49 protein-coding genes and 1 riboswitch (1 of these 50 cut by a window edge) are annotated in these 56,457 nt (G+C 72.3%); of the genes, 16 read left to right on the top strand and 33 right to left on the bottom strand.

Annotation, left to right across the window (positions count from 1 at the left end):
* The 4 genes in view from ACZ4AA_RS31775 to ACZ4AA_RS31760 are tightly spaced (at most 24 nt apart) and all read right to left on the bottom strand, a layout consistent with a single transcriptional unit that may run on beyond the window.
* Positions 1-1,413, bottom strand: the beginning of a protein-coding gene (locus ACZ4AA_RS31775) for a hydantoinase B/oxoprolinase family protein (protein ID WP_467610419.1). 2,229 nt of this gene lie to the left of the window's left edge; only the first 1,413 of its 3,642 coding nucleotides appear in the window; its start codon is at positions 1,411-1,413; its stop codon lies beyond the left edge, outside the window.
* A gap of 24 nt (positions 1,414-1,437) precedes the next feature.
* Positions 1,438-1,833: a DUF742 domain-containing protein gene (locus ACZ4AA_RS31770; RefSeq protein ID WP_467610417.1), complete on the bottom strand. Its 396-nt coding sequence runs from the start codon at positions 1,831-1,833 to the stop codon at positions 1,438-1,440.
* Between the two features lie 9 nt (positions 1,834-1,842).
* Complete coding sequence (locus ACZ4AA_RS31765; protein WP_467610415.1) at positions 1,843-2,283, bottom strand: roadblock/LC7 domain-containing protein; 441 nt, start codon at positions 2,281-2,283, stop codon at positions 1,843-1,845.
* Positions 2,280-5,216, bottom strand: coding sequence for a nitrate- and nitrite sensing domain-containing protein (locus ACZ4AA_RS31760; RefSeq protein WP_467610413.1), 2,937 nt, complete (start codon positions 5,214-5,216; stop codon positions 2,280-2,282). Before ACZ4AA_RS31760 ends, ACZ4AA_RS31765 begins: the two co-directional genes overlap by 4 nt.
* A gap of 406 nt (positions 5,217-5,622) precedes the next feature.
* Here ACZ4AA_RS31760 and ACZ4AA_RS31755 point away from each other — a divergent pair, with 406 nt between their 5' ends.
* On the top strand, positions 5,623-6,276 hold the full coding sequence (locus ACZ4AA_RS31755) for a hypothetical protein (RefSeq protein WP_467610411.1): 654 nt from the start codon (positions 5,623-5,625) through the stop codon (positions 6,274-6,276).
* A 349-nt stretch (positions 6,277-6,625) separates the two neighbouring features.
* Here the strand turns inward: ACZ4AA_RS31755 and ACZ4AA_RS31750 are convergent, their stop codons facing one another.
* The 4 genes from ACZ4AA_RS31750 to ACZ4AA_RS31735 all read right to left on the bottom strand — a co-directional run bounded on the left by ACZ4AA_RS31750 (position 6,626) and on the right by ACZ4AA_RS31735 (position 14,962).
* Positions 6,626-11,260, bottom strand: a complete 4,635-nt coding sequence (locus ACZ4AA_RS31750) for a coiled-coil domain-containing protein (RefSeq protein ID WP_467610409.1) — start codon at positions 11,258-11,260, stop codon at positions 6,626-6,628.
* 64 nt (positions 11,261-11,324) lie between these two features.
* Complete coding sequence (locus ACZ4AA_RS31745; RefSeq protein ID WP_467610407.1) at positions 11,325-12,203, bottom strand: hypothetical protein; 879 nt, start codon at positions 12,201-12,203, stop codon at positions 11,325-11,327.
* Between the two features lie 184 nt (positions 12,204-12,387).
* Positions 12,388-13,905 carry a hypothetical protein gene (locus ACZ4AA_RS31740; protein WP_467610405.1) on the bottom strand — a complete coding sequence of 506 codons (1,518 nt, stop codon included), beginning with the start codon at positions 13,903-13,905 and terminating at the stop codon, positions 12,388-12,390.
* Between the two features lie 361 nt (positions 13,906-14,266).
* Positions 14,267-14,962, bottom strand: coding sequence for a GntR family transcriptional regulator (locus ACZ4AA_RS31735; protein WP_467610403.1), 696 nt, complete (start codon positions 14,960-14,962; stop codon positions 14,267-14,269).
* Between the two features lie 264 nt (positions 14,963-15,226).
* On the opposite strand from ACZ4AA_RS31735, the gene ACZ4AA_RS31730 reads away from it, so the two are divergent.
* The 5 genes from ACZ4AA_RS31730 to ACZ4AA_RS31710 are packed head-to-tail and all read left to right on the top strand — an operon-like array spanning position 15,227 to position 19,665.
* Positions 15,227-16,546, top strand: coding sequence for an MFS transporter (locus ACZ4AA_RS31730; RefSeq protein WP_467610401.1), 1,320 nt, complete (start codon positions 15,227-15,229; stop codon positions 16,544-16,546).
* A gap of 56 nt (positions 16,547-16,602) precedes the next feature.
* Entirely contained in the window at positions 16,603-17,397 is a 795-nt protein-coding gene (locus ACZ4AA_RS31725; RefSeq protein WP_467610460.1) for a putative hydro-lyase, read from the top strand.
* Positions 17,398-17,426: 29 nt separating this feature from the next.
* Positions 17,427-18,185 carry a LamB/YcsF family protein gene (locus ACZ4AA_RS31720; RefSeq protein ID WP_467610399.1) on the top strand — a complete coding sequence of 253 codons (759 nt, stop codon included), beginning with the start codon at positions 17,427-17,429 and terminating at the stop codon, positions 18,183-18,185.
* Entirely contained in the window at positions 18,182-18,799 is a 618-nt protein-coding gene (locus ACZ4AA_RS31715; protein WP_467610397.1) for a 5-oxoprolinase subunit B family protein, read from the top strand. The genes ACZ4AA_RS31720 and ACZ4AA_RS31715 overlap by 4 nt, the downstream gene beginning before the upstream one ends.
* Positions 18,796-19,665, top strand: coding sequence for a 5-oxoprolinase subunit C family protein (locus ACZ4AA_RS31710; protein ID WP_467610395.1), 870 nt, complete (start codon positions 18,796-18,798; stop codon positions 19,663-19,665). The genes ACZ4AA_RS31715 and ACZ4AA_RS31710 overlap by 4 nt, the downstream gene beginning before the upstream one ends.
* A gap of 113 nt (positions 19,666-19,778) precedes the next feature.
* Here the strand turns inward: ACZ4AA_RS31710 and ACZ4AA_RS31705 are convergent, their stop codons facing one another.
* The 5 genes from ACZ4AA_RS31705 to ACZ4AA_RS31685 all read right to left on the bottom strand — a co-directional run bounded on the left by ACZ4AA_RS31705 (position 19,779) and on the right by ACZ4AA_RS31685 (position 25,195).
* A complete protein-coding gene (locus tag ACZ4AA_RS31705) occupies positions 19,779-20,633 on the bottom strand; it encodes an SGNH/GDSL hydrolase family protein (RefSeq protein ID WP_467610393.1) in 855 nt (284 codons plus the stop codon).
* Entirely contained in the window at positions 20,630-21,784 is a 1,155-nt protein-coding gene (locus ACZ4AA_RS31700; RefSeq protein ID WP_467610391.1) for a glycosyltransferase, read from the bottom strand. Before ACZ4AA_RS31700 ends, ACZ4AA_RS31705 begins: the two co-directional genes overlap by 4 nt.
* Entirely contained in the window at positions 21,781-22,944 is a 1,164-nt protein-coding gene (locus ACZ4AA_RS31695) for a glycosyltransferase family 4 protein (protein ID WP_467610389.1), read from the bottom strand. The genes ACZ4AA_RS31700 and ACZ4AA_RS31695 overlap by 4 nt, the downstream gene beginning before the upstream one ends.
* A gap of 139 nt (positions 22,945-23,083) precedes the next feature.
* Positions 23,084-24,502: a HEAT repeat domain-containing protein gene (locus tag ACZ4AA_RS31690; protein ID WP_467610387.1), complete on the bottom strand. Its 1,419-nt coding sequence runs from the start codon at positions 24,500-24,502 to the stop codon at positions 23,084-23,086.
* A 300-nt stretch (positions 24,503-24,802) separates the two neighbouring features.
* Complete coding sequence (locus tag ACZ4AA_RS31685; protein WP_467610385.1) at positions 24,803-25,195, bottom strand: ankyrin repeat domain-containing protein; 393 nt, start codon at positions 25,193-25,195, stop codon at positions 24,803-24,805.
* 260 nt (positions 25,196-25,455) lie between these two features.
* Between ACZ4AA_RS31685 and ACZ4AA_RS31680 the strand changes: the two genes are divergently transcribed.
* A complete protein-coding gene (locus ACZ4AA_RS31680) occupies positions 25,456-25,650 on the top strand; it encodes a hypothetical protein (protein WP_037621052.1) in 195 nt (64 codons plus the stop codon).
* A gap of 39 nt (positions 25,651-25,689) precedes the next feature.
* Positions 25,690-27,270 (top strand): hypothetical protein, encoded by a 1,581-nt coding sequence (locus tag ACZ4AA_RS31675; RefSeq protein ID WP_467610381.1) that lies wholly within the window; start codon positions 25,690-25,692, stop codon positions 27,268-27,270.
* 199 nt (positions 27,271-27,469) lie between these two features.
* On the opposite strand, the gene ACZ4AA_RS31670 is transcribed toward ACZ4AA_RS31675, so the two are convergent.
* Complete coding sequence (locus ACZ4AA_RS31670; protein ID WP_467610379.1) at positions 27,470-28,969, bottom strand: SCO1417 family PLP biosynthesis transcription factor; 1,500 nt, start codon at positions 28,967-28,969, stop codon at positions 27,470-27,472.
* Between the two features lie 63 nt (positions 28,970-29,032).
* Between ACZ4AA_RS31670 and yczE the strand changes: the two genes are divergently transcribed.
* The 4 genes from yczE (at position 29,033) to ACZ4AA_RS31650 (ending at position 32,545) form a co-directional block, all read left to right on the top strand.
* Entirely contained in the window at positions 29,033-29,755 is a 723-nt protein-coding gene (gene yczE, locus ACZ4AA_RS31665; RefSeq protein WP_467610377.1) for a membrane protein YczE, read from the top strand.
* The gene (locus ACZ4AA_RS31660) at positions 29,752-30,519 is read left to right on the top strand and encodes a glycerophosphodiester phosphodiesterase (RefSeq protein WP_467610374.1); all 768 of its coding nucleotides are present in this window, start codon (positions 29,752-29,754) and stop codon (positions 30,517-30,519) included. Before yczE ends, ACZ4AA_RS31660 begins: the two co-directional genes overlap by 4 nt.
* 40 nt (positions 30,520-30,559) lie before the next feature.
* Positions 30,560-31,915: an MFS transporter gene (locus tag ACZ4AA_RS31655; protein ID WP_467610372.1), complete on the top strand. Its 1,356-nt coding sequence runs from the start codon at positions 30,560-30,562 to the stop codon at positions 31,913-31,915.
* Between the two features lie 255 nt (positions 31,916-32,170).
* Positions 32,171-32,545 (top strand): RNA polymerase-binding protein RbpA, encoded by a 375-nt coding sequence (locus ACZ4AA_RS31650; RefSeq protein WP_003977404.1) that lies wholly within the window; start codon positions 32,171-32,173, stop codon positions 32,543-32,545.
* 309 nt (positions 32,546-32,854) lie between these two features.
* Here ACZ4AA_RS31650 and fxsA read toward each other — a convergent pair whose 3' ends face one another.
* The 4 genes from fxsA to ACZ4AA_RS31630 all read right to left on the bottom strand — a co-directional run bounded on the left by fxsA (position 32,855) and on the right by ACZ4AA_RS31630 (position 37,121).
* Entirely contained in the window at positions 32,855-33,421 is a 567-nt protein-coding gene (gene fxsA / locus ACZ4AA_RS31645) for an FxsA family membrane protein (protein WP_467610370.1), read from the bottom strand.
* Positions 33,422-33,595: 174 nt separating this feature from the next.
* Positions 33,596-34,390, bottom strand: a complete 795-nt coding sequence (locus ACZ4AA_RS31640) for a polyprenol monophosphomannose synthase (protein ID WP_467610368.1) — start codon at positions 34,388-34,390, stop codon at positions 33,596-33,598.
* Between the two features lie 550 nt (positions 34,391-34,940).
* Positions 34,941-36,557: an amidohydrolase gene (locus ACZ4AA_RS31635; protein WP_467610365.1), complete on the bottom strand. Its 1,617-nt coding sequence runs from the start codon at positions 36,555-36,557 to the stop codon at positions 34,941-34,943.
* 123 nt (positions 36,558-36,680) lie between these two features.
* Positions 36,681-37,121: an Lrp/AsnC family transcriptional regulator gene (locus tag ACZ4AA_RS31630; protein WP_037621061.1), complete on the bottom strand. Its 441-nt coding sequence runs from the start codon at positions 37,119-37,121 to the stop codon at positions 36,681-36,683.
* 269 nt (positions 37,122-37,390) lie between these two features.
* On the opposite strand from ACZ4AA_RS31630, the gene ACZ4AA_RS31625 reads away from it, so the two are divergent.
* Entirely contained in the window at positions 37,391-37,825 is a 435-nt protein-coding gene (locus ACZ4AA_RS31625) for a hypothetical protein (RefSeq protein ID WP_467610361.1), read from the top strand.
* Between the two features lie 378 nt (positions 37,826-38,203).
* Positions 38,204-38,476, top strand: coding sequence for a hypothetical protein (locus ACZ4AA_RS31620; RefSeq protein WP_467610358.1), 273 nt, complete (start codon positions 38,204-38,206; stop codon positions 38,474-38,476).
* On the opposite strand, the gene ACZ4AA_RS31615 is transcribed toward ACZ4AA_RS31620, so the two are convergent.
* The 6 genes from ACZ4AA_RS31615 to ACZ4AA_RS31590 all read right to left on the bottom strand — a co-directional run bounded on the left by ACZ4AA_RS31615 (position 38,439) and on the right by ACZ4AA_RS31590 (position 45,168).
* Positions 38,439-39,611: an acyl-CoA dehydrogenase family protein gene (locus tag ACZ4AA_RS31615; RefSeq protein WP_467610354.1), complete on the bottom strand. Its 1,173-nt coding sequence runs from the start codon at positions 39,609-39,611 to the stop codon at positions 38,439-38,441. The genes ACZ4AA_RS31620 and ACZ4AA_RS31615 overlap by 38 nt on opposite strands.
* Positions 39,612-39,892: 281 nt before the next feature.
* Positions 39,893-40,552 carry a TetR/AcrR family transcriptional regulator gene (locus tag ACZ4AA_RS31610; protein WP_467610349.1) on the bottom strand — a complete coding sequence of 220 codons (660 nt, stop codon included), beginning with the start codon at positions 40,550-40,552 and terminating at the stop codon, positions 39,893-39,895.
* 115 nt (positions 40,553-40,667) lie between these two features.
* Positions 40,668-40,814: an SCO1431 family membrane protein gene (locus ACZ4AA_RS31605; RefSeq protein ID WP_467610346.1), complete on the bottom strand. Its 147-nt coding sequence runs from the start codon at positions 40,812-40,814 to the stop codon at positions 40,668-40,670.
* A gap of 258 nt (positions 40,815-41,072) precedes the next feature.
* A complete protein-coding gene (locus ACZ4AA_RS31600; RefSeq protein ID WP_467610343.1) occupies positions 41,073-42,425 on the bottom strand; it encodes a peptidase C39 family protein in 1,353 nt (450 codons plus the stop codon).
* 190 nt (positions 42,426-42,615) lie between these two features.
* Positions 42,616-44,157, bottom strand: coding sequence for an amino acid permease (locus tag ACZ4AA_RS31595; protein WP_467610340.1), 1,542 nt, complete (start codon positions 44,155-44,157; stop codon positions 42,616-42,618).
* Positions 44,158-44,211: 54 nt separating this feature from the next.
* Positions 44,212-45,168, bottom strand: coding sequence for a hypothetical protein (locus tag ACZ4AA_RS31590; RefSeq protein ID WP_467610337.1), 957 nt, complete (start codon positions 45,166-45,168; stop codon positions 44,212-44,214).
* Between the two features lie 267 nt (positions 45,169-45,435).
* Between ACZ4AA_RS31590 and ACZ4AA_RS31585 the strand changes: the two genes are divergently transcribed.
* Entirely contained in the window at positions 45,436-46,056 is a 621-nt protein-coding gene (locus ACZ4AA_RS31585; protein ID WP_467610457.1) for a uridine kinase family protein, read from the top strand.
* A gap of 468 nt (positions 46,057-46,524) precedes the next feature.
* The gene (locus ACZ4AA_RS31580; RefSeq protein ID WP_467610334.1) at positions 46,525-48,390 is read left to right on the top strand and encodes an AAA family ATPase; all 1,866 of its coding nucleotides are present in this window, start codon (positions 46,525-46,527) and stop codon (positions 48,388-48,390) included.
* A gap of 77 nt (positions 48,391-48,467) precedes the next feature.
* On the opposite strand, the gene ACZ4AA_RS31575 is transcribed toward ACZ4AA_RS31580, so the two are convergent.
* From ACZ4AA_RS31575 to ACZ4AA_RS31535, 9 genes are all read right to left on the bottom strand, one after another.
* The gene (locus tag ACZ4AA_RS31575; protein WP_467610331.1) at positions 48,468-49,553 is read right to left on the bottom strand and encodes a hemolysin family protein; all 1,086 of its coding nucleotides are present in this window, start codon (positions 49,551-49,553) and stop codon (positions 48,468-48,470) included.
* Entirely contained in the window at positions 49,550-50,881 is a 1,332-nt protein-coding gene (locus ACZ4AA_RS31570) for a hemolysin family protein (protein ID WP_467610328.1), read from the bottom strand. Before ACZ4AA_RS31570 ends, ACZ4AA_RS31575 begins: the two co-directional genes overlap by 4 nt.
* 198 nt (positions 50,882-51,079) lie before the next feature.
* A complete protein-coding gene (locus ACZ4AA_RS31565) occupies positions 51,080-51,547 on the bottom strand; it encodes a PH domain-containing protein (RefSeq protein WP_467610325.1) in 468 nt (155 codons plus the stop codon).
* A gap of 14 nt (positions 51,548-51,561) precedes the next feature.
* Positions 51,562-52,419 (bottom strand): ATP phosphoribosyltransferase, encoded by an 858-nt coding sequence (gene hisG / locus ACZ4AA_RS31560; protein WP_467610322.1) that lies wholly within the window; start codon positions 52,417-52,419, stop codon positions 51,562-51,564.
* Positions 52,420-52,501: 82 nt separating this feature from the next.
* On the bottom strand, positions 52,502-52,774 hold the full coding sequence (locus tag ACZ4AA_RS31555; protein ID WP_030038616.1) for a phosphoribosyl-ATP diphosphatase: 273 nt from the start codon (positions 52,772-52,774) through the stop codon (positions 52,502-52,504).
* A gap of 34 nt (positions 52,775-52,808) precedes the next feature.
* Positions 52,809-53,294 (bottom strand): 6,7-dimethyl-8-ribityllumazine synthase, encoded by a 486-nt coding sequence (gene ribH / locus ACZ4AA_RS31550; RefSeq protein ID WP_389851017.1) that lies wholly within the window; start codon positions 53,292-53,294, stop codon positions 52,809-52,811.
* Positions 53,295-53,421: 127 nt separating this feature from the next.
* Positions 53,422-54,756 (bottom strand): bifunctional 3,4-dihydroxy-2-butanone-4-phosphate synthase/GTP cyclohydrolase II, encoded by a 1,335-nt coding sequence (locus ACZ4AA_RS31545; RefSeq protein ID WP_467610318.1) that lies wholly within the window; start codon positions 54,754-54,756, stop codon positions 53,422-53,424.
* Entirely contained in the window at positions 54,753-55,388 is a 636-nt protein-coding gene (locus tag ACZ4AA_RS31540; protein ID WP_467610315.1) for a nicotinamide mononucleotide transporter family protein, read from the bottom strand. Before ACZ4AA_RS31540 ends, ACZ4AA_RS31545 begins: the two co-directional genes overlap by 4 nt.
* Positions 55,385-56,020, bottom strand: a complete 636-nt coding sequence (locus tag ACZ4AA_RS31535; RefSeq protein WP_467610313.1) for a riboflavin synthase — start codon at positions 56,018-56,020, stop codon at positions 55,385-55,387. The genes ACZ4AA_RS31540 and ACZ4AA_RS31535 overlap by 4 nt, the downstream gene beginning before the upstream one ends.
* 155 nt (positions 56,021-56,175) lie before the next feature.
* Positions 56,176-56,306: riboswitch (FMN riboswitch) on the bottom strand.
* Positions 56,307-56,457 lie beyond the last annotated feature (151 nt).

Genomic DNA, 56,457 nt, shown 5'->3' with positions numbered 1-56,457 from the left:
CGGGACCAGGACCGTGCGGATGCCGAGGGAGTCGGCCACCATGCAGGCGTGCTGACCGCCGGCGCCACCGAACGTGGTGAGCGCGTAGCGGGTGACGTCGTGGCCCTTCTGTACGGAGATCCGCTTGACGGCGTTGGCGATGTTGGCCACGGCGATCCGCAGATAGCCCTCGGCGACCTGCTCCGGGGTGCGGGTGTCGCCGGTCCTCTCGTGGATCTCCCGCGCCAGGTCGGTGAACCGTTCGCGGACGACGGCGCTGTCCAGGGGCTGGTCGGCGCCGGGCCCGAACACCTTCGGGAAGTGGCCGGGCTGGATGCGTCCGAGGGCGACATTGGCGTCGGTGACCGTCAGCGGACCGCCGTTGCGGTAGCAGGCGGGTCCTGGGGCGGCGCCGGCCGAGTCGGGGCCCACGCGGTAGCGGGAGCCGTCGAAGTGGAGCACCGATCCGCCGCCCGCCGCGACCGTGTGGATGTCCAGCATGGGGGCGCGCAGCCGGACCCCGGCGATGTGGGTGGTGAAGGTCCGTTCGTACTCGCCGGCGAAGTGGGAGACGTCTGTGGAGGTACCGCCCATGTCGAAGCCGATGACGCGATCGTGGCCGGCGAGCTGCGACATGCGGGCCATGCCGACGATTCCGCCGGCGGGTCCCGACAGGACGGCGTCCTTGCCGCGGAACTGACCCGCCTCGGCGAGCCCTCCGTTGGACTGCATGAACATCAGCCGTACGCCGCGGAGTTCGGCGGCGACCTGCTGGACGTAGCGGCGCAGCACCGGCGACAGGTAGGCGTCGACGACGGCGGTGTCACCGCGGGGGACCAGCTTCATCAGCGGGCTGACCTGGCTGGAGAGCGAGACCTGCGGGAAGCCGACACGTGTAGCCAGCTCGCCCACGGCCTGTTCGTGGGCGGGGTGGAGGTGGCTGTGCATGCAGACCACGGCCACCGCGCGGATCCCGTCGTCGTACGCCTGCTGAAGCGGTCCGGCGAGTGCCTCCAGGTCGGGGGCGCGCAGGACGGTGCCGTCGGCGGCGATCCGCTCGTCGACCTCGATCACCCGCTCGTGGAGCGGTTCGGGGAGTTGGATGGCGCGGGCGAAGATGTGGGGGCGGTTCTGGTAGGCGATGCTCAGGGCGTCGCGGAAGCCCCGGGTGATGACGAGAAGCGTGCGCTCGCCCTTGCGTTCCAGGAGGGCGTTGGTCGCGACGGTGGTGCCCATGCGTACGGCGTCGACCCGGGCGCCCGTGGCGTCCCCTTCACCGTCGAGGAGTTCACGGACGCCCGCGACGGCCGCGTCGGCGTAGCGGGCCGGATGGTCGGACAGCAGCTTGTGGGTGAGCAGCCGGCCGTCGGGGCGCCGCGCGACGATGTCCGTGAAGGTTCCGCCCCGGTCGACCCAGAACTGCCAGCCTGTCACGTCTGTTCCCCGTTTCCGCCCAGCTCAGAGCGCCCTGAGGCCGCTGATCACGTCGCGCAGAATACTCTCGTCCGGCAGTTCGGCAGGGGGTACGGGACGTGTCACGTGGACCATTTCGTCATCCACCAGGTCCCCGATCAGGACCCGCACCACTCCGATGGGCAGATCGAGTCCGGCCGCGAGTTCGGCGACCGACTGGGGGACGTCACGGCAGAGTTCGACGATGTCCACGTGTTCCGGGGACAGCGTGTGGTCCGCCTCGGGGTCCTCGGCGTGCTGTTGCGTGATCACCAGCGCGATGAGGTCGAGGCGGTGCTGGCCCGCGCTGGTGGTGCGTCCGCGGGTCATGGCGTACGGGCGGACCACCGGTCCAGCCTCGTCGTCGAACCAGTGGCCTCTTCCCTGACCGTCTCCGCTCATGCCATCCCACTACCCGCCCGAAGGCAGATCGGTGCGCGGAGTCGCGGCCAGATGCGCGCCGACTCGTTTGACGAGGAGGGTCATCTCGTACGCGACCTGACCGACATCGGATTCGGCGTCGGAGAGGACGGCCAGGCAGCTGCCGTCGCCGGCCGCCGTGACGAACAGGAAGGCCTCGTCGAGTTCCACGACGGTCTGGCGGACACTGCCGGCCTCGAAATGCCGGCCGACGCCCTTGGCGAGGCTGTGGAAGCCGGAGGCGACGGCGGCCAGGTGTTCGCTGTCCTCCCTGGTGAGGTCCTTGGAGGCCCCCGTGGGAAGACCGTCGCCGGAGAGCACGATCGCCTTGTTGATGCTGGCGACGCGGTCCACCAGTTCGTCGAGCAGCCAGTTCAGCTCGCCGGACCCGTTGCTGGTCGCGGCGGGCCCTGCGGCCTTCGGTGCGGTCATCGACCGTCTCCCTTTGTCGTTCGTCGTGCTGAGCGGTCCTGGGCCTGGTCGCCCTCGGCGTTCTCTTCGCGACCGCGCTGCCAGCCACGCTGGAGCGAGGCCATGCGGCTGCGTACTTCGTCGGCGTCCCGTTCGGCGGGGTCGGGTCCCGCGCCGTCGCGGCCGTTGCCGCGTTCGGCGAGCCGTGCCGGTCCGTCCTTCAGCTGCGGGGCCAGATTGGCCTGCCGGACACGCCGGGGCAGCGGGGCCGTCCCGGATGCCGTCTCCCCCGCCGCGGTGCCGCGGTGCGGGGTGGTGTCGTCGGGGCCGGCCGTGGATGCCGTGGTGCGGGTGCGCCGGGGCAGAGCCGGGGCGTCCGCCTGTCCGGTGCCCTCGGCGGGGCCGGGGGTTCGGGAAGTTTCGTGGAGAGCGGGTCTCCCGGGTGTGCCGAGGGCAGCGCGCGGACCGGTCGGGCCGGAGCGTTCGCCACCGTGCCGGGCCGAGGCGATGGATCGCTCACCGCGGCGCTGGGGCAGTGGTTTGGTGCCTTCACCGGGTATCCGGCGTTCACGGTGATCCGCGTTCTCGCCCGGTTCCGGATCACGCACCGGTTCGAGGTCCTGGGCCGTGCCCTCGTCCATCGGGTCACGCCATGATCGGGGTCCGCCGACGGGACGGCCGTGGGAGCTGACGAGCTTGGGGGTCCGGCGTCGTGGCAGCGGGACGGGAGCGGTGCCGGGTCGGTCGTCGTCCGCCGAGTGGGCGGGGTCGTCGTCACCGTCCTGCTGGTGCCGTCCCGCGGGAACCCCGGCGATGGAGCGTCTGGGGCGGAAGAGCCCGCCGCGTTCGCTGTCGTCGTCGCCGAGGGCGCCGGGGAATCCGGTGATCGTGTCCAGGTCGACGGGCGAGTCCAGCTCGACGGGGCCGTCGAGGACCGAGGCGGGCAGACCGGGCAGTCGCGCGGGCGACTCGGTGAGGGTCGCTCCGCGCCGTTCCTCGGCCTCGCGCTCCTTGGAGGGCAGGGTGCGGTCCAGGCGGAACCCGATGCCGTCGGTGTCCGGGACGTCGTCGGTGAGCAGCGCGTCCGGCATGAAGACGACCGCGGTGGTACCGCCGTACGGGGAAGGCTGGAGCGAGACGCGGACGTTCTGCCGCTGGGCGAGCCGGCTGACCACGAAGAGGCCGAGTCTGTCGGTGTCGGAGAGCTCGAACTCGGGGGTCTCGGCGAGCCTCAGGTTGGCGTCGAGCAGCGCCTCGGCCGTCATGCCGAGGCCCCGGTCGTGGATCTCCAGGGTGAAACCGTTGGCGACCCGTTCACCGACGACGTGCACGGCCGTGTGCGGGGGCGAGAACACGGTCGCGTTCTCCAGCAGCTCGGCCACGAGATGGGTGACGTCGGCGACGGCGGGACCGGTGATGGCGACGCGCGGGAGCCGGCGTACCTCCACGCGTTCGTAGTCCTCGACCTCGGCGACGGAGGCGCGGACGATGTCCATGAGCTGGACGGGTTTGCGCCACTGCCGGGACGGCGCGGCGCCGGACAGGATGACGAGTCCCTCGGCGTGGCGGCGCATGCGGGTGGTCAGGTGGTCGAGGCGGAACAGGTCGGCCAGTTCGTCGGTGTCCTCGGTCCTGCGTTCCATGGTGTCGAGGAGGGTGAGCTGCTTGTGGAGCAGGACCTGGCTGCGGCGGGCGAGGTTGACGAAGACCTCGGACACGCCTTCGCGCAGTTCGGACTGCTTGACGGCGGCCTCGACGGCGGCGCGCTGAAGGGTGTTGAGGGCTTGACCGACCTCGCCCATCTCGTTCCTGTCGTACTCCAGGCGCGGCACTTCGGTCTCGACGTCGACCTGTTCCCCCGCGGAGAGCCGGCGCATCACGCTGGGCAGCCGTACGCCGGATGCCTCGTGGGCCTCCATGCGCAGGCGTCGCAGGTCGCGGATGAGGCTGCGGCCGATGCGTACGGACATGAAGAGGGAGATCAGCAGGGCGATCAGGCCGACCACGCCCGCGCCGACGGCCTGGAGGATGACGCTCATGGCCACGGGCCTGACGCGGTCGCGGTAGTGGTCGCCCGCCCGGTCCTCGAGTTCGCCGAGCTCGGCGAGTACGTGTCCGGCCGCGCTGTCCCAGCTCTTCGCCGTGACGCCGCTCGGCGTGCCGGTCGTCGAGGCCGCGACGGCTCGCTCGGCCGCGCGCAGCGGCCCGGTGCCGGCGTTGCTCCAATAGCGCTCGAAGCGACCACGGTCCGGGGAGGGAAGCAGTGGCAGGCTGATGTCGTAGAGCAGGGTGCGCTGGGCCACGAGGTCGGAGACATCCTGGAGTTCGTCCCGGGTGACGCGGCCGTCGACCAGTGCGGAGCCGAGCAGGGCGTCCTCGCGGGAGAGGAGCTCACGGGCGCGGGACACGTTGACGAGGGCGCGGCTCTCCTTGTCCAGCTCCACGTCGTCGACCACGTGCAGGTTGGCCAGCAGGACGTAGCAGGGATCGATGAGACGGTCGTAGAGGCCGAGTGCCTGGGCGCGGTCGAAGGTGCCGTCCCCGACGCCGCTGCGCAGCGAGGAGATGCCGCCGACGGCGTCGAGGAGTGAGGTCAGGCGCTCCGTGGTGCCTGCGCCGAGATCCTTGCGGACGCCCTTGTCCCCGGCGTTCCTGCGGACCTTGGCCAGGACGCGGTCCGTGGCGGCGCGGCTGCGCCTGAGCGCGGCGAGTCCGTCGGACGCACGAGGATCGGCCAGGTAGACGAGTGTCTGACGGCGTTCCTGCTGGAGGACCCTGACGGTGTCCTCGGTCGGGTAGCCGATCTTCTTCACGACTTCGGAGACGCTGAAGAGCTGACTGGCCTCACGTCCCGTGAGCACGGTGGCGAAAGCCCAGATCCCGGCCAGCGACACCAGGGGCACGAGGAGCAGCGCCACAATCTTCCGGCGGATGGACTTCCCGCGAAAGCGCATGGCCTCCCCCAGCTCGACCCCCTTTGACCGGGGGCACACATGTGCGTCAACAAACGGCGTGAGCCTACTACTGACTCGGAGGTAACTCGAAGACCCGTCCGGAGGGCGGTCCGGGCCCGACGGGGAACCAGACATGGGGAGTTGTCCGTTCATTGGGGGAGATTGCGCCCCTGGATACGGCACTTGGGGCCGGATCCCGTCGGACCGGGGAACTTTGTCAGTTGGCTGAAATTCTTCGTTCGGCGGGAATCTTCGGGACAGTTCGTTCGTCCTTCTGTACGGGAATTGAGGGCGGAATCGGCCACAGGCGCCGCATGCCGCGTTCAGTCGGCGTAAAAGAGCGCAAGCCGGGCAGCCACTGGGGGGCGGGGGTCGCGAGACACCCGTGCGAGAGGACTGCTGGGCGGTGGGGAGTGACAAGTTGATGGGCACGGCGGAGCGGAGCGGATCACCCGCTGCTGAGGTCGCGACACGGACGGCGGCACAACTGGCCACCCGGGCACCGGATGACGGTGTTCGGGCGGCGGGCGGCGGGCGTCCCGACACGCAGTCGGCGACGGACAGGCGCGGCACGGCGGACCTCCAGGACACCACCCCGGTAAGGGGTGGCCGAGCCGAGGAGAAGGGCGCTGCCACGAACGGATACGAGGATCACGAAGAACGGGCGTACTACCGGCCGTTGTGGATCGAGGAGCCCGCGCGCAGGCGCCGGCTGCCCGACCCCGTGCGCACGTCCGCCGTGCGCGCGGTGCTGATCATCTCGGTCACGCTGATACAGGCCGTGGTGGCGTTCCTGTGCACGATGACGGACTCATGGCTGGCCTTCCCGATGGTCCTGAGCAGCATAGGAAGTACGGTCGTCGCCACCTGGGCCGCACTGGACGTATGGGTGACGCGGCAGGTGTGGAACCAGCGCAACGGCGTGGTGTCGGTGCCGAGCAGCACGGCGCGGGCGCTCCGGCGCGAGCGCCGCAAGGCGAGGCGCCAGGCACGGATCGAGGCGCGGGCCCAGGAGCGGATACGCAGGCGGGGCGGGGCCGGGCAGTTGTCGCACTCGTAGCCGAGCGGCAGCCCTCCGCGCCTCGGCCCTGGCAGGCCGCTGGCCGGCCAGGGCCGCCGCGGCGGTCGCTCGCGGGCGCCCTCGGCGATCCTGGCCATGCCCGGTTCGCATTTGCGGGCGCGAACGGGTCCGCCGGCCCCCACCGGGGTGGGCCGGCCTCGGCCGAGGCGGTTCGCCGAAGTCGACTATCACGACTTCGGCGGACCGGGAGCTGCGGTCGGACAGATTCTCCGCCGAGGCTCCGCCGTGAGGGAGGCAGGCACCTGGACGAGCGCGTGGTGAAGCGTGCGGGGAACCGCGCGGCCGACGGTCGACGGCACGCGCTTCCCCTCACCCGACGCCTTCGCCACTACGGGGTGACCGGCACCGGACGCTTGTACATCCGTGTCGCGGTGATCTCGGTGTGCACGACCTCCCCCGCGGCCGGTTCACGCGGCAGGCCCGGCCGGAGATGCTCCTCCACGCTGATGTACTTCAGCCCGGCGCGAAGGTCGGCGTCGTTGCGCAACCGGATGACAAGGGGGAACTCGGCAAGCGCGGTCGTGTCGAACAGGCCTGTGGTGTAGAGGAGTTGGACGCCGAGCGCGTCCGAGACGGCCCGCTGGAGCTCCAGCAGATAGGTCGCGTTGGCGCGCCCGATCGGGTTGTCGAGGAACAGGGTGCCGGCGTGACGGTACTTGTCCCGGCCGCGGTCGTTGCTGCGCAGCGCCGCCATCGTGCAGTACAGGGCGATGGCCGCGGTGAGCAGCTGGCCGCCGGAGAACACGTCGCCCATCTGTCCGACCGGGACGCGTTCGGCGCGCAGTACCGCGTCCGGCTTGAGGATCTCGACGGCGACGCCCTTGGGCTGAAGTGCGGCGCCGACTCCGCGGAGCAGCAGCGACATGCCGTCGCGCCGCATGTCGGAGTTCTTCTTGACCGCCGCGCGGGTGGCCTCGTCGACCACCTCGCCGAGCCGTTCGGTGAGGGTGGCCTGGTCGGGTTCCTCGAAGCGGATGCGCAGGAATTCCTGTCCTGACCACTCCCCCAGTCCTTCCGGCAGCCTGGACAGCCGCTGGGCGGAACGGAGGGTGGCGAGGGAGGACTCGACGAGCCCGCGCAGCCGGTCCACGATCGAGTCCCGGTTGCGTTCCAGCTGGGCCAGTTCGTCCGTCAGCACACGCAGCCGGGGCGCGAACGCGTCCGACCACTTCTGTGCGTGCTCGGGCAGGGAGGAGGCGGGCAGTTCGCGGATCTGCTGCCGGGCGGGGGTGCGCACCTGCTCGTAGCGTGTGGAGTTGGCGTGCCGTACGAGGATGTCGCTCGCCTCGCGGACGGTGGCCTCGGCCGTGGACAGGTCGGTGGCGCAGCCGCGCAGCGAGCGGCGGCTCTCGGCGGCGGAGTGGCGTGCTTCTTCGAGGGTGCCGGGGTAGGGCTCGGGTTCGTCCTGCTCCTCCTCGACGTGGTCGCGGAGCAGGTCCCTCAGGAGGGCGGCCACCTCGTCGAAGCCGCCGGCCGCGTCCTCGGCGGACCGGTGGGAGTCGAGGAGTTCCGCGTGTGCCTCGCGGGCCTGGTTCAACGCCTCGGTGCGGGAGGCGAGTTCGGTGGTGGCGGTGCGCAGCAGCGTCTGGGCCTGCTCGGCGTCGTCCGGAACCAGTTCCGGCGCCAGCTCGGTGTGGGTCCCGCCCTCCTCGGGGGCGTGCCGCTCGGCCTCGCCGCGCAGTCGGCCGAGCTGTTCACTCGCGGTCGACATCCGGGTCTCCAGGAGCTGCACGAGTTCATCGGCGCGTGCTACGGCGGCCTGCCGGGAGGGGCCGTCCGAGCCGTCCGGTGACTCCAGGAGCTGTCCGGCGCGGGTGCGGACCTTGTTGCTGAGCCGGTCCAGATCGGCGAGTGCCGCGGTCTCGTCGCTCTCGGCCCTGGCCTGTTCGGCTCGCAGGTCGGTGCCGACGCCGACCTTCTCGTAGAGCTGCGACGCGGCCCGGTAGGCCTCGCGCAGGGCGGGCAGCGAGGCCTTGGCCGGGGCCGTCCCGTCGTGGGTCACCTCGTCGGGGGCGCCGGCGATCTCCGAGCGTTCGGCGCGGAGCGCGCGGGCCGTGCGGCGGGCGTCGTCGGCGGCGCGCTGGGTGGCGCGGCGGTCCTCGTCGGCGGCGCGGGCGCGCTCCAGGCACACCTGGGCACGGGCCTCCGACTCGGTGGCCTCGTCGGCGAGTTCGCGGAGCTTGACCTGCCACCCGGCGCGTTCGCGCAGCCGGAAGGCGAGGCCCGCGAGCGCGTCGGCGGCACGGCGTGCCTTCTGTGCGGCCTCCTGCCGCTCGTCGCGTGCATGGGCCGCTTCGGCCGCCGTCTCGTCGGCCTCCGCGCGGACGGTGCGGGCCTCGGCGAGCTCGCCCTCGGACTCCTCGGCGAACGCACGGGCGTCGTGGGCGGCCGAGGCCAGCTCGGCGAGCCGCCCGGCGGGGCAGCCGGTGCGCCAGGACGCGAGGCGCGCGGCCAGTTCACGGTCCTTGCCGAGGCGGGCGGCGAGGGTGCGGATCTCCTCGTCCCGGCGGCCCGTCCGGGCCCGCAGCGCCTGGCGTTCCTCGTCGGCGGCGTGCTCGTCGTGCATGGCCGGGTTCGGCGGGACGAGGAAGACACCGCTGTCGTCCGCGTCGGCGGCCGGGGTGGGGGCGAGCAGGGCGGCGGCCGTTCCGACGGCGACGGTCGAGCGGGGCAGCAGGGCGGCGTCGCCGAGGACCTCGCGGGCCCGGGCGTGGGTGTCCGGGTCGGTGATGATCACACCGTCGACGAGTTCGGGTCGGGCGGCCAGCACGCGCGCGTGATCGACGGGGTCGACGGCCTGGGCGAGGTAGCGCCAGCCGGGGAGGGCGGGGATGCCGTGCTCGCCGAGGTACTCGACGGCGGCCAGGACGTCCGGGCCGGGCGGCAGCAGTCCGCCGTCGCCGAGTGCCCCGAGGATCCGGGCGTCGTCGGCGGCGGCGGTGCGCAGGTCGAAGAGCTGGCGCTCGGCGGAGGCGACGGTGTCGTCGAGGAGCCCGCGGAGTTCGTCGGCGTACCGGTCGAGTTCCTCGGCCGTCAGGGGCACCCCGTTCGACGGGGCGGCCGGGCTGTGGGACTCCTCGTCGCGGCGCGGCTGCGGAACGATGCGGGGGGTGTCGGCGCCGGGCAGGCTCAGCAGTTCCGCGAGCCGTTCCTCCCGTGCCAGGGCCTCGGCCGTGTGCCGCTCCGCTTCGTGCGAGCGCTCGGCGGCCGTCGCCGCGTCCGCCGCGCGGGCGGCGGTCAGCTCCGCGCGGGACTCGGCCGACGCCGCCTCCCGGGCCTGGCCGGCCGCGCGGTGCGAGGCCTCGCGCGCGGTGTCCCAGGCGGCGACGGCGCTCTTCTCCGCGTCGCTGGCGGCGAGGGCGGCGCGGGCCGGGTCGGCGTCGGGGGCGCTGTCGTCGAGCCAGCCGGCCCGGACCGCCTCGGCGGTCTCCTGTTCGACCTCGGAGAGGCGCTGGCGCAGATGCCCGATCTCGCTGCGGGCGCGCTGGGCCGCGGTGGCGGCGGCCGTGGAGTCGGAGTGGGCCGTCTCGCCGGCTTCCTGGAGGCCGGCGGACCGCTCCTCCTCCTCGTTGGCCAGGGACTCGGCGCTCTCGGCGGCCCGGTGCAGGGCGCGCACGAGGTCGACGGCGGCGGTGGCGCGGGCCGCGAGCGCGGGAGCGGCGTCCCGTTCGGCCTCGCGGATCGCGTCGGCCACGCGGGTGGAGCGGTCGGAGGCCGCCCGGTGGCGCAGTACGGCCTCGGCCGCCTGCCAGGCCGCGTGCAGGGTGCGGGCCTCGGCGAGCTCGCGCTTCTGTGCGGCGGCCGACTTCTCGGCGCCGGCGAGGGCCAGCGAGGCGTGGCGGTAGGCGAGTTCGGCGGCGATCAGCGCGCTGCGCTCGCGGGCGCCCTCGGCGTGGGTGACGGCGTAGGCGGCGGCGGTCACTCGCTGGGCGAGCTCACCGGCGCGCACCCGCTCCCGTACGGCTCGCGCGGACAGCCGGCGGACCAGTGTCCTCGTACGCCGCTCGGCGGCCGTGTGGATGTCACGCGCGCGTGCCCGTGCCCCGGCGCCGTCGACGATCCGGCCGAGCAGGTCCACGGAACCGGCGGTGAAGTCGCGCTCGGCGATGAGTTCGGCGCGGCGCCCCAGCTTGTTGCCGAAGCCGCCGACCAGGTCGGCGAGCCCGTCGGTGTCGCGGGTGTCGGTGACGGCGCGCAGCAGCAGGTCGGTGAAGTCGGAGTCCTTCTTGACCGCGAAGAGACCCGCGGCCTCGCCCTCGTCGGCGTTCATCTCCCGCTGGTAGCGGAAGAGTTCGGGGTCAAGGCCCAGGTCGCCGAGGTGTTCGTTCCAGCGGTCGTGGATCTCCTCCCAGTGCACCTCCAGGTGCGGGTAGGCCTTGCCGGCCTCGGTGATCGCGTCGCGGAAGCCCTTCATGGTGCGCCGGCGCCCCTGGGCTCCTGAGACGCCCTCGACGGGCGGCCGTACCGAAGTGGCCTCGGCGACGGGCAGGTTGTCCAGGCTGAGGCCGGGGCCCGGCCGGAAGGAGTACCAGCCCTCGGCGAACTTCCGCGGGTCGTTGGAGACCTGCCGCCCGCGCCACTCGCTCGCCTTGCCGACCACCAGGCACTCACCGGTCAGCGTGTGCTGCCACTCCAGCGCGACGTGTCCGCAGTCGTCGGCGAGCAGGAACTTGCGCAGCACGCCGGAGCTCGCGCCGCCCAGGGTGTTGCGGTGACCGGGGAGCATCACCGAGAAGATCAGTTTGAGCAGCACGGACTTGCCGCCGCCGTTCTCCAGGAAGAGCACGCCCGCGGGCGCGGGCCGGCGCGGCGGGCCGACCGGCTCCTCCTCGAAGAACTCCGCCTGGGTGGGCGCGGGGTCGGGCACGGGCTCACCGACTCCGCGCAGGTCCAGCACGGTGTCGGCGTATCGCGCACCGGCGGGCCCGATGGAGTAGAGGCGGACCCGGGACAGCTCGTACATGGCGGCGGACTCTCGTAGTCGAAAGGGGGAGGTCGTGGAGGGGAGACGGGGAGGGCGGCCGGCGTCAGGAGTGGAACGGCAGTCCGGCGCCGGCCACGAGCTCCAGGTCGTCGTCGTCCTCGGCGGGCAGCAGGGTCGCCGTGCCGTCGGTCACCGGGACGATGCCGAGCTCCAGCAGTTCGGCCATGGCCGCGCTGCCCGCCATGTCGCGGACCTGGAGCTGATAGCGGGCCGTCGTGCGGTACGTACCGCCGGAGTCGTCGCCTGTGCGCTGGAGGAAGCCGGATTCGGTGAGGAAGGCGACGGCCTTGGCGATGATGCCCGTCGTCGAGCCGGCCAGTCTTCGCGCGTCCTTGGTGGCCCCGGTGGAGCTGCGCCGGGCCCAGATCCGCCAGGCCGCCTCCAGTCCGGGGGCGTCGGTCGCCGGGTCGGTGTTCTCGCCGGTCTCCTCGGCGCGCTCCTCCAGACGCCGGCAGGCCTGCCGTACGAAGGCGTCGACGCCGTTGACCGAGACGCGTCCGATGTATCCGTCGTCGGCGAGGTCCTCGGGGCGCGGGAAGGCCATCGCGGCGACGGCGAGATGGGCGAGTCCGTGCAGGAACCGGTCGCCGGAGTCGGTCGAGGCGCGGCGCGCGTAGTCGCCCATGCGGACGGCGAAGACCGAGTCCTCGGCGGCGGTCACGGCCATCCCCGCGCGCGGGGACACCTCCAGGACGACGAGCCCGAGGCCGGCGGCGACCGCGTCGGCGAGCCGCGCGAAGGGCGGGTCCTCGCGGTAGCGGCGCAGCAGCTCGGTGTACTCCTGGTCGCGCGCGGGCTGGAGCTTGGGCTGCAACCCGAAGGCGACGAGCCGCGCCGCGTCGGCGGCGTCGGCAGGGGTGACGGGGGCGTTCGCCGGTGCGGCGGTGGCCTCCGGTTCACTCCACTCGACGTGCTCGGTCACGACTGGGGCTCCTTTTTCGAAAGTACGAGGGTACGCGCACGGGGACGGACGGCTGCCCTGTGCGGGGCTCGCGGAACGGCTCCCTGCGGGGCCGCGGGAACCGAGGGGCGCCCGGCAGCCCCGGGGCGCGTGACTCCGGAGGCCGGAGGCGGGACTCGGCGCGCGGATTCGGGCGGCGCGGGGTTCATGCCCGGTCCGCCTTCATCCCGGCCGCGTCGAGCAGGGCCATGCCCACGATCAGATCGGCCCCGCCGAACTCGGGGTCGTCCAGCTCGGTGCCGTCGTCCACGGCGAACAGCAGGCGCTCCTCGCCCTGCCGGTAGGCGGTGCCGACGGGCGGGCTCGCGGCGTGCACAGCCAGGAGCGCCACCAGGTAGGGCAGCTCGGGATCGCTGCGGCGGGCCTCCGCGAGCAGTCCCGACAGCCGGCGCGGCGCGTCAGGCGGCAGGTTCAGCAGTTCCTTGGCCGAGGCCAGCTGCTCCTCGCTGAAGCGGCTGTCGTCCGGTGTGGCGATCAGGTCGGGCTCGGGCATCTCCGCGCCGAGGTGCTCACGCTCCAGCGGCGGCGTCAGCAGGATGTCGACGAGGTCCGCGACCCGTACGGCGACGGGGGTGCGCAGGCCCGTGCCGCGCTTGAAGAAGGCGTCGGTGACGCGCAGCGCCCGCTCCACGGGCTGGGGCAGCACGGGCGCGACGAGGTGGCCGTAGAGGTCGATCCCCGAGGTCGTCATGGGGGTGCCGAAGGCCTGCCGGTCCTGTTCGGCGCGGAACAGCGGGCCGGCTTCGAGGAGGCGGGACTGGAGCTGGGTGTGCCGGCGGATGCAGTCCTTGACTATGTCGACGAGCTCCGCGGCGCGCCGCTTCTGCTCGGGGTCCTCGGACTCGTCGCGGGCCTTGCGGATGTTGGTGAGGATCGCGTTCTCGTGGCGGTACCGGTCGGCCACGTGGTCCAGGGCCTCGGCGATCATGTCGGGCACGGCCTGGAGCCAGTCGACGGCCCGGACGTTGCGCCGGGTGGCGTCGAGGGCCTTGCGCAGCGTTTCCGCGTACTGGACGGTGCGGTAGCGGGCCTGCTCGGCGGCGAGCTGCGCGTCGGCCAGCCGGCCGCGGCTGATCAGGACCTCCAGCTTGACCTCGGCGGCGATCTGCGCGCTGGTGACGTCGGTGTCGAGGGCGCCGACGAGGACGTTGACGGCCTCGTCGGTCGTACGGAGGTAGACGCCTCCTCCGTAGCCCGGCACTTCCTCGATGAGCTTGAAGTCGTAGTCGCGGCGCACATAGGTGCCGTCGGGTGCGAAGGTGCCGTACACCGCGCGGAAGCCCCGGTCGACGCTGCCGACGTTGATCAGGTTCTCCAGGACCCAGCGGGCCACGCGCTCGTGCTCGGCGACCGGTCGGCCGGGGGCCTGGGCGGCGATGCGCGGGATGAGCCTGGCCACTATCTGGTCGTGGTCGGCGCCCGTGTCGAAGTCCATGTTCAGTGTGACGAGATCGATGGCGGCGAGGGCGACCTCGGCCATGCCGTACACCGTGTACTCGCCCGCGAGGTTCGCCTTGCGCATGTCCAGGTCGTGCAGCGGCGCGGTGCACGCGAGCGCGCGAAGCCGCCGCGCCAGGCCCTCGTCGGCGGCCGGGCCCGGCGCCGGGCGCGGTCCCGCGCTGAGCTGGGCCGGAACGGTGTCCGTCGATGCAGGCGAAGTCACGCTGCACAGACTAGGTCCTCGGTCCGACAACGGTCGAAACGGCGCAGAAGCGACCACCGCCCCGACCGGGCCGCGGACCGGCGGCCCCGGCCGCCACACACCCGGCCGTGCACCGGCACAGTCACACAGCGCCCCGGCACCCTGCCCCCGCCCCCGAGTGTCGGACGCCACTCGCCGGGCGACACGGCGGCACCCGTCCGGGACCCGGCGCGGGAGCCGGTCCGGAGCCCGGTACGGGAGCCGGTCCGGGGCCCGGCACGGGAGCCGCACCTCCGGGCGCGAGGCCCGAAACAAGCGCGTCCCGCGCCCTCGCGCCCCGTGTTCCGCGCCCCCCGCACCCCCGCACCCCCGCACCCCGGTGCTACCTACCCCCGTCGGCCACCCGCCGCGCGTACACGTCGAGCAGGCCCGCGAGCGAGTCGTCGAGGTAGGCCGCGAGGAGGCGCTCCGCGCCGTCGCGGTCGCCCTCCTGGAGGGTCCGGAGGATCTCGTGGTTGCGGGCGAGGTAGGGCTCGTGGAGCCGCCGCGGGTCGTCCACGACGTGGAAGGCGAGACGCAGCTCGGCGAAGACGCTGCGCATCACCTCGTCGGTACGGGCGCTGCCGGCGAGCGCGACCAGTTCGCGGTGGAAGTGGATGTTGGCGGTCGACACTCCTTTCCAGTCACCTTCGCGCGCCGCCCGCTGCCCGTCGGAGACCGCTCCGGCGATCGGGTCGACGGCGTACGGCGGTGTGCCGAGCCCGCGGACCACGGCGCACTCGACGAGGGCCCGGGTGCGGTAGATGTCCTCTACGTCCTCGACGGTGAGGACCCGTACGAAGACCCCTCGGTTGAGTTCGTGGACCAGCAGCCGCTCGTGCGTGAGCAGCCGGAACGCCTCTCGCAGTGTGTTGCGGGAGACCCCGAGCGCGCCGCCGATGCTGTCCTCCGACAGCCGCGTCCCCGGCGGGAAGAAGCCTTCGGCGATCCGGCTCCTGAGGATGTCCGAGACCCTCTCGGCGGTGCTGGTGCGGCCCAAGAGGGCGCGGTCGTCGGCCAGTTCCATCAACTCTGCCATGCCCGGAATTCAACCGCAGACCCAGGAACGAAACAACACGGGTATTGAGGGATCGTTCAACGATCCTCTACCTTGTCGGACAGACGCTCCCGCACCACCCCACGTACACGGCTCTCCGCACCACCCCGGCTACATGATTCTCCGCACCTCCCCACGCGCACGGTTCTCCGCACCCCACGCAACGCGAACTCCCCAGCGCCAGAAGGCTTCCGCACGGCCCGGCTCAGTCCTCATGCACTCTCCGTCCCTCACTGCGAGGTGCCCATGAGCACGATCCCTCCATCTCAGGCCCTGACACCGGACACGCCGTCCGTCCCAGGTGAACTCCCGGATCAGGGAGGCCCGTTCGGCTGGCTGCGCGCGCTCGGTCCCGGGGGCCGGCGTGCCTTCGGCGGCGCGTTCGGCGGCTACGGCCTCGACTCGTACGACTACTTCACCCTGCCGTTGAGCATGGTCGCGCTCGCGGCCTACTTCGGCCTGAACAGCGGTCAGACCGGCCTCTTCACCACCGTCACGCTGGTCGTGTCCGCGGTGGGCGGGGCCGTCGCGGGCGTGGTGGCGGACCGGATCGGACGCGTCAAGGCCCTGATGATCACCGTGATCACCTACGCGGTGTTCACCGTGGCCTGCGGCTTCGCGCCGAACTACGAGACGCTGCTGGTCTTCCGTGCCCTCCAGGGCCTCGGCTTCGGCGGCGAGTGGGCCGTCGGCGCGGTCCTGGTCGCCGAGTACGCGAGCCCACGGCACCGGGGCCGCACCCTCGGCGCGGTCCAGAGCGCCTGGGCCGTCGGCTGGGGGCTGGCCGTGGTCGTCTACACGCTGGTCTTCCAGTACCTCGACGACGGCCTCGCCTGGCGCGTGATGTTCTGGACCGGCGCGCTGCCCGCGCTGCTCGTGGTCTGGGTCCGACGTCAGGTGCACGACGCGCCCGAGGCGGCTGCGGTACGCGAGAGGAGCGCGGACAAGGGGTCCTTCACCGCCCTGTTCAGGCGCGGCACCCCCGAGGTCCCGGGCCTGCTGCGCACCACGTTCTTCGCGGTCCTGCTCTCCACCGGTGTCCAGGGCGGCTACTACACGCTGGCCACCTGGGTGCCCACCTATCTGAAGACGGAGCGCGGACTGTCCGTCGTCGGGACCGGCGGCTATCTGACGCTTCTGATCTCGGGCGCCTTCCTCGGCTACCTGACCGGCGGTCTCCTCACCGACCGGCTGGGCCGCAAGCGCAACATCCTGCTCTTCGCGGTCCTCTCCGCGGTCTGCGTCCTCGCCTACGCGCACATCCCGAGCGGCGCCGACACCCTTCTCCTGGTCCTCGGTTTCCCTCTCGGCTTCTGCATGTCGGCGATCTTCAGCGGCTTCGGTTCGTTCCTCGCCGAGCTCTACCCCGCGGCGGTGCGGGGCACGGGACAGGGCTTCGCGTACAACACCGGGCGTGCCGTCGGCGCGGCCTTCCCCACCGCGGTCGGCTTCCTGGCCGACAGCTGGGGCGTGGGCGGGGCGCTGGTCTTCGGCGCCGTCGGCTACGCCCTGGCGGCACTCGCCCTGACCGGACTTCCCGAGACGCGTGGCAAGGAGCTGCTGTGAACGACACCGTCCAGGTCCACTCCTCCGCCCTCCCCGGCGAAGGCCCGGCGGGTCCCCTGAAGACCTCCGCCCCCGCGCGCGCGTGGACCCCCGGACGCGCCCGCCGGCGGTTCCGGTCCGGGCTGTCGGTGCCCACCGCCGGGATCGCCGCGGGCCACGCCCAGGCAAACCTCGTCTCGGTGCCCGCCGACTGGGCGTACGACATGCTGTTGTTCTGCCAGCGGAACCCGAAGCCGTGTCCCGTCCTCGACGTCACCGACGCCGGTTCCTGGACGACCGTGCTCGCCCGGGGCGCCGATCTGCGCACCGATCTGCCGGGCTACCGGGTGTGGGAGGACGGCGCGTTGGTGGCCGAGCCCACGGACGTCGTCGCGTACTGGCGGTCCGACCTGGTGTCGTTCCTGATCGGGTGCAGTTTCACCTTCGAGTGGGCGCTGAGCTCCGCGGGTGTGCCGATGCGCCACATCGAACAGGGCCGCAACGTCTCGATGTATGTGACGGCGCGCCAGTGCCGGCCCGCGGGCCGGCTGCGCGGCCCCATGGTCGTGTCGATGCGCCCGGTACCGCCCGAGCATCTGGCCACGGCGATCCGGGAGAGCAGTCTGCTGCCCGCGGTGCACGGCGCTCCGGTGCACTGCGGTGATCCCTCGGGGCTCGGCATCGAGGACCTCTCGCGCCCCGACTTCGGCGATCCGGTGGTCGCGGCCCCGGACGACATCCCGGTGTTCTGGGCCTGCGGGGTGACGCCCCAGGCGGCCGTGACGGCATCGCGTCCGCCGTTCGCCATCACCCACGCGCCCGGCCGCATGTTCATCACCGACACCCGCGACGAGCAGTACCGAGTGGCCTGAACGGGCCGGAGCAGGAGGCAGGGCAGCCCATGACCCGCATCGATCTCAACGCCGATCTCGGCGAGGGCTTCGGCCGCTGGCGGCTGACCGACGACGAAGAACTGCTGTCCGTCGTGACCAGCGCCAATGTGGCCTGTGGTTTCCACGCCGGGGACGCGGCCACCATGCGGCGGGTGTGCGGCCTGGCGGCGGAGCGGGGCGTACGGATCGGCGCCCAGGTCTCCTACCGCGACCTGGCGGGGTTCGGACGGCGCGCGATGGACGTGCCCCCCGACGAGCTGGCGGCCGAAGTGGCCTACCAGATCGGCGCCCTGGAGGTGTTCGCGCGCGCGGCCGGCTCGCGGGTGGCGTACGTGAAGCCGCACGGCGCTCTCTACAACCGTGTCGTGCACGACGAGGAGCAGGCGGCGGCGGTCGTCGACGGTGTCCTGCTCGCGGGCGCGGGTCTGCCCGTGCTCGGTCTGCCCTCCTCGCGCTTCCTGAAGATCGCCGAGGGCGCCGGACTGCCCGTCGTCGCCGAGGCGTTCGCGGACCGCGCGTACACCGATGAGGGCACGCTGGTGCCCCGCACGGAGGAGGGCGCGGTGATCACGCAGGCCGAGGCCGTCGTCGAACGCTCCCTGGGCCTGGCCCGCTCCGGGACGGTCACGTCCCGGAGCGGGGTGCCTGTTCCGGTCCGCGCGCGGTCGCTGTGCCTGCACGGGGACACGCCCGGTGCGGTCGAACTCGCCCGCCGGGTACGAGCCGGGCTGGAGTCCTCGGGCGTGCGGGTGGAGGCGTTCGCGTGAGGGTTCTGCCAGTCGGCGACCGGGCGCTGCTGGTCGAGGTCTCGTCGGGGGAGGCAGCCCAGGCACTGCACGCCGAACTGCTGCGGCGCCGCGCGGAGGGCTCGCTGTCCGTGCGGGAGATCGTCCCGGCGGCCCGCACGGTCCTCCTCGACGGCCTGGAGGAGCCGGCCCGGCTCGCGGAGCTGCTGCCGGCCTGGGAGATCCCCCCGCTGACGGCACGCGCGGACGCCGTCGTCGAGATCCCCGTACGGTACGACGGTCCCGACCTGGCGGACGTGGCGGCCCACTGGGGCGTGGGCGTGCGCGAGGTGCCGAAGATCCACGCGGCGGCCGGGTTCCGGGTCGCCTTCTGCGGGTTCGCGCCCGGTTTCGGCTATCTCACGGGTCTGCCGACGCGGTACGGCGTGCCGCGCCGGGCAACCCCGCGGACGGCGGTTCCCGCGGGCTCCGTGGCGCTCGCCGGCCCGTACACCGGTGTGTACCCGCGCAGTTCGCCGGGCGGCTGGCAGCTGATCGGCACGACGGACGCGGTGCTGTGGGACAACGCGCGCGTACCGGCCGCGTTGCTGTCCCCCGGCACGCGGGTGCGCTTCGTACCGGAAGGGTGCTCATGAGCGACCGGGCCCTCGCGGTGGTGCGGGCCGGGGCCCTGACCACCGTCCAGGACCAGGGGCGGCCGGGGCACGCCCATCTCGGCGTACCGCGCTCCGGAGCGCTCGACCCGCCCGCGGCGGCACTGGCCAACCGGCTCGTCGCCAACCCCGCCGGGGCCGCCGTGCTGGAGACGACGGTCGACGGCTGTGCCCTGCGCCCTCGTTCGGCGGTCACGGCGGCCGTGACGGGAGCGCCCTGTCCGGTGCGGGTGGACGGCCGTCCGGTCGCCTGGGGCGCTCCGGTCCGGGTGCCCGCGGGAGCCCTCCTGGACATCGGTTCCGCGCGCGGGGGGCTACGGAGCTATGTGGCCGTCTCCGGCGGCGTGGCGGTCGATCCGGTGCTCGGCAGCCGCTCGACCGACCTTCTCTCGGGGCTCGGCCCCCCGCCCCTGACGGACGGCACGGTGCTTCCCGTGGGGAGTCCCGGCACCCTCCACGCGCGCGTGGACGTCGTCCCGCACCGCGCCCCGCCCGCCGAACTGGTGCTGCGCGTGACCCTCGGCCCGCGCGACGACTGGTTCACCGACGCGGCCCTGCGGACGCTGACGACGTGCGCCTACCGGGTCTCGCCTGCGAGCAACCGCATCGGCCTGCGCACGCGGGGGCCCGCCCTGGAGAGGGCCGTCGCCGGTGAACTCCCCAGTGAGGGCATGGTCCTGGGTGCCGTTCAGGTACCGCCCGACGGGCGCCCGGTCGTCTTCCTCGCCGACCATCCGACCACCGGGGGCTACCCGGTGATCGCGGTCGTCCGTGCCACCGATCTCCCGGCGGCCGCCCAGGCGGTCCCCGGAACCCCGGTGCGCTTTGTGGCCGTACGCCGTCGGTGAGGGCGCCGCGGCGCCGTACGCGGGCGGCCGACGGGGCGCCGGGCCCGTGCCCGTCCCTCCGCCCGGCCCTCGGACCGCGTCCGCCCGGCCCTCGGGCCACGCCGGACCGCTCCTCAGGCCACGTCCGGCCGTTCCGCCGCCGTCAGGGCCGCGAGGGCGGACGCGACGGCGTGCGAGGCGCTCAGGTCGAGGCGGGCGCTGGTGCCCCTGGCCCGGTGGCGCACCTCGGACGCGGCGAGGGTGAGCAGCTGGGGCAGCAGGTCGGTGCAGCGCCTGGCCACCCAGCCCGTGCCCGCCGTGGCCAGCCACAGCAGACTCGCGGCGCGGGTCGGCGCGGGGAATTCGGCCTCGCCCGAGGGGGTATTGCCGTCGGCGAGGCCTTCCTCGGTGAGCAACGCGTGGAAGCGCAGGGCGAGTTGGCGGTGGCCCAGTTCCCCGGGGTGCAGCCGGTCGGCGCTCCACACGGCGCGGTCCTTGAGCCACTCCTCCTCCGCCGCGTGCAGATGCAGCGTCCCGTGCCGCTTCGAGAGCGCGTGCACCACGGCGTTGACCGCGTGCTGACGCCTGGCCAGCGGACGGGCGAGGGCTCCCGGCAGCCCGAGCATCGAGCCGGGATCGGGGAGACAGGCCGTCAGCACGGTCGCGCCGCGCGCGCGAAAGGCCCCGTACACCGTGTCGAGCCGTTCGGCCACCGCGTGGATGTCGAAGGTGTACCGCAGGGTGTCGTTGACGCCGATCACGACGGAGACGAGGTCGGGCTCAAGGGCGAGCGCCGCCGGGGTCTGCCGTTCCAGGACGTCCCGTGTCTGCGCCCCGCTGACCGCGAGGTTGGTGAACCCCACGGGCGCGTCCACCGGCGCGAGCCCCGGGGCGAGCAGTTCGGCCCACCCCCGCCACCGGTCCCCCACGGGGTCGCCCACGCCTTCGGTGAGGGAGTCCCCGAGGGCGACGAACCGCAGCGGTCTCATGCCACGCCCTCCTGGAGACGCGGCCGGGTCACGGCCGTGGCGTCGTGCGCGGCGAGGAAGCCCGTCACGGCGGCGTCCCAGCCGAAGCACTCGGCACGCGCGCGTGCGGCCTGCCTGCGTTCGGCCTCGGCGCGGGAGAGCAGCAGGCGTACCGCGTCGGCGAAGGAGTCCCCGCTGTCGGCGGCGGTGGCTCCGGCGGAGCCGACGATCTCCGGCAGCGCGGAGAGCGCGCTGGCCACCACGGGGGTGCCGCAGGCCATCGCCTCCAGGGCGGCGAGCCCGAAGGTCTCCGCCGGTCCGGGTGCCAGGCACACGTCGGCCGAGGCCTGGAGCGAGCCCAGCAGGGTGCGGTCGGCGACGTGTCCGAGGAAGGTGACGGGCAGCCGCCGCTCCCGGGCGCGCTGTTCGAGCCGGGTCCTGAGGGGACCGTCGCCCGCGACGACGAGCACGGCCCGCTCGCCGCGCCGCAGCAGGGCCTCCAGCGCGTCCAGCGCCGTACCGGGGCGCTTCTCGACCGAGAGCCGGGAGCACATCACGAGCAGGATCTGGTCCGCGCGCGCGTGGCGGGCGCGGAGCGCGGGGTCGCGCAGGGCGGGGTGCCGGTCCGTCAGATCGACGCCCAGGGGAGCGCGTACGACGTTGCGGGCGCCGATCCGCACGAACTCGCGCTCGGCGAACTCGGTGGTGCACACCACGCGCGCGTAGGAGTGCGCGGTACGGACGTTGAGGGCGTCCGCGGTGCGGCGGGCCATGGCCTCGGACAGTCCCCAGGTCCGCAGCACGCCGTCGGCGGTCTCGTGGGAGACCATCACCGCGGGCACCCGGGCGCGCCGCGCCCACACCCCTGTCCAGCGCAGGGTGGTGCGGTCGGAGACCTCCAGGCGGTCGGGGGCGAGCGACTCCAGGAGCCGGGCGACCCGTCGTCTGTCGGTGAGGACGCGGTAGCCGCCGGTGCCGGGCAGCAGCGGTCCCGGCAGGGTGATCACCCGCCCCTGCCCGGTGTCGCGGTCGCTCGCCCGCTCGCCGGGTATGACGAGGACCGGTTCGTGGCCGGCCGCCCGGTAGCCGGCGCCGAGCTCCCGCAGCGCGGTGCGCAGCCCGCCGGAGGAGGGGGCGACGAAGTTGGCGAGCCGTACGATGCGCAGGCTCATGCCGCCACCAGCTTCCGCGCGGAGAGCACGTCCTCGTAGTGGCCGATGAGCTGGTCTCCCACGGCGGCCCAGGTGCGGCCCTCGACCATGGCGTGGCCCGCGGCGCCGTAGGCGGCCCGCAGCGCGGGGTCGGCGGCGAGGGTGCGCACCGCGTCCCGTACGGCGTCGGCGTCGCGCGGCGGGACCAGCAGTCCGGTGCGGCCGTGGTCGACCAGGTCGAGCGGCCCGCCCGCGGCGGGCGCGACGACGGGCACGCCGCTGGCCATGGCCTCCTGCACGGTCTGGCAGAAGGTCTCGAAGGGGCCGGTGTGCGCGAAGACGTCCAGGGAGGCGAAGATCCGGGCGAGTTCGCCGCCGGTGCGCCGGCCGAGGAAGACGGCGCCGGGGAGCGCGCCGCGCAGGGTGGCCTCGCTGGGTCCGTCGCCGACCACGACGACCCGGACCCCGTCCAGTTCGCAGACGCCGGAGAGCAGTTCGACGTGCTTCTCGGGGGCGAGCCGGCCGACGTAGCCGACGATGAGCTCGCCGTTCGGCGCCAGTTCGCGGCGCAGTGCGGCGTCGCGGTGAGCGGGGCGGAAGCGGACGGTGTCGACTCCGCGCGCCCACAGCCGTACCCGGGGCACGCCGTGCGCCTCCAGGTCGCCCAGGGCGGCGCTGGAGGGGGCGAGCGTGCGGTCGGCGGCGGCGTGCACCGAGCGGATGCGCCGCCAGGCGGTGGCCTCACCGGCGCTGATGTAGGTGCGGGCGTATCCGGCGAGGTCGGTCTGGTAGACGGCCACGGCGGGGATGCCGAGCCGGGCGGCGGCCGCCATGCCGCGGACGCCGAGGATGAAGGGGCTGGCCAGGTGGACGATGTCGGCGCGGTGTTCGGTGATCGCGGCGGCGACACGCCGGCTGGGGAGGGCGACGCGTACCTGGGGGTAGCCCGGGAGCGGTATCGAGGGGACACGGACGACCGGGCACGGCGCGAGGGCGTCGGGCCCGTGGCCGGTGGGGGTGCCTCCCTGTTCGGGGGAGGCCGGGGACTTGGGGGAGGTGGCCGGGGCGACGACGAGGGGAGTGTGACCGCGATCGACGAGGTGCCGGGCGGTCTGGAGCGCGCAGTGGGCCACGCCGTTCACATCGGGGGGAAAGGATTCGGTCACGATGACGACACGCATACGGGTGTTCTCGCCCCGCTGGACGTGGCCGCGTCAACGTGGATCTATGCGAACGATGAACGTCCCATGAGCGTTGCCCTCCGCCCCCGAGCAGGTCAGCCCCCGTCCACGCGCTCCTGACTCCCGGGTCACCGAACGTTCATACGGCCGGCATGTCGGGCCCGATCCTGCTCCGTACCGCTGTCTGGACTTCGGCCTCCTCGGCCGGATCAGCCGCCAGCCGACGCAGTTGGTCCACCACACGCGCGTCGCCGGTCTCGGCGTGCCGGGCGGCGATCTCCCGGGTGGTCTCCTCGCAGTCCCAGAGGCATTCGACGGCGAAGCCGGCGGGGAAGGAGGGATCGGTGGCGGCCAGGGCGCGGGCGGCGCGCTGACGCAGGTGCGAGGACGCGGTCTCCCGGTAGATGTGCCGCAGCACAGGGGCGGCGCAGGCGATGCCGAGCCGTCCGGTGCCGTCGACGAGGGTCCACAGGGTCGGCGCGTCGGGGCCCTCGCCCCGTACCGCCTCGCGCAGGGCCGCCAGGACGAGTTCGCTGTCGTGTGCTCCGCCCCGGCAGGCGAGGACGCGGCCGGCGGCGGCGCCGAGGGCGTCGGGCCGGTGCGCCCAGCCCCGGGCGTGGTCCACGGCGGCGGCGCTCCGCATCCGTTCGAAGGCGTCGACGGCGGCCTCGGAGACGGCTGTCGAACCGTCCGCGACGGCCGCCTCGATCAGGTCGAGGGCGTCCGGGTCGTCGCCGTCGGCGAGATAGCGCAGCGCTGTGCAGCGGGCGCCCTCCGCGCCGTGGCGTGCGGCCTCGACGATCTCGGGGCGGTCGTCGGGACCGGCGACGGCGGTCAGGCAGCGGGCGGCGGGGACGTGCAGCGCGGCTCCGCGTTCGATGCCCTGCTGGGCCCATGCGAAGACGGCTTCGACGCTCCACCCCGGGCGGGGTCCCGACGGCCGCATCTGGCGTTGCCAGCGGTCGAAGGATCCGGCTTCCTGGGCGGCGCGCACACGGGTGGCGACGGACGTACGGGAGTCGTCGGCCCACAGCCGCCAGGGCCGGGGCTCGAAGGCGTCGCGGACGGCGACCCGGAGGGCGGCCTCGCCCTCCGGGTCGGCCGGGAACCGGGCGAGCACGGGGGCGGCGAGGGCGCGCAGGCCCGCGTCGTCGTCGCGCAGGGCCAGTTCGTCCAGGGCCCAGGCCCAGTTGGAGCCGTCCGCGGCGTACCTGCGCAGCAGCACGAGCGCGTCCCGCCGGCCGTAGGAGGCGAGGTGTCCGAGGACCGCGAGGGCGAGCCCCGTGCGGGACTCGCAGTCGTCGAGGATGTCCTCGGCGTCGAAGAGGTGCCGCTCGATCTCGTCGAGCTCGCCGCTCAGATCGAGGTAGAGACGGGCGTAGTACAGGGAGCGGTTCTCCACCTGCCAGTCGTGGCGGGGGTCCCTGAGGACACAGTGGTTCAGTGCCGCGAGCGCCTCGGCCCGCGGTGCGGTGAGCGCGTGCAGCGTGCCGTCGCCGCGGCCCCTCTGGAGCAGGCCGAGCAGGGTACCGCTGGGCGCTATGACCGGATCGAACATGGGAAACAGCCTCACATCAAGCGTCGACGCAACCGGGATCCTGCATTACCTGGCCGCGTGACAACACGTCGGGGCGCCCGCCGTCTCTTGCTTGCTGTAGACCATCTTCCTCTGCCTCTCGTCGGTGGCCCATGCGGGCCGCGTCACGGCCCGCGCGGTGCGGCAACTTCTGCCCAGCCATCGCGTCCGTGAATCACGTCGTCATGATGACCCGGTCGTTCTTCCTGCCGCGACCGTATTTCCGGCGGCCCCGTTCCGCCTCCCTTTTTTGCTGCGTTTCGGCTGGTCAGCGCGTTCGATTCATGGCGTGCCGAACAATTCGAGCAGGTCCGTCTTGGCGAACATGCGCGCCGTGTCGACGGCCGAGGGCGTGCCCGCGGCCGGATCCGCACCGGCGGTCAGGAGCACCCGGATGACGGCTTCCTCACCCTTGAAGACGGCTCCGGCGAGCGGGGTCTGGCCCCGGTCGTTGATCCGGTCGGCCTCGGCGCCACGGTCCAGCAGGGCGCGGACCGCCTCGGCGTGACCGTGATAGGCGGCAAGCATCACGAGCGAGTCGCCGCGGTCGTTGGTGAGGTCCGCCGGAACACCCGCGTCCACGTACGCCACGAGCGCCTCCGTCTCGCCGCGTCGCGCCAGATCGAAGATCTTGGTCGCGAGCTCCACGACCTCGGGGTCGGGGGCTTCGCTCATCTGCCGGACCGCCTCTCACTGCAACCGTTCGGGTGAATCGACAGCGTACTGGCTCCGGCGGCACATGACAGGCATCCCCTGCGGCAAAGATCACAAAATGCGCATCGGGCGCAACAGGGCAGCTCAGACGGCGCAAGACGGCTCCGTCGCATGAGTGAAAACAGCCGTTTTTCACCCGCTTGCACCTTTTATCGTATGGATACATGCTGTGATCCTGGGACAACTCATGGTGACCGTCCCCACGAACCAGGAGAGCTCAAATGATTCTGTCCATGTCCGGCGTCGTCCTTCTCGGCATCATCGTCTTCCTCTTCTTCAAGAAGGACGGACTGAAGGCGTCGCACGCCCTGGTGGCCGCGCTCTTCGGCTTCTACCTCGCGAGCACCGCCATCGCACCGAGCATCAAGGCCGGCGGGGAGAGCCTGGCGGGCCTCCTCGGCGGGATCAAGTTCTGACGTCGTCCCCCACCACGTACGCACCTTCAGGAGACAGCAGTGGCCCGGCGCCCTCTCCCCCGCATCCTCAGCAACGGCACCGCACAGATCGCCAAGAGCCGGGAGCTGGCCCGGACGGCAGCCGACAGCGCCACCGATGTCCTCCATCCACTGATCACGGTCACCCGTGGACTGCGCCGGCTGGCAGCCGCCGGACGGCGCAAGTGGGCCGTCACCCCCAAGGACCGGCGCGGACCGCTGCTGTTCCTGGTGGCCTCGGTCGTCCTGATCGTGGCCCTGGTGCCGTACGGACCGCTGCTCGCCGTCATCACCCTGATGGCGGCGGCGGCCTGGACCGGTCGCGAGCGCACCCCACCGCCCGCGACCGGCCCGGACGAGGCACAGCTCGGACGCCTCCAGTCCCTCTACGAGGCGCTCGTCCCGTACTTCTCCGTGGCCGACGACCCGGCTCCCCTGTACGCGCACGGCGGCGACTGGGAGAAGGCGTTCGCCTCGTACGACTTCGACGACGACGGACGGATCTCGCGTCTGCTCGTCCACTACCCGGCGTACTTCACGGACGGCGAGGCGGACTCCCGCGCGCGCATCGAGCAGGTGCTGCACGCCAAGTCGGGCCGCGGCCGTGAGTACCACTTCGACTGGGACGAGGAGGGCAACGAACTCACCGTCACGGTCCTGCCGCCCCTGCCCACCGACATCGCCGCCCAGCGCTTCGTCACCGCGCCCGGCGAGACGGTTCTCGGATTCACCGATCCGGGCGACGTCCAGCGCACGCTCCCCCTCACCCACGGGGAGGAACGGCGCGACGTCCCTCCGGTGGTCTGGCGCACGGGCGTCCGCTCCACCGAACCGCATCTCCTGATCACGGGCGAACCGGGCGCCGGCACGACGACCCTCCTGCGCTGCATCGCGTTGCAGGCACTCCAGTACGGCGAGGTCGTCGTCGTCGACGGCGGAGGCACCGGCGAGTACGCGTGCCTGACCGGGCGCGAGGGCGTCCTGGCCGTCGAGTGCTCGACGGGCGGGGCGCTCGCCAGTCTGGAGTGGGCGGCGCACGAGACCGAACGGCGGCTGATCGCCGCGAATCGCGCCCGCCAGGCCGGGCACCCCGCCCCCGGAGACACCAGGAACCCACTGTGGATCCTGCTGGACCGGCCGAGCGCGCTCGGCCATCTGGCCGCCGCCGACGGACGCGAGGACCCGCTCTCCCTGCTCCAGATCCCGCTGCGGCACGGCCGCGCGGCGGGCGTCACGGTCGTGATCGCCGAGCACGCCGAGAACCTCGACTTCATCGGCGACGCGGTGCACCAGCACACCCGCGCGCGGGTGGTGCTCGGCACCGTCCCGGCCGCCCAGCTGGAAGCGGTCCTCGGCGCTCCCCCGCACACCACCCCGACCCGGGACGTGCCGCCCGGCCGCGGCTACGCCCGCCTGGGCACCGGGCCCGTCCTGCGCCTCCAGGTCCCGGCCACGCCGGACCCCTACGACGACGCCACGAGCGAGGCGCAACGGCGGGCGGTGCTCGACCTGCTGCCGGAACGGACGACTCCGGGTGACGCGGCGGAGCGGGTGACCTCCGAGGTCGCCGGGATCGCCGGGGCCGCGGTGGCGGAAGGATAGGGCACCGACCCCGAGGACCGCCCACGCCCATGGAACGGGCCGGAGACCCACCGCGGGGTCTCCGGCCCGTTCCTTCGTCCGACGGCCACCACGGACCTCCGGTCCGTTCCCGTGTCCACGGCCATCGCGGACCTCCGGCCCGCGCCCGTGCCGGACTCCCCGCTCCAGCGCCGCCCTCCGCTCCGCGGCCCCCGTACCGCTACGCCACGAACGTCCGGGGCTCCTCGTCCCCGCCTCTGGCGCCCGTCTCCACCAGGCGGGCGGCCGCGGCCAGGCGCGTCGCCGCCTCGTCCGCCACCGCGCCGCCCACCGTGAACGGCAGCCGCACGTACCCCTCGAAGGCGCCGTCCACTCCGAACCGGGGCCCCGAGGGCACCCGTACGCCCACGCGCTCGCCGACCTCGGCCAGCCGCGACCCGGACAGGCCGCCCGTGCGCACCCACAGCGTCAGACCACCGCGCGGTACGGAGAACTCCCAGCGGGGCAGCTCGCGGCGCAGGGCCGCCACCAGGGCGTCACGGTTCTCGCGCGCCTGGTCGCGCCGGATGTCGACGGCCTCCTCCCAGCCACCGGTGCTGAGCAGCCAGTTCACGCCGAGTTGTTCCAGCACGGGCGTGCCGAGGTCGGCGTAGGCGCGCGCGGCCACCAGGCTGCGGATGACGTCGGGGGCGGCCCGCACCCAGCCGATCCGCATGCCCGCCCAGAAGGCCTTGCTCGCCGAGCCCACGGTGATCACGGTCGAACCGGCCGGGTCGAAGCCGCACACGGGGCGCGGCATCTCCAGCCCCTCGTCCAGATGCAGCTCGCTCATCGTCTCGTCGACGACGAGGACGGTTCCGGCCGAGCGCGCCGCGTCCACGAGCCCGCGCCGCTGGTCCTCGTCGGCGAGCGCGCCGGTGGGGTTGTGGAAGTCGGCGACGACGTAGGCGAGGCGGGGCGCGGCGTCGCGCAGCACCTGGCGCCAGCGGTCCATGTCCCAGCCGGCCAGGCCCTCGGCCATCGCGACGGGCACCAGCCGGGCACCGGCCTCGCGCATCAGCTGAAGGATGTTGGCGTAGGAGGGGGACTCCACGGCGATGCGCTCGCCGCGGCCCGCGAAGAGATGACAGATCGCGTCGATCGCGCCCATCGCCCCGGTGGTCACCATGATCTGCTCGGGCATGGTCGGGATGCCGCGTGCCGTGTACCGCTCGGCGAGCATGGCGCGCAGCGCGGGCAGGCCGGCGGGGTAGTCGCCGTGCGTGTGCGCGTACGGCGGCAGTTCCTCCAGGGCGCCCTGGACGGCGCGGGTCAGCCACGGCTCGGGCGCGGGCAGCGCCGCGCAGCCGAGGTCGATCATCGAACCGAGTGTCTCGGGCGGCAGCGGCTCCAGACCGCGCGCGGGCAGCGGATTGCCCGCGGGGACCGCGGTCCAGCTGCCCGCTCCGCGACGCGACTCCAGGAATCCTTCCGCGCGCAGTGCCTCATAGGCCGCGGCGACCGTCGTACGGCTGACCGACAGGGCCAGCGCCAGCTCCCGTTCGGCCGGCAGCCGGGCGGCGACCGGTACCCGGCCTTCGAGCACGAGCAGCCGCACCCCGTCGGCGAGCGCCCGGTACGCGGGCGGACGGCGGGTCCCCGGTCCCGCGGGCCGCTCCTGCTGCGAGTTGAGGAGGCGGGCCAGTTGAGCGGCCCCCACCGCCGAAGTCCACTGCGCCATGATTCCAGTCCACCTTCCCCGAATTGGCCATGGATGTAGCCACTTCTCACGCCACAGAGTGTCATGCGCCAGGCCACTTCCACCACTGAGGGGCATCCCGTGTCCACACCTTCCGAGTCCGCAGCCACCGGGGCTCCCGGTTCCGGGCGGCTCCCCCGCCGCCTCGTCCAGCTCTACATCGGGCTCGCCGTGTACGGCGCGAGCGCGGCGTTCATGGTGGAGGCGGGCTTCGGCCTGGAGCCGTGGGGAGTCCTGCACCAGGGCCTCGCCGAGCGGACCGGTCTGACGATCGGTGTCGTGTCGATCATCGTGGGGGCCGCGGTGCTGCTCCTGTGGATCCCGCTGCGCCAGCGGCCCGGCCTCGGCACCGTCTCCAACGTCTTCGTGGTCGGCCTCGCCATGGACGGCACACTCGCGCTGGTCCCGGACGTCCACTCCCTCGCCCTGCGGATCCCGCTGCTGGTGGCGGGTGTGGTGCTGAACGGTGTGGCCACGGGTCTGTACATCTCGGCGAGCTTCGGCCCCGGCCCCCGCGACGGACTCATGACGGGGCTGCACCGGCGTACGGGCCGCTCGGTCCGTGTCGTGCGCACGGTCCTCGAAGTGGCCGTCGTCGTGACCGGCTTCGCGCTCGGCGGCACGGTCGGCATCGGCACCGTGTCCTACGCCGTCGCCATCGGACCCCTGGCCCAGTTCTTCCTGCGGGTGTTCGCCGCCCGCCCGGCACCGGTCGTCAGCGCCGTTGTCGCCCCTGGTCAACCCGAGCACGCCATACTGCCCGGGTGAGCACGCGCACCCTTCACCCTTACCTCGATCACCCCGGCCCGATCCCCTTCGCGCACCGCGGCGGGTCGGCGGACGGCCTGGAGAACACCCTGGCGCAGTTCCGGCGGGCGGTGGACGCCGGATACCGCTACATCGAATCCGACGTGCACGCCACGGCGGACGGCAGGCTGGTCGCCTTCCACGACACGACCCTCGACCGGGTGAGCGACGGCGCGGGCCGGATCGCGGACCTTCCGTGGGCGGACGTGCGCCAGGCACGTGTGGCGGGCAAGGAGCCCGTCCCCCTCTTCGAGGAACTGCTCGAGGAACTCCCCGACGTGCGCTGGAACATCGACGTCAAGGCCGAGCCGGCCCTGATCCCGCTGCTCGATCTGATCGGCCGCACGGACGCCTGGGACCGGATCTGCGTCGGCTCGTTCTCCGAGGCCCGCGTGACCCGAGCCCAGCATCTCGCCGGACCGCGCCTCGCGACCTCGTTCGGCACCCGAGGCGTGCTCAACCTGCGGCTGCGCTCCTGGGGCGTGCCGGCCGCGGTGCGCCGCTCCGCGATCGCGGCGCAGGTTCCCGAGACGCAGTCGGGTGTGCCGGTGGTCGACCGCCGCTTCGTGCGGGCCGCCCACGCGCGCGGGCTCCAGGTGCACGTATGGACCGTGAACGAACCGGAACGCATGCACCGGCTCCTGGACCTGGGGGTCGATGGCATCATGACCGATCACATCGACACACTGCGCAAGGTCCTGGAAGACCGGGGCACCTGGTTCTGAGCCTCCTCGCGCGGTCGTTCACGGGGAAGCGAGGGCACGGATGAGCACGGACACCGTGCGGGCGGGGGCGGCCGACGAGGTCGCGGAGCGCCGGCGGGAACAACGCGGCTGGTACTTCTACGACTGGGCCTGCTCCGTCTATTCGACGAGCGTGCTCACCGTGTTCCTCGGCCCCTATCTGACGGCGGTGGCCAAGCACGCGGCGGACGCGGACGGGTTCGTCCATCCGCTGGGCGTACCGGTGCGCGCCGGATCCTTCTTCGCGTACGCGGTCTCCGCCTCGGTCATCCTGTCGATCTTCGTGATGCCGATGGCGGGCGCCGCCGCCGACCGCAGCGGCCGCAAGAAGCCGCTGCTCGCGGCCGCGGCCTATCTGGGCGCCGCGGCCACCACCGGCATGTTCTTCCTGGACGGCGACCGCTATCTGCTGGGCGGGCTGCTGCTGATCGTCGCGAACGCCTCGCTGGCCGTCTCGATGGTCCTGTACAACTCCTACCTCCCGCAGATCGCCCCGCCCGAGGAACGCGACTCCGTGTCCTCCCGGGGCTGGGCCTTCGGGTACGCGGCGGGCTCGCTGGTGCTGGTGGGAAACCTGGTCCTGTTCACCGCCCACGACAGTTTCGGCGTCTCCGAGTCGACGGCCGTGCGCATCTGTCTGGCCTCGGCGGGTGTCTGGTGGGGCGCCTTCACGCTCGTACCGCTGAAGCGGCTGCGCGATCGCCAACTGCCTCCGGCCTCCGCCGGACAGGCGTCCGCGCACGGATGGAGGCAGCTGGCCGCCACGGTGCGGGACATGCGCCGCCAGCCCCTGACCCTCTCGTTCCTGCTCGCCTACCTCATCTACAACGACGGCATCCAGACGGTCATCTCGCAGGCCTCGGTCTACGGCTCCGAGGAGCTGGGCCTCAGCCAGTCGACCCTGATCACGGCCGTACTCCTGGTCCAGGTGCTCGCGGTCGGGGGCGCACTGGGCATGGGCCGGCTGGCTCGTACACACGGCGCCAAACGCACCATTCTCGGCTCGCTCGTCGCCTGGACGCTCACCCTCGCCGCCGGCTACTTCCTGCCCGCCGGCGCGCCCGTGTGGTTCTTCGTCCTGGCCTCCTGCATCGGGCTGGTCCTCGGCGGCAGCCAGGCGCTGTCGCGGTCTCTGTTCTCGCACCTCGTGCCGAGCGGTAAGGAGGCCGAGTACTTCTCCGCGTACGAGATGAGCGACCGCGGGATGAGCTGGCTCGGTCCGCTGCTGTTCGGGCTGACCTACCAGCTGACGGGAAGCTACCGGGACGCGATCATCTCGCTCGTGGTCTTCTTCGTCATCGGCTTCGCCCTGCTCGCGCGGGTCCCGGTGCGCCAGGCGGTGCGTGACGCGGGCAATCCCGTACCGGACAGGATTTAGCGTCCGGGGCCAAAGAGCGGTAGTGTACGCGTTTGGCCTGCCTGCCGTACCGTTACTGCGCGTCAATGATACTGAAGCGTTGGGTGACATCTGATGCCAGATGTGACAAAGCGGGCGACGGTGGGTACAACAAGGGGCGGCTACGACGGCGACGCATGACCCACATCGGGAATCTTTACCGCCGACCGGACGTTGACCGGATGACGACGACAGCGACACCTGTCCTGTGGGCGACAAGCCCGGGAGGCACGATTCATGAGTGAGCGAGCTCTTCGCGGCACACGCCTCGTAGTGACCAGCTATGAGACGGACCGCGGCATCGACCTGGCCCCGCGCCAGGCCGTGGAGTACGCATGCGAGAAGGGGCACCGGTTTGAGATGCCCTTCTCGGTGGAGGCCGAAATTCCGCCGGAGTGGGAGTGCAAGGTCTGCGGGGCCCAGGCACTTCTCGTCGACGGCGACGGCCCTGAGGAAAAGAAGGCGAAGCCCGCGCGCACGCACTGGGACATGCTGATGGAGCGGCGCACTCGCGAGGAGCTCGAAGAGGTCCTCGAGGAGCGTCTGGCCGTTCTTCGCTCCGGCGCGATGAACATCGCGGTGCATCCGCGGGACAGCCGCAAGTCCGCCTGACCCCTTCGAGGGTCGAGCGGCATACACCGCACGCCGAGACCGCGGGCACCGTACTTCAGGTACGGGGCCCGCGGTCTCGTGCGTTCCGGTGCACCCAGAGGTGGGGGCGACGCAGCTGAGACGGTGACGGTGGACCCCTGTGAACGCGAGTGCGCCGGATCCCGGTGAACGTCTCCCGCCGAGCCCCCCGGATCCCGGTGAACGCACGAAACCGCCGGCCCCGGGACCTTGTCACGGCCCGGGATCCGGCGGAGTGGAGGCTTCGTGGAGGCCGGGGCCGTGTCCGCGACCCCGGGCCGTGTCCGTGGCCTAGCGGTTCAGCGGCGGATAGGGGCCGCCCGGCTCGCTCGGGGTCTCGTCCCTGATGACCTCGCCCTGGACCACCTTGCCGTCGGGGCGGTGCATACGGGCCTGCTGGAAGGCGTCGCCGACGGAGCCGGGGGCGGCCAGCCGCACCTTGCGCTCGAAGGTGCGCTGCGCCGAGCGGCTGACGATCTTCTGGACCGGCGGAATCAGCAGGAGCAGGCCGATCGTGTCGGAGATCAGCCCCGGGATCATCAGGAGCAGACCGCCGAGCATCGTCAGGCCGTTGCCCCGGCCGCTGTCGCCCGGGGACGTCCCACCGCTCTGCGCCTGCTGGAGCGTCTGGCTCAGATTCCGGAAGGCGCGGCGGCCGGCCCGCTTGATGACCACGGCGCCGAGGACGAACCCGGCGACCAGCAACAGGAACACCGTGAAGCCGCTCGTGGCACGGGCGACGAGCGTCAGCAGCCAGATCTCCAGCACCAGCCACACCGCGACACCGATCGGCAGGAAGGTGCGCAGCCGCGAGCGCGGCGGGCGGGAGGAAGTGGGGGTCGGAACGCCTGTCGTCATGCTCCCAGTGTGCCTGGACGCGCCTCAATACGGGATAAGCGGATGCTCAATCCCCGTCGGCGGCGGCCGGCCCCGCCCTGCGGACACCGCTCGCGGGCCCCGGCGGGACCCACCGGTCGCCCCGTCGCCAGGAGGGCCGGCGGACCCGGGGGCCCGCGCTGTGTCAGAAGGGTGTCAGGACTGCTTGCGGCGGGCGGTGAGCTTGCCGACCCGCTCGCCCACACCCCACGTGGTGACGCGCCACAGCGCCTCCACGAGGATGTCGCGGCTCATCTTGGAGTCGCCCAGCTCGCGTTCCACGAAGGTGATCGGGACCTCGACCACGTGATAGCCGGCCCGCACCGCACGGCGGGCCAGGTCGACCTGGAAGCAGTAGCCCTGCGAGGCCACCTCGCCGAGGCCGAGGCCTTCGAGGGTCTCGCGGCGGAAGGCGCGGTACCCGCCGGTCACGTCCCGGATCGGTACGTCGAGCAGGACGCGGGAGTACAGGCTGCCGCCGCGCGAGATGAACTCGCGGGACTTGGGCCAGTTCACCACACGGCCGCCGGGGACCCAGCGTGAGCCGAGGACCAGGTCGGCGCCCTTGAGCGCGGTCAGCAGGCGAGGAAGCTCCTCCGGCTGGTGCGAGCCGTCGGCGTCCATCTCGATGAGGACGCCGTAGCCGTTCTCCAGACCCCAGCGGAATCCCGCGAGGTAGGCGGCGCCGAGCCCTTCCTTGCCCTTGCGGTGCAGGACCTGGACCTGCTCGTCGTCGGCCGCCAGCTCGTCGGCGAGCTTGCCCGTGCCGTCGGGGCTGTTGTCGTCCGCCACCAGCACATGCGCCTCGGGCACGGCGGATCGCACCCGGCCGACGATCTTCTTGATGTTCTCCGCCTCGTTGTAGGTCGGAATGATCACCAAGGCCGTGCCGAGCGGGCCGAACCGCCTCCCCTGGGCTTCCGCCGCGAGGGTCCCGTCGCCGTCGTTCACTGCTGCCCCTTCGTATCCGTACGCAGGGCTCCACCATAGTGCGCCCAGCCTGCGCCGCCGCGTCGCGGCCGCCCTACGGGGGTGTCGATTCGCCAAGAGGCGGGTAAGAGCGGACCCGCCGGAGCGAAAAACGCGTCCCGCGGTGTCCTGCGGATCGGGGCCCGGCGCCCTTCGGGCCGACCTGGGACCCGCTGGCTGCGGGTCGACCGAAAGCCGTTGTCTACTGAACGTCCGGGCCCCACCCGGGTCGCACCTGCCGACGTGTCGGAACGTTCCCTCGCCTCGTGGCGCCGGCGCTGGGCCTGGCTCCCAGTGGCCGGTGCGCCGGTGCGGCGCACCACCCCTGACCCAGCGGCGCCGCGAGGCCGTGCGGAAGTTCCCCGGTCGGCCGTCCGGTGGTGGACGGGCCGAACCTACCCGCCCCCTGCCGCAGGCTGTCAACACTGGCTTGATCTGCGCCTTTACCGACAAAGCCCAGGTCAGAGCCGAGGATGCGCAGGTCGAACGTCGGGGTGCCGGGCCCTGGAAGCACGCCCGGCACCACGGGACATCACTCGTTAGGCCGTACGAATACCGTGCGCCCGCCGACCACCGTGCGCAGGCAGACGGGCAGGTCGCCGCCGGGAGTCAGATCGGGGAGCCCGGGTGTGCCGGAGCGCGGGTCGGTGGACCAGCGCGCGACCCGGTCGTCGGGGGCCTGGACGACGAGGTGGCCGGTGCGCCACACCGCGTAGTCCGCGGGCGCGCCCGGCACCAGGACGCCCGCGTCGTCGCGTCCGACGGCCCGCCAGCCGCCCCGGGTGTGGGCGGTGAAGGCGGCCCGCACGGACACCCGGTGCTCGGGCGTGCGGTGGAACGCCGCCGCGCGGACGGTGCCCCACGGGTCGAGCGGGGTCACCGGGCTGTCGGAGCCGAAGGCGAGGGGCACACCGGCGCGCAGCAGGGCCGCGAAGGGGTTGAGCGACCGGGCCCGGTCCGCTCCGAGGCGCTGGGCGTACATGCCGTCCTCGCCGCCCCACAGCGCGTCGAAGGCGGGTTGGACGGAGGCGGTGAGGCCGAGCTCGGCGAAGCCCGCGACGGTCTCCGGGGTGAGCATCTCGGCGTGCTCGATCCGGTGCCGGGCGGCGCGCACGCGGGCCAGGCCGACCTTCTCGGCGGCTGCGCGGAAGCCCGCGACCACGGAGGTCACCGCGGCGTCCCCGATGGCGTGGAAGCCCGCCTGGAGGCCCGCCTCGGTGCAGGCCACCACGTGCTCGGCCACGGCGTCCGCGTCGAGGTGGACGATTCCCGTGTGGTCCGCGTCCCGGTAGGAGTCGTGCAGACAGGCGGTGTGCGAGCCGAGGGAGCCGTCGACGAACAGGTCACCCGCCGCGCCGACGGCGCCCAGGGACCGTGCCTTCTCGATGTCGCGGTCGGCCCAGTAGCCGACGACCCGCGGTCCCGGCTCCTCGGCGGCGAGCCGCAGCAGGCCGGTGAAGTCGACCTCGGAGGAGATCTCGGGGCCCGCGCACTCGTGCACGGAGCCGATGCCGAGCGAGGCGGCGTGGGCGAGCGCGGCGCGCTGGGCCTCGGTGCGCTGTCCGGTGCCGACGGCGCCGAGGGCGGCCGCGCGCACGGCGTGGTGGGCGTCGCGGGTCAGGGGGCCGTCGGCCGCGTACCCGGCGAGCGAGGTGACCCCGGGGACCAGGTCCAGGAGCGCGCTGGTGGCCACGGCGGAGTGGACGTCGATGCGGGAGAGGTAGAGCGGGCGTCCGCCGGTCGCGGCGTCGAGATCCGTGCGGGCCGGGGGCCGGCCGCCTGGCCAGCGGGCCGCGTCCCAGCCGTGGCCGAGGAGCACCCGGTCGCCGGGACGGGAGACGGCGAAGTCGCGCACGAGGGCGAGGGCGGCTTCCAGGGTCGGCGCGCCGGACAGGTCGAGTCCGGTGAGCGCGAGCCCGGTGGCGGTCGTGTGCACGTGCGCGTCGGTGAACGCCGGGGTGACCAGGGCGCCTTCGAGGTCGACGACCTCGTCGACGCCTTCGGCGAAGGCGTCGGCGGCGCCTTCCGAGCCGACCCAGGCGACCTGGCCGCGTTCCACGACCATGGCCGTGGCGAAGGGGTCGGCGGGGCTGTGGACTTCTCCACCGCGCAGCAGCACGGTGTCCGACGGGGCGGTGCTCTCACTCATGGGGACAGTCTCGCGCCTGCCGGCGGCGGGGCGTCGCCCGGGTGGGGTCGACACGGCGCGGCGGGCCGGCCGTCGCGCCCGGTCGCGTGTCCGTGTGCCCGCGGGTTCGCCGGAGCGAACCCCTCAGATGCGGGGCGGACGGGACTCGTACGGGGTCGACAGGACGACCGTGGTGCGGGTGGACACACCCGCGAGCGCCCGCAGCCGGCCGAGGAGCTCCTCGAGTTCGTGCGGGGTCGAGACCCGCACCTTGAGGATGTAGTTCTCGTCGCCCGCGACACTGTGGCAGGCCTCGATCTCCGGTACGCCGGCGAGGCGTTCGGCGATGTCGTCGGGTGCGCTCGGGTCGAACGGCTTCACCGAGATGAAGGCGGTCAGGGGCAGCCCGACGGCCTCCGGGTCCACGACCGCGGCATAGCCCCGGATGACGCCGCGCTGTTCGAGGCGGCGCACCCGCTGGTGCACGGCGGACGTGGACAGGCCCGTGGCCTTGCCCAGGTCGGTGTAACTCATCCGCCCGTCTGCGACGAGCAGCTGCACGATCTGTCGATCCAGCTCCTCCATGGCGCAAGAACCTACAGGGCCGCCGACACGCCGGGATACCTCAGCGGTGCAGGTCATAACCGCTTTGTGATGTGACCCGGTCCCGGTGGGCCGCCCGTCGGCCGTCGGTTTTCCGCCAGGCGGGGCACCTGCGGGCGGCATGTGACGAAGGACACATGAATGCAACCGGGTCGGCGAAGTTCGCGTGATTACCGCGGAGACGGGACGGGAAGTGCTTGCTGTGGTCGAGGTCGCAGCTTCTTGCCGGCCCACCCGAGGGGGAGAAACCCATGCAGAGTCTTAAGCGCCCTGGTCGTACCGCACCCAAGCGGCAGCAGGCCGTTCTCGAACCCGAGCCGGAGGGCGTCGAATCCGACACCCTCGAAGGCGATGAGTTCGACGCGTACGACACTTTCGAGATGTACCGGGTGATCTGCCCGGACTGCGCGCAGCCGATCGCGCTGCTGGCGGACGAGGAGTTCCTGCCGGAGCACGCCCTGTGCGCCTCCCCGTGGAACCCGTTCGGGCTCACGGTCTGTTCGGGTACGGGCCGCGCGGCCGCCGAGGCCCCCTCCGCGGACGACACGGCGGAACCCCAGCAGCAGGACACCGGCCTCCTGTTGACGCTCCCCCAGGGACTTGACTGGCGCACGCAGCCGTTCTCCCATGTGGGCGGTCCCGGCTCGGTCCCCATGCGGACCTCCGAGCTGCGGCGCGCGGCCTGACGGCTCGGCGCGTTCGGCGGGTGCCACCCGCTTCGTCCCCGTGACTGCCCTGCACCATGGCCCGCGGGCCGCCGTGGTGCAGGATCAGCGTGTCCGGGTCCGGGTCAATGTCCCCGGGGGGGGGCGCTCGCCTCGCCGAAGTGCGCCTGGCGGTAGGCGATGCGCCGCGTGAGCCTCACAGGAGGTGCTCATGGACACACGCCCGATTCCCTGGACGGGTGACCTGTCCGGCCGCCCGCCCGTTGGCCCGGTATGAGCCCCACACCTTCCGCGACCGGGAACCGGCGCCGGATCCTCGTCCCGGCTCCGGCGGTTCACTGGGTACCACCGCCACCGCCGGCCCCGCCGGCTCAGGACCCGCCCATCTATCGCGCCCTGATGCGCGCCTGGGCCGACCGCGGCCGCACCCTGCCGGGGCACCACGACCCCGAGTGGTCACGTCTCGCGGCGCCGTCGGTGATGTACGGCTACGTGCGGTTCGGCGGCGTGCTCGCGGAAACGCGCGAGGAGGAACGCTTCGCCGCGGCCCGGGACCCGCACGGCGACGGCCGCTTCGGCGCGTCCCGGGATCCGCGCGACGAGTTCGGCGCCGCCCCGGACGCGCGCGGTGAACTCAGCGCTCCTCGGGACCCACGAGATGCCGTGCGATGACCATGCGCTGGATCTGATTGGTGCCCTCGACGATCTGGAGCGCCTTCGCCTCGCGGAGGTAGCGTTCGGCCGGGAAATCGGCGGTGTATCCGTACCCGCCCAGGATCTGGACGGCGTCCGTGGTGACCTTCATCGCCCCGTCCGTGCACAGCAGTTTCGCCATGGCCGCCTGTCGGGAGAAGGGCCGGCCCGTGTCGCGCAGCCGGGCGGCGGCCAGACAGAGCGAGCGGCCGGCCTCGATCCGGGTGGCCATGTCCGCGAGCAGGAAGCGAAGCCCCTGGAAGTCCGCGATCCGCCGCCCGAACTGGCGCCGCCCGCGGGCGTACGCGACGGCCTCGTCCAGCGCGGCCTGGGCCAGGCCGGTGGCGCAGGCGGCGATCCCGAGCCGCCCCGAGTCGAGCGCGGCCAGGGCGATCTCGAAGCCCCGGCCCTCGCCGCCGAGCAGGCGGCCGCCATCGACCCGTACCGCGTCGAAGTGGACCTGCGCGGTCGGCGAGCCCTTCATGCCCATCTTCCGCTCGGGCGGCGAAGCGCTCAGCCCCTCCGCGTCGCCGGGCACCAGGAAGGCCGAGATGCCGTGCGAACCCTCGGCACCGCTTCTGGCGAACACCGTGTAGAAGTCGGCCACCCCGCCGTGCGTGGTCCATGCCTTGGTGCCGCTGATGACCCAGTCGTCCCCGCGGCGTTCCGCCCTCGTCCGCAGTGAGGCGGCGTCGGAGCCGGAGGAGGGTTCGGAGAGGCAGTACGCGCCGAGCAGTCCGCCGCCGAGCATGGCGGGCAGATGCGCGGCGCGCTGCTCCTCGGTTCCCTGGTGCGCCAGCGCGTGACAGGCCAGGGTGTGGACGCTGACGCCGAGGCCCACCGTGAGACGGGCCATGGCGAGCTCTTCGAGGACCTGGAGGTAGACCTCGTACGGCTGGCCGCCGCCCCCGTGGGCAGGGTCGTAGGGCAGGCCGAGCAGTCCGGACTCCGAGAGCAGGCCGAAGAGTTCACGCGGGAAGCGCCCTGCGTCCTCCTCCTCGGCGGCCCCGGGCGCGATCTCGCGCCGGGCCAGGTCGCGGACGAGCGAGATCAGATCCCTGGCCTCGTCCGTGGGCAGCTGACGGTCCACCGGCTGCGCGGCGCGATCGGGCACGGTGGCGCTCCTCCCTGGTCGGGCACGCCCACGGACGCCGCCCGGGACGGCGCCGCCGGGCCTCCCCCGGCCCCGCCGATGCTCCCCCTCCCGCTCCCGGAACCCGGCCGACACCGGACGTGGCGCCGGGAGTACGCCCGAACGGAGGCACCCCGCGCCGGATGACGAACGGTCACCGACAGGACGCCCTCCCGGACACGGCCACCGCCACGGTCACGGCCGCGCCCGGAGGAACCGCGGAATTGGTCCGAACCATTGGCCCTAGTCCTCATACGGTTTCGTCAGCTGTCCCGCCGGGCGTCGGGCGGGGCCGCGTAGGACGGGTCGATCTCCTCGACGGCACGCATCGCACCCCCCAGCATCTTCACGAGCAGCTCGCGCATCGTGTCGCGCGGCAGGGCGGGACGGTCGATCCAGTCGAGGGTGGCCCCCTCCACGCCGTGCAGCCAGCCGAGAAGGGCGACGCGCGGCAGCGGTCCGACCCTGCGCCGGCCGTACGCCCCCTCGGCGATCGTCGCGACGATCGCCTCGCGCACACCCTCGCGTATCGCCTGCACCTCGGCGTCGAAGCCCACACCGCCGGTGACGATCGTGCGGTAGGCGGCCTGATTGTGCTCGGCGTAGCGGAGATAGCCGTCGATCGTGCGATGGACCCGCTCCGCTCCGGGCAGCTCCGGACCGTCGGCGGCCCGGGAGACCAGGTCCGCGACCGAGTCCTCGACGATGGCGAGGTAGTAGCCGCGCTTGGACTTGAAGTAGTAGTAGATCAGCCCCTTGGCGACATGCGCCTGTCGCGCGATGTCATCCATCGACAGTGCGTCGTACGAGGTGTCGGCGAACAACTTCCGCCCGATGGTGATGAGTTCGGCGCGGCGCGCCAGTGAACGGTCGGTGCCCCGCGCCCGGGGGCGGTCGACCTCACGCTGTTGACTATTATTCAATTCCGGCCCTGGTCTCCAACTGCCGACGGAACAAGCGCAGTATGGCAGAACCGTGCCGACCGTCATCCGGGGGCGATCGGCGCCCGGCGGTCCCGGACGACGTCCGGGGAACGGTCTAGAGCAAGCCGAGCCGCGTCACCAGCATCGCCACGACCATCACGAAGATCCAGCCCAGGACGTGTTCGAGGATCTTCGGGCCGTCCTCGCCGGGACCTCCGGTCCGGGCGCGGAGACGAGGGGCGGTGGCTGAGCTCGCGGTCATGGCATCTCGCTGACGTCGTGGTGCGGTGGTGTCCCCCGCCGGCTCCCCACCGACCCGACCACCTTGCCACCGGAGCCGCCGACACCGGTAGAGACCCCGGTCACGTCCGCGACCCGGCCGGCGCCGGGGCCCCGTGGGGCGCGCCCGGCGCGCACCGCCTGTGCGGATCGTCACACGGTCCCGGCCGGCCGGAAGCCTCCCCGCGGGAAGGTCCCGGCCGTGCCGGTGGCCCGCTACCGCGGGGAGCCGCTCCTCAGCTCACCTGATGCCGACCGCCGCGAGCGCCTTGCGCTGCCGGGCCGAGGGATGCGCCGGGAAGTACAGGTAGCAGACACCGCCGGTGCCGGAGACCACCTTCCCCGAGGCGTTGTAGCGCTTGGTCCGCAGCCAGATGTTCTCCCACTCGGCGCGCTTGTAGACCCTGCGCACCGCGTCGTCGCCGGGCGAGGCCGGGTCGTTGGCGATCACATCGCCGTCCGCGGTGAACCCTATGACCGTCATGAGGTGGCCCGAGGTGCCGTAACCCGCGCCCGTGAGCTCGGACTTGAGGAACGACTGGGACGTTATGGCCGGGATGCCCGCGGCGATCAAGGTCTCCAGGTCGGTCAGCGAGCCGAGCCGGGTCACCACACCCTGGAGGTCCTTGTACGTGGCCGCGTAGGCGGCGTTGAAGGGCCAGTTGCCGCAGCCCGCGTACTGGTAGTCGTAGGTGGAGCGGGCCGCGAGGCACACCTGCGGGTCGGCGAAGGCGGGGTCGACCCAGGCGAGCTGCTCGGAGGTGGGCCTGCGACCCCAGTATTCGATGATCATCTGCGAGGAGGTGGGGCTGCACCAGGCCTCGCCGCCGTTGTCGTACTCCGGGTACTGGCCGGCGTGGATCTCCTGCGAGTAGCGCGGGACGTTCAGTTCCTGGGCGAGGCCGGGGGCGGAGGCGGGGACGGTGAAGCGGTCCGGGATGTCCGAGCCCATCGCGCCCAGCCGCCACACGGTGGGCGTGATCCGGGTGCCCGGGGTGCGGTAGAGGGTCAGCCGCAGCCGGTACGAGACGAGGCGCAGGCCCGAGGCGGCGTCGTCGACGGAGAAGGTGTCCGTCCAGATCGTGCTGCGGCCGTCGGTCTGGCCGTCCACGGAGGTGCGCCGGATGTCCTGGTCGCCGGAGGCCCAGCGGCCCATGACGTACCAGGGCGTGTCCGTGCCGTCGGAGTAGGTGCCGGTCAGTTCGACCTGGAGCCAGCTGCCGGCCGGGGTGTGCGCGTTCCAGGAGGCGATGGCCTCCGTGGCGGGAACGGCGAGCCGGTGGACCGGCGAGGTCCAGGTCGCGTACTCCCAGGTGGCCGTCCTGCCGGTGTGCGGGTCGGTGTAGTCCGTCGTGCCGGCCGGGGCGACGATCACCAGGCCGGGACGGGTACCCGGAACGGCCCGCGCGCCCCGCGCGGTGCCCGCACGCCAGTCGCTGTACGAGGTCCAGGCGCGGTTGTCGACGAGACCGCCGGGCGCTCTGGTCCGGCGGGCCGCGGCGGCGGCCGGCGGCCCCGCGGCTCCCACCGCCGCCGCGGCGGCGACCGCGGCGGCCAGGACGGTTCTGCGGGACGGCTGTTCGGCTCTGCTCATGGGTGGAGAACCCCCAGGGGTGTCCGGAACGGGCGGGCCCAATGCTCTGTCGTGCGCCAACTATGGACGCCGGAGGGCGACTTCTGCCAGCACTTCGGGCCGTGCCGCGCCCACCAATATTGGTCGGGACCACTGGCATGACCTGGGACGCCTCGGCCCCGGCGGGTGCCGGGGCCGAGGCGGAAGACGATCAGACGAGATCCATGGCGGCGACCTCGTCGGGGCGGCCGTAACTGACGGGACCCTGGAAACGGCGGCGCGCCGTGGCGAACCACCACACCGTCGCGACGACCAGCACCACGGCCAGGGCGATCGAGGCGTAGTTGAAGTTGTCCCCGGTGATCGGCGAGGTCTGGGGCAGCATGAAGAGCACGCTGCTGACGAGGATCCAGGTCACCGCCACCCAGCCGACGGGCTTGCTCCACCGGCCCAGGTTCCAGGGTCCGGGCTGGAACTCGTCCCCGAGCCGCAGCCGCAGGAAGACCGGCACGGCGTAGGCGAGGAAGAGTCCGACGACGTTGACACTGACGATGGCCGTGAAGGCGGTGTGCGACCACCATCCGGGCAGGACGAGGGCCAGCGAGCACGCGACCGCCAGCCAGACGGCCTTCACGGGGGTACGGGTGCGCGGCGAGACGGAGTGCCACCAGCGCGAGCCCGGCATCGCGCCGTCCCGGGAGAAGGCGAAGATCTGCCGGGTGTTGCTCGTCAGGTTGGCCAGCCCGCAGAAGAGCATGGACCCGATCACGATGAGCAGGATGAACTTAGCCATGGTCATGCCAAGTCCATCGATGAGGATCTGCACGGGCGGCGCCGAGGAGCGCGCGACCCGGCCGTAATCATGAATGCTGTACACAAGGGCGAGCATCAGGATGAGCCCGGTGATCGCCGAATAGCCGATCGAACGGGTGATCCCCTTCGGCGCGTTGACCGTGGCCCGCACCGTTTCCTCGGACATGTGGAAGCTGCCGTCGAAGCCCGTGAAGGTCCAGCTCGTGACCAGCAGGCCGAGCATCCCTCCGTAAATCCCGTTCGTGAAACCGGTGTTGTTCGCGAAATGGGTGACGAACGAGGCCGACTGGTGGTCGTCGGGCATCACGATGAGTGTTCCCACGATCACGACGAGCCCGATCAGCAGCCACCACACGGAGATCCGGTTCAGCACGGCGACCAGCTGGACGGTGTAGGTATTGGCCAAACCCTGGAGCACGATGATCAGCGCCGTGATCAGGACCGTCTGCTCGGCCGTCGGCCGGTACGTGTCCCACTGAAGGGCCACGAACGCCTGGATGAACGTGGCGGCCGCGTATCCGGTGGCGGCCGTGCCTCCCACCTGGCCCACGAAATTCAGCCAGCCCGTGTACCAGGACCAGGCACCCTTGTGCCGCTTGGCGAGCTTGCCCGCGGAGAAATAGAGGGCCCCGCTGGTCGGATACGCGGAGGCGACCTCGGCCATCGCGGCACCGATGAAGAGCACCATCACCGAAACGCCGATCCAGCCGAACACGAGAATGCGCGGGCCACCCGCGTTCATTCCGAACCCGAAGGACGAGAAGATACCGGAAATGACGTTGATGATGGTGAAGGAGATGGCGAAATTGTCGAACGCCTGGAATCGACGGGTGAGTTTCCTCGGATATCCCATCGCGTGCAGCGTCGCGTCGTCGTCGAAGGCGACGGAATCGTTTCCGCGGCCGCTCGTACGGCCCGGGGCCGTTATTCGCTCTGACACAGCCGACCTTTCTCTGGGGGGTGGTTCGGGACGTCGGGCAAGGAGGGCCGGCGGTCAGCCGCCCCCCGGCACGGGCAGCCCGCAGGCGCGGCGGGCGCGGGAGAGCTGCTCCTCGGGTTCGCCGAACACGCTCCACGGCATGCGGCAGGCGTACGGCCCCATGGCCATGAGCACCGCCCGCGCCTCGAACTCGCGCTGCGCCATGTAGAGCGCGTGCGCCAGATACGCCAGGTCGAGCACCGGCGTGAAGCGGTGTCCGGAGACCTCCGGAAGCCAGTTCTGGTAGATCGCGAGCGCCGTGGAACGCCACTGCGGCTGCTCCCAGGTGCGGTCCACCAGCAGGTGCGTGGGGTTGTAGCTCTCCACCAGGGCCACCAGCGGCAGCAGCCGCAAGGAGGAGGAGGCGGGGGCGCGCTGGCTCAGGAAGGCGGCGACGTCCCAGGCGGCGTTCACGGAACCGCCGTACCGGGTGAAGAAGAACGCCAGGAACCGGTGATGGCCCTCACGGTTCCAGGGATCGAGGCGCAGGACGTGGGAGAACAGGCGCCAGGGGCCGTGGGGCTGGGTCAGGAGCCCCTGTGGGGCGGTGTCGCGCAGGTCGTGCAGCCGGGCCATGGACAGCCGGGCGACCCAGGGCGTGGGATCAGCCCGGTCCATCAGCGCGGCGCGGTCGCAGGCGGTCAGCGCGATGCGTTCCAGGGCCTCGGCCCGGTCGTCCTTGGCGTCGGCCGCCCGTAACGCCCGCAGGACGGCCACGCGGGCCCACATCAGGGCGGCCTCGGGGGTCCGCTCCTCGGCCAGCCAGCGCTCGGCGAGGTCGGAGTCGGCGGCCTCGGAAGCCAGGACGAGGGAACGATGAGCCCGTAATCCATAGTCGGAGCGGGTCTCCGCGAGAGCTTCGTGGGCGCTCAGATAGCGGCCGGCTCTGACATCCGTGCAGACGCTCGCGAGTGTGCGGTCGTCGGCCGCCGGATGCCACACGTACTGCCCCTCGAATAACCCCGCGGCCATCTTCCCCTGTCCATCCCCGTACGACACCTCGCCGTTCCGCAACAGGAACCCTACTCAGCAACACCGAGTACTGGAACGCCCTATCTGAAATACCTGGTTCCGCGGGCTCGGGAATGTTCCCGGACGGGCTCCCGAAGGTCTTGGGGATTGTTCAATGAATAGTTCAACGCGACACCATCCTGAACCCATGGATCCGCAGTGGGCGACGCCTCGATAGAATGTTCCCCAGTACTGTGCCCCCGCCGTACCTCCACCCCGGGAAACCCCATTCACGACCTCGCCTCACGGCTGCTCCTGCTGCCGCCCTCCTGCGGACCCGTCCGCCTGATCGGCGTGGACGGCCACGCCGGCTCCGGCAAGACCACGTTCGCCGGGAGACTGGCGGCGGCACTGGGTGGCGCGCCCGTGCTGCACCTGGACGACATCGCCACCCACGAGGAGCTCTTCGGCTGGACCGGGCGCCTGCTGAGCTCGGTGGTCGAGCCCTGGGAGCGGGGCGAGACCGCGCGCTACGCCCCCTACGACTGGACTGCCAGGGAGTTCGGGCCGGTCCGCGAGCTGCCGGTCGCGCCCGTGGTGATCGTCGAGGGTGTCGGCGCGGGACGCCGGGCGCTGCGGCCCCGGCTGGCGCGGCTGCTGTGGATGGAACTGCCGCACGAACAGGCCTGGGAGCGGGGCCGGCGACGGGACGGGCAGGCGCAGAACGACTTCTGGGACGGATGGGTCCGCGCCGAGCGCCGGCACTTCACCGAGGACCCCTCACGGCCGTTCGCCCACCAGGTGGTGCGTCAGTGTTCCGAGGGATACGAGGTGCGAGAGGGGCCCGCTGGGGCGCCTGGACCGGACCAACTCGTCACGCACCGTGATGGACCATCCGCAGCGTGCTGACGTTGCGAAGACCCACTCCGGAGAAGTTGCCTCAGTGCCCCAACTCTGCTTGACCAGGGGGCCGTACAGGTCTTACGTTCTGAAGCAGCGGCCCTTCGGGAGCCGCCCGCAGTCGCGAAGCCCCCGGTTGTTCCCCCGTGATCGGGGGCTTCGTTCTGCCCACACCCCCTCTTTCCGGACACCCCACGGCGCCCCGCGCTCACCCTGGGTCACCGTTTCCGGACCGCCCCGTCCCCTCCCACCTCGTGGAACGGGCTGTGCGGCACCCTTCGGCAGGCCCGTCCCCCGCGGGTACCATGCCTCTCGGTGCGACTTTCGGACGGCTGCTCTGCCCGCACCGCTTCAACTCCCGTCCGCGGCACAGTCGTTCGACCAGAGCTGCCGACGGGCACCGGCCCGGCGGCAAGGGGATGTCCTGATCCGCGAGGCACTCCCCGACCATCGGGGGCACGGTTTGTGGGGGACGTGATGGACTTCGGCACCCAGGGCCCCGAGGCCCCGGCCGACCTCGCCTGGCTGCGAGGTGTGGACGCCTACACGATGGGCGCCTACCCGCAGGCGGAGGAGGAGTTCCGCGCCGCGGTCCGGATGGACCCCGGTATGGCGGACGGCTGGCTCGGACTGCACGCGTTACGCGTGGACACGACGACCGCGCTGCTGCGGATGTTCCGGCACCGGGACCGCTTCGGCGAGCAGCGCTCCCGGCACCGGCGCACACTCAACTCCTGGTACTGGCTGGGCTGGTGGGTCCAGCCCGTACTGGAGAGTCCGCGCGACCTGCTGCTGGCGCACGCCTCGCACTGGCTCGACGGACGTCATGTCCCCGAACTGGACCGGGCGTTGGCCGGACTGCCGCCGGTCGACGCCGACCACCAGGTCCGGTTCCTGCACGCGTGCCGCGCCTATCTGGTCAAGGACTGGGAGCAGTTGGTGCGGCACACCGATCCGCTGATCAACGACCCCATGCTCGGCATCGAGGCCGGTCTGTTCGGCGGCATGGCCCGGGTCCGGCTGGAGATGTACGGACAGGCCGAACCGCTGCTGTCGTCCGCGCTGATGCGCTGCCGCAGCGAGCAGCCGCAGCGCAAGGAACTCCGGTACTGGCTCGCCCGCGCCCACGAGGGCACCGGACGCTCCGCCGCGGCCCTGCCCCTGTACCGGGCGGTGCACCGGGTCGACCCCTCCTTCATGGACACCTCGGCGCGGCTCGCGGCCATCGCCGAGGGCGACGGGTACGACGACGCCGCCGCCGACCTCGCGGCGATCACACTCGCCGGGATCGGGCAGGACGTGCTGGAGGGCCCGGACGGCATGGACGCGCTGTTCGGCACCGAGGGACGCGATCTGAGGCTTCCCGATCCCGACCCCTCGCCTCCCGGCGGGCTGCCTCCCCAGCCGGACGGCTTCCGGGAGAAGGCCGCGATGCCGGTGCAGCCGATGCCCCCGGGACCGACCGATCCCGCCCTGCTCGACGAGGCGCTCGCCGAGCTGGAGCGCATGGTGGGCCTTGAGCCGGTGAAACGCCAGGTCAAGGCGTTGTCGGCGCAGCTCAACATGGCACGGCTGCGCACCGGGCAGGGTCTGCCGGTGCAGCCTCCGAAACGGCACTTCGTCTTCTCAGGGCCCTCGGGCACGGGCAAGACCACGGTGGCGCGGATTCTCGGCCGGGTCTTCTACGCCCTCGGGCTCCTCGGCGGAGACCATCTGGTCGAGGCCCAGCGGTCCGATCTGGTCGGCGAGTACCTCGGCCAGACCGCCGTGAAGGCCAACGAGCTGATCGACTCGGCGATCGGCGGCGTCCTGTTCGTGGACGAGGCGTACTCCCTGTCCAACTCCGGCTACGGCAAGGGCGACGCGTACGGCGACGAGGCCCTCCAGGTCCTGCTGAAGCGGGCCGAGGACAACCGGGACCATCTGGTCGTGATCCTCGCCGGCTACCCCGAGGGCATGGACCGGCTCCTCGCCGCCAACCCCGGTCTCTCCTCGCGCTTCACCAGCCGTGTGGACTTCCCCTCCTACCGCCCGCTCGAACTGACCTCCATCGGCGAGGTGCTGGCCGCCGAGAACGGCGACATCTGGGACGAGGAGGCGCTGGACGAGCTGCGTTCGATCGCCGGGCACGTCGTCGACCAGGGCTGGATCGACGAGCTCGGCAACGGCCGGTTCCTGCGCACCCTCTACGAGAAGAGCTGCGCGTACCGCGATCTGCGGCTGTCGGGATACCCCGGCACACCCTCGCGCGACGACCTGTCGACGCTGCGCCTGCCCGACCTCATGCAGGCCTACGGAGAGGTCCTCTCCGGCCGGGGCCCGCAGGATCCGTCCGCGATGTGAGCGGGCCCCGGTCGCGCCGGGGCCGTACGACCGTCACCGGATCGCACGGCCCCGGGAACCGGGGCCCGTCCTCGCGGTCAGCTCGCCAGCGCCTCCTCGGCCTGGCTGGGGCGCTGCTCCGCGACCCGTACCGGCGTGACATCGCGGTGCGCCGGGTCCCGTACCTCGCCGACCAGCAGCTCCAGTACGTCCTCAAGGGTGACCAGGCCCATGACCCTGCCCGAGGCGTCGGCGACCTGGGCGAGGTGGGTGGCGGCGCGGCGCATCACGGTGAGCGCGTCGTCCAGCGGGAGTTCGGACCTCAGGGTCGTCATCGGCCGCCAGAGCTGCTGCGGTACCGCCCGCTCGGACTCCTCCAGGTCGAGGACGTCCTTCACATGGAGGTAGCAGCCCATGAAGGCGCCGTTCTCCGCGACCACGGGGAACCGGGAGTACCCGGTGCGCGCGGTGAGCGCGACGACCTGGCCCGGGGTGACCGAGGGATCCACGGTGACGAGCGAGGCGCTGTCGAGCAGGACGTCGGTGACCGGGCGGGAGCCGAGTTCCAGGGCGTCCTCCAGACGCTCCTGTTCCTCGGGTTCGAGAAGTCCCGCCTGTCCGGAGTCCTCGACCAGCCGGTTGAGCTGCTCGCTGGTGAAGACCGCCTCGACCTCGTCCTTGGGCTCGACCCGGAACAGTCTGAGGATCAGCGCCGCGCAGGCGCCGAGGCCCACCGTGACCGGACGGCACACCCGGGCGAAGGCGACCAGGCCGGGGCTGAGCCACAGGGCCGTCTTCTCGGGCGCGGCCATCGCCAGGTTCTTCGGGACCATCTCGCCGATGACGAGGTGGAAGAAGACGACGAAGGCGAGCGCGATCACATAGCCGAGGGGATGGATGACCCCCTCCGGCAGCCGGACGGCCGCGAAGAGCGGTTCCAGCAGCTGGGCGACCGTGGGCTCCGCGACCGCGCCGAGGGTCAGCGAGCACATGGTGATGCCGAACTGGGCCGCCGCCATCATCTGCGGCAGGCGCTCCAGGCCGTACAGGACCTGGCGGGAGCGGGCGGTGCCGAGCGGTTCGATCTGGCTGCGCCGCACGGACACGAGGGCGAACTCGGCGCCGACGAAGAAGCCGTTGGCGAGCACGAGCAGGCCCGCGAACAGCAGTTGGAGCATGCTCATCGGACGGCCTCCGGGGCGAGCGCGGTCCGCACGAGGCGAACGCGTTCGGCGCGGTAGTGACCGACCTGCCGCACCACGAGCCGCCAGCCCGGGAGCTCGGCCTTGTCACCCGGGGCCGGAATCCGGCCGAGCAGGTCGGCGACGAGGCCCGCGACGGTCTCGTACGGCCCCTCGGGCACGTCGAGGCCTATGCGCTGGAGGATGTCGACGCGGCAGCTGCCGTCGGCGTCCCAGGCGGGCCTGCCGTCCTCGGGCGGAGCGGCCGCGAGCTCGGGCTGTTCGCCCTGCACGTCGTCGTGCTCGTCGCGGACCTCGCCGACGAGTTCCTCGACGATGTCCTCCAGGGTGACCACGCCGGCCGTGCCGCCGTACTCGTCGACGACGACGGCGATCGGCTGCTCACTGCGCAGCCGCTCCAGGAGGGGCTGTACGGGCAGGGACTCCGGGACGAGGAGCGGGGCCTGCGCTATCCGGCCGACGGGGGTGCGCAGGCGCTCGCGCGAGGGGATCGCGAGGGCGTCCTTGAGGTGCACCATGCCGACGATCTCGTCGATCCGCTCCCGGTAGACGGGGAAGCGGGACAGACCGGTGGCGCGGGTGAGGTTCACCACGTCCTCGGCGGTGGCCGACGACTGAAGGGCGCTGACCCGCACCCGCGGCGTCATGACGTGCTGCGCGGTGAGGTCGGCCAGGGACATCGTGCGGACGAAGAGGTCCGCGGTGTCCTGCTCCAGCGCGCCGGCGCGGGCCGAGTGGCGCGCGAGGGAGACGAGTTCGCCGGGGGTGCGGGCGGAGGCCAGCTCCGCGGCGGGTTCCACGCCCAGCGCGCGGACGAGCCGGTTGGCGACCGTGTTCAGCGCGGCGATCACCGGCCGGAACAGCCGGGAGAAGACGTGCTGCGGGCCTGCGACGAAGCGGGCCACCTGGAGCGGCTTGGAGACGGCCCAGTTCTTGGGGACGAGTTCACCGACCACCATCTGCACGGCCGAGGCCAGCAGCATGCCGGTCACCACGGCCACGCCGGGCACCGCGCCCGCGGGCAGTCCGAGCGCCCGGAACGGGCCGTCGAGCAGCCGGGCCAGGGCCGGTTCGGCGAGCATGCCGACGACGAGCGAGGTGATGGTGATGCCGAGCTGGGTGCCGGAGAGCTGGAAGGACAGCTCCTTGAGCGACTCGACGACCGTGCCGGCGCGTTTGTCGCCCTCGGCCGCGGCCTTCTCGGCGTCGGGGCGCTCCACGGTGACGAGGCCGAACTCGGCGGCCACGAAGAAGCCGTTGGCGAGGATCAGCAGGAACGCCGCGCCAAGGAGCAACAGGGGGATGGTCATGCCGCCGCCTCGCTATGTCGGAAGGGGGCGGCGCAGGTACTACAGGACGATCCGTCCATCGCTGGAGGGAGTCACTCCTCGGGTAGCAGGGGGCCTCTGAGGGCGGGAGCACATCGGAGGCGGAGGCGCGATGAAAAACGCCTCCGCCGACAGATTAATCAAGACATGGGCTCTCAGGGCAGGGTGGAGGGCCGAGAGTCAGCCCCGATGTTCGTCCCGGTGTCCGTCCGGCTCCGGGATCGCGCGGGCCGAAGCCAGGGCGCGCAGGGCGCGGGCGTCCTCGATGGCGCGCTGCCGGGCGATGCCCGGCTGGATGCCGAGCACCGGCAGGCTGGTGCCGTCGCTGAGGTCGAGGAACACCCACGGGTCACCGGGACGCAGGTTGACCTGCACGATCTCCGCCCAGTCCAGGTGCCGGCGGCTCGCGATGTTGATGACGGTGACACCGCTCTCGTCGGCGACGACCTTGGGCCGCGAGAGGAGCACGAGCACGCCGAACAGGAGAGCCGCGGTGAAGACGAAGCTCGCCCGCTCCCCCGGACCGAGTTGCTCCAGAAGCATGGCGACCGTGGTGATGACCACAAGGATCGACGCGCCCGCGGTGAGCAGGACGGCCCGCGTCCGGGAGGGGCGGAAGGTTATGGGAAGGGGAGGAAGGTCCGACATGTCCGTTGATCCCGTCAGAGCCGGCAGGCGTGGATGGCCGTGGTCAGGATGGCCCGCGCGCCGAGCTCGTACAGGTCGTCCATGATCCGCTGGGCTTCCTTGGAGGGGACCATGGCACGGACCGCGACCCAGCCCTCGTTGTGCAGCGGCGAGATGGTCGGCGACTCCAGGCCGGGAGTGAGCGCGACGGCCTTCTCCAGGTGCTCGGCACGGCAGTCGTAGTCCATCATCACGTAGGTCCGCGCGACCAGCACGCCCTGGAGGCGGCGCAGGAACTGCTGCACCTTGGGCTCGGCGTCCTCGGTGGGACCGGCTCCGACGCGGCGGACGACGACGGCCTCGGACTTCATGATCGGCTCGCCGAAGATCTCCAGGCCCGCGTTGCGCAGCGAGGTGCCCGTCTCGACGACGTCCGCGATGACCTCGGCGACGCCGAGCTCGATGGCGGTCTCGACGGCGCCGTCGAGGTGCACGACGGAGGCGTCGATGCCGTGTTCGGCGAGGTGGCCCGCGACGATGCCCTCGTACGAGGTGGCGATCGTCCTCCCCTTCAGGTCCGCGATGCCGTCGGCGGTGCCCGGCTTGGCGGCGAAGCGGAAGGTGGAGCGGGCGAAGCCGAGCGGGAGGATCTCCTCGGCGTGGGCCCCGGAGTCGACCAGCAGGTCACGGCCGGTGATGCCGATGTCGAGGCGGCCGGAGGAGACGTAGATCGCGATGTCGCGGGGGCGGAGGTAGAAGAACTCGACCTCGTTGTTCGGGTCGACGATCCGCAGTTCCTTGGCCTCCCGGCGCTGCTGGTAGCCGGCCTCATGCAGCATGTCCGCCGCAGGTCCTGAGAGGGAACCCTTGTTGGGGACGGCGATGCGCAGCATGAGGTCGGCTTCCTTTGCTCGGTAGGGGTGTTCGGGGTGGGTGGGCGGACGGGCTCGGTGGGGGTGCCGCGGGGAGCGGTCCCTACAGATGCGCGTACACGTCGTCGAGGGAGATCCCGCGCGCGACCATCATCACCTGGACGTGGTAGAGCAGCTGCGAGATCTCCTCGGCGGCGGCGTCCTTGCCCTCGTACTCGGCGGCCATCCAGACCTCCGCGGCCTCTTCGACGACCTTCTTGCCGATGGCATGAACGCCCTTGCCGACGAGTTCCGCGGTGCGTGAGGTGGCGGGATCGCCCGTGGCGGCCTTGTGCTGGAGCTCGGTGAAGAGCTCCTCGAACGTCTTATTGGACATGGTGGTCCTCACCCTACGCGCTCGCGGCCGTACCTCAGTGCCAGGGTTCAGATACTGAGCGGAGGGTGGCCGCGGTGGCCACGGCGGCCGTCACCGCCTCGTGGCCCTTGTCCTCGTTGGAGCCCTCGATGCCCGCGCGGTCCAGGGCCTGCTCCTCGGTGTCACAGGTCAGCACACCGAAGCCGATCGGGACGCCGGTCTCGACGGAGACCTGGGTGAGGCCCAGGGTGACGCCCTGGCACACATACTCGAAGTGGGGCGTTCCACCCCGGATGACGACGCCGAGCGCGACGATCGCGTCGTAGCCGCGGCCCGCCAGGACCTTGGCGGCGACCGGCAGTTCGAAGCTGCCGGGGACCCGCAACAGGGTCGGCTCGTCGATTCCCAGCTCGCGCAGGGCGCGCAGCGCGCCGTCGACGAGACCGTCCATCACCTTGTCGTGCCACTGTGCCGCGATGACCGCGACCCGCAGGTCGCCGCAGTTGCGTACGGACAGTTCAGGTGCACCCTTGCCGCTCACGTCTCTCCTTCAGTCCCGCTGTGCCGTGTTGCCGATAGTGCCGCGCCACAGGCGCCATGCCGCCCGCGGTCGCTGTCGTGCTGTCGTGCTGTCGTGCCGGGGCCCGCGGACGGGCCGTCCGTACGGGTCACTGGCTCCCGCAGGCCGACACGGTGACCGGGTCGAGCCAGGGCAGGTCGTGTCCCATCCGGTCGCGCTTGGCCCGCAGGTAGCTCAGGTTGTGCTCACCCGCCTGTACGGGCATCGGCTCGCGTCCGCTGACGCGCAGGCCGTACCGGACGAGCGCGTCGGTCTTGTCCGGGTTGTTGGTCATCAGCCGCAGACTGCGGACACCCAGGTCCTCCAGGATCCGGGCGCCGGCGCCGTAGTCCCGGGCGTCGGCGGGCAGGCCGAGTTCCAGGTTGGCGTCGAGGGTGTCCCGTCCGCGCTCCTGGAGCTCGTACGCGCGGAGCTTGGAGAGCAGACCGATGCCGCGCCCCTCGTGCCCGCGCAGGTAGACCACGATCCCGCGGCCCTCGGTCTGGATGCGTTCCATGGACGTCTGGAGCTGCGGACCGCAGTCGCAGCGGTGGGAGTGGAAGACGTCACCGGTCAGGCACTCGGAGTGGACGCGGACCAGGACGTCCTCGCCGTCGCCGATGTCACCGTGGACGAGGGCGACGTGCTCGACGCCGTCCGCGGTGGAACGGTAGCCGTAGGCGGTGAACTCGCCGAAGACGGTGGGGAGACGGACCTCCGCCTCACGCCGGACGGTGGGGGCGGCGACCGCCCCGGTCTCGTCCGCCGCGCCGCGTTCGGTGGAGCGGCGGTAGGCGATCAGGTCCTCGATGGAGATGATCGTCAGGCCGTGCTTGCGGGCGAAGGGGATGAGTTCGGGCAGCCGGAGCATCCGGCCGTCCTCGCCGGCGATCTCGACGATCGCTCCGGCCGGGCGCAGTCCCGCCAGCCGGGCCAGGTCGACGGCGGCCTCGGTGTGGCCGTTGCGGGCCAGTACGCCTCCGGGCCTGGCGCGCAGCGGGAAGATGTGGCCGGGGCGCACGAAGTCGTCCGCCTCCGAGCCGCCGTCCGCGAGGAGCCGCAGGGTGGCGGCGCGGTCGGCCGCCGAGATGCCGGTGCTGACCCCGTGGGCGGCGGACGCGTCCACCGACACCGTGAACGCGGTCTTCATCGACTCGGTGTTGTCGTCGACCATCTGCGGCAGCCGCAACCGGTCGAGCTCGTCGCCCTCCATGGGCGCGCAGATCAGTCCGCGGCACTCGCTCATCATGAAGGCGACGATCTCGGGGGTCGCCATCTCGGCGGCGACGACGAGGTCTCCCTCGTTCTCCCGGTCCTCGTCGTCGACGACCACGATGGGGCGGCCGGCCGCGATGTCGGCGATGGCCTGCTCGACGGGGTCGAGCGCGAAGTCCGAGGCATCCTGATCATGCCCGGTGCTGTACCAAACCGGCGCCGTTGTCATGCCGGGGCTCCTTCCATGACGGGCTGCCCGGCCTCACGGGAGCGCAGCCACCAGTCGCGCATGCCCCACAGGACGAGCGCGCCGTACAGGACGTAGACGAATCCGGAGAAGGCGTAGCCGTTGGCGAAGTTGAGCGGGACGCCCACCACGTCGACGAGCAGCCAGGCGAACCAGAACTCGACCATGCCGCGGGCCTGCGCGTACATGGCGACGATCGTGCCGACGAAGATGTAGGCGTCCGGCCAGGGGTCCCAGGACAGCGTCGGGTACGCGTGGAACAGGGCGCTGACGGCGAGGGTGCCGACGGCGGCGGCGCCCGCCATGTACGCGCGTTCGCGCCAGGTGGCGAATCGTACGGAGACGCGTCCGTCCTTGCCCTCGCCGCGGTTCCACTGCCACCAGCCGTACAGGGCGACGGCGATGACCACGACCTGCTTGCCGGCGCTGCCGGTGAGGTGGCCGAAGAAGGCGGCGAAGAGGACCAGGCCGGAGAGGAGCTGGACGGGCCAGCTCCACACGGAGCGCCGCCAGCCGAGCGCGAGGGCGATCAGACCGATCACGTTGCCGATCATGTCCGACCACATGATGTGCTGGCCGAACAGGACGAAGGCCTCGGAGTTGAGCCAGTTCACCGGCCGGCCCCCTGGATCCCGGGCGGACCGGCGGGCTGCTCACCGCGCGCGCCCAGCAGGCGCTCGACGTACTTGGCGATCACGTCGACCTCGAGGTTGACCGGGTCGCCGGGCTGCTTGCGGCCCAGGGTGGTCAGGTCGAGCGTGGTGGGGATGAGGCTGACGGTGAAGAAGTCGGGGCCGGCGTCGACCACGGTCAGGCTGATGCCGTCGACGGTGATGGAGCCCTTCTCGACGACATAGCGCGAGAGGTCGGCGGGGAGCGAGATCTTGACGATCTCCCAGTTCTCGGACGGCTTGCGCTCGATGACCGCGCCGGTGCCGTCGACGTGCCCCTGCACGATGTGTCCGCCGAGGCGCTCACCCACGGCCATCGGCCGTTCCAGGTTGACGCGGGAGCCGACGGTGAGGGCCCCGAGGCTGGAGCGGTTCAGGGTTTCGGCCATCACGTCGGCGGTGAACTCGTCGCCCTCGTGCTCGACCACGGTGAGACAGACTCCGTTGACGGCGATGGAGTCGCCGTGCTGCGCGCCCTGCGTGACGACGGGGCCACGCAGCCGGAAACGCGAGGCGTCGTCGAGCATCTCGACGGCGGTGACCTCACCCAGCTCTTCGACGATTCCGGTGAACACTTCCCGGGTCCTCCTGCCTCATAGGGCACGGACTCCGGGGCCTGTCGATGACGACAGAATGAGCGGACCGCGGCACACCGGGAGCGACGCCGAAAGGACACCCGTCCCGCAGGACGAGCAGCAACAAACGGCAGCGCGCACGAAATGCCCGCCCGCCGCGCACTGCCTCCCATCCGGACTTTAACCGTCGGTCCAGGAATTCCACCTGGTCAACCGGCCGCTGGAAGCGGCCGGGTCGCGGACTATAACCGCCGGTTCGGAATTACACCGACCCCGGAGTGCGCTGCTTCTGGTACATGGCCAGTGTGCCACGCCCGAACGACGGTCATACGGCCGTACCTCTGTGGGGTGGCTCACAGCGGCCCGGCATGGACTTCCACGGACGGGGCACCCGGCCAACCTCCTTGACCCCGTGCGGTCTTGGGGCAGGTCACAGG

The sequence above is a fragment of the Streptomyces sp. NPDC024698 genome, from assembly GCF_055559015.1.
This window is presented reverse-complemented; position numbering and strand designations above follow the sequence as displayed.

What these genes read in the sequence shown, in the direction of transcription:
- ACZ4AA_RS31700 (WP_467610391.1), bottom strand. Translation starts at nt 21,784, where the DNA reads ATGAGCCTGCGCATCGTACGGCTCGCCAACTTCGTCGCCCCCTCCTCC.
- ACZ4AA_RS31590 (WP_467610337.1), bottom strand. Translation starts at nt 45,168, where the DNA reads ATGGCCGCGGGGTTATTCGAGGGGCAGTACGTGTGGCATCCGGCGGCC.
- ACZ4AA_RS31575 (WP_467610331.1), bottom strand. Translation starts at nt 49,553, where the DNA reads ATGAGCATGCTCCAACTGCTGTTCGCGGGCCTGCTCGTGCTCGCCAAC.
- ACZ4AA_RS31730 (WP_467610401.1), top strand. Translation starts at nt 15,227, where the DNA reads ATGAGCACGATCCCTCCATCTCAGGCCCTGACACCGGACACGCCGTCC.
- ACZ4AA_RS31620 (WP_467610358.1), top strand. Translation starts at nt 38,204, where the DNA reads ATGCGCGCCTGGGCCGACCGCGGCCGCACCCTGCCGGGGCACCACGAC.
- ACZ4AA_RS31770 (WP_467610417.1), bottom strand. Translation starts at nt 1,833, where the DNA reads ATGAGCGGAGACGGTCAGGGAAGAGGCCACTGGTTCGACGACGAGGCT.
- ACZ4AA_RS31650 (WP_003977404.1), top strand. Translation starts at nt 32,171, where the DNA reads ATGAGTGAGCGAGCTCTTCGCGGCACACGCCTCGTAGTGACCAGCTAT.
- ACZ4AA_RS31765 (WP_467610415.1), bottom strand. Translation starts at nt 2,283, where the DNA reads ATGACCGCACCGAAGGCCGCAGGGCCCGCCGCGACCAGCAACGGGTCC.
- ACZ4AA_RS31545 (WP_467610318.1), bottom strand. Translation starts at nt 54,756, where the DNA reads ATGACAACGGCGCCGGTTTGGTACAGCACCGGGCATGATCAGGATGCC.
- ACZ4AA_RS31735 (WP_467610403.1), bottom strand. Translation starts at nt 14,962, where the DNA reads ATGGCAGAGTTGATGGAACTGGCCGACGACCGCGCCCTCTTGGGCCGC.
- ACZ4AA_RS31720 (WP_467610399.1), top strand. Translation starts at nt 17,427, where the DNA reads ATGACCCGCATCGATCTCAACGCCGATCTCGGCGAGGGCTTCGGCCGC.
- ACZ4AA_RS31635 (WP_467610365.1), bottom strand. Translation starts at nt 36,557, where the DNA reads ATGAGTGAGAGCACCGCCCCGTCGGACACCGTGCTGCTGCGCGGTGGA.
- ACZ4AA_RS31690 (WP_467610387.1), bottom strand. Translation starts at nt 24,502, where the DNA reads ATGTTCGATCCGGTCATAGCGCCCAGCGGTACCCTGCTCGGCCTGCTC.
- ACZ4AA_RS31680 (WP_037621052.1), top strand. Translation starts at nt 25,456, where the DNA reads ATGATTCTGTCCATGTCCGGCGTCGTCCTTCTCGGCATCATCGTCTTC.
- fxsA (WP_467610370.1), bottom strand. Translation starts at nt 33,421, where the DNA reads ATGACGACAGGCGTTCCGACCCCCACTTCCTCCCGCCCGCCGCGCTCG.
- ACZ4AA_RS31630 (WP_037621061.1), bottom strand. Translation starts at nt 37,121, where the DNA reads ATGGAGGAGCTGGATCGACAGATCGTGCAGCTGCTCGTCGCAGACGGG.
- ACZ4AA_RS31750 (WP_467610409.1), bottom strand. Translation starts at nt 11,260, where the DNA reads ATGTACGAGCTGTCCCGGGTCCGCCTCTACTCCATCGGGCCCGCCGGT.
- ACZ4AA_RS31710 (WP_467610395.1), top strand. Translation starts at nt 18,796, where the DNA reads ATGAGCGACCGGGCCCTCGCGGTGGTGCGGGCCGGGGCCCTGACCACC.
- ACZ4AA_RS31600 (WP_467610343.1), bottom strand. Translation starts at nt 42,425, where the DNA reads ATGAGCAGAGCCGAACAGCCGTCCCGCAGAACCGTCCTGGCCGCCGCG.
- hisG (WP_467610322.1), bottom strand. Translation starts at nt 52,419, where the DNA reads ATGCTGCGCATCGCCGTCCCCAACAAGGGTTCCCTCTCAGGACCTGCG.
- ACZ4AA_RS31625 (WP_467610361.1), top strand. Translation starts at nt 37,391, where the DNA reads ATGCAGAGTCTTAAGCGCCCTGGTCGTACCGCACCCAAGCGGCAGCAG.
- ACZ4AA_RS31685 (WP_467610385.1), bottom strand. Translation starts at nt 25,195, where the DNA reads ATGAGCGAAGCCCCCGACCCCGAGGTCGTGGAGCTCGCGACCAAGATC.
- ACZ4AA_RS31555 (WP_030038616.1), bottom strand. Translation starts at nt 52,774, where the DNA reads ATGTCCAATAAGACGTTCGAGGAGCTCTTCACCGAGCTCCAGCACAAG.
- ACZ4AA_RS31695 (WP_467610389.1), bottom strand. Translation starts at nt 22,944, where the DNA reads ATGCGTGTCGTCATCGTGACCGAATCCTTTCCCCCCGATGTGAACGGC.
- ACZ4AA_RS31565 (WP_467610325.1), bottom strand. Translation starts at nt 51,547, where the DNA reads ATGTCGGACCTTCCTCCCCTTCCCATAACCTTCCGCCCCTCCCGGACG.
- ACZ4AA_RS31670 (WP_467610379.1), bottom strand. Translation starts at nt 28,969, where the DNA reads ATGGCGCAGTGGACTTCGGCGGTGGGGGCCGCTCAACTGGCCCGCCTC.
- ACZ4AA_RS31705 (WP_467610393.1), bottom strand. Translation starts at nt 20,633, where the DNA reads ATGAGACCGCTGCGGTTCGTCGCCCTCGGGGACTCCCTCACCGAAGGC.
- ACZ4AA_RS31570 (WP_467610328.1), bottom strand. Translation starts at nt 50,881, where the DNA reads ATGACCATCCCCCTGTTGCTCCTTGGCGCGGCGTTCCTGCTGATCCTC.
- ACZ4AA_RS31605 (WP_467610346.1), bottom strand. Translation starts at nt 40,814, where the DNA reads ATGACCGCGAGCTCAGCCACCGCCCCTCGTCTCCGCGCCCGGACCGGA.
- ACZ4AA_RS31655 (WP_467610372.1), top strand. Translation starts at nt 30,560, where the DNA reads ATGAGCACGGACACCGTGCGGGCGGGGGCGGCCGACGAGGTCGCGGAG.
- yczE (WP_467610377.1), top strand. Translation starts at nt 29,033, where the DNA reads ATGCGCCAGGCCACTTCCACCACTGAGGGGCATCCCGTGTCCACACCT.
- ACZ4AA_RS31760 (WP_467610413.1), bottom strand. Translation starts at nt 5,216, where the DNA reads ATGCGCTTTCGCGGGAAGTCCATCCGCCGGAAGATTGTGGCGCTGCTC.
- ACZ4AA_RS31580 (WP_467610334.1), top strand. Translation starts at nt 46,525, where the DNA reads ATGGACTTCGGCACCCAGGGCCCCGAGGCCCCGGCCGACCTCGCCTGG.